Here is a 47568-nt window from a genome sequence, read left to right on the forward strand (position 1 = left end):
AGAAAGGGAAAGAAGAGCAAAAATTATACATGCAGAAGGTGAATTACAATCTGCAGAAAAACTCTCCCAAGCTAGTGAGATCATGTCAAAAAGCCCTATAACTTTACAGTTAAGGTACTTACAAACATTAAATGAAATCGCTTCAGAAAAAAATTCTACAATAGTTTTTCCTATACCAATGGAAATAATTAAGCCTTTTTTGAACAAAAAAGATGATAAAGGTGAATAAATGAAACTACTTCTTCATCAGTGCTGTGCCCCTTGCTCAGTTTATCCAGTATCAATTTTAAAAGAAACACCTTACACAATCTATGGTTTCTTTTATAATCCAAATATCCATCCTGTGGTAGAGTTTTATAAAAGACTAGAAAATGTTTTGTATTTCAACAATATTAATAATATAAAAACAATCGTTGATGAAACATACGGTTTAAAAGAGTTTGTTCAAAATGTGGTTTATCGAGAAAACAACAGATGCAAATATTGCTATTTCACTAGATTAGAAAAAACTGCTCAAATAGCAAAAAAAGGTAAATTTGATGCTTTTACAACTACACTCTTATACAGTAAATATCAAAATCATTTGCTAATAAAAGATATCTGCGAAAATCTCTCTAAAAAATATAAAGTTGATTTCTATTATTACGACTTTAGAGAAGGTTGGAAAGAGGGTATTGAAAAATCAAAAGAACTTAATTTATATAGACAACAATATTGTGGATGTATTTATAGTGAAGAAGAAAGATACAAAAAACAACTATCAAAACAATTCAACATCATGAAAAATTCTGTAACAGAGGTGGTGCATGAATCCACTGAATGAATTAGGAAAAACTTTATTGATTTTTGGAATATTTTTTATTGTTATAGGAATAATACTTATATTCAGTGGAAAAATACCTAATTTTCTTGGAAAACTTCCAGGCGATATTTATTACAAAAAAGGGAATTTCACTTTTTACTTTCCCCTTGCTACATCAATTATAATAAGCATCATATTAACAATTTTACTCAATATTTTCTTTAGAAAGTAATTTTAGGCACAAAAAAACCCCACCTAAAAAGGTGGGGTATTAATTTCACCTACCCTATGTTGCTTATATTTTTACAACATTGGAGGCCTGTGGACCTTTAGGCCCTTCAACGATATCAAACTGAACCTGATCGCCTTCTTTAAGGCTTTTGAAACCGTCCATTTTAATAGCAGTAAAATGAACGAATACATCATTACCGTCGGAGCTGGTAATAAAACCATACCCCTTTGAATCGTTAAACCACTTAACTGTTCCTGTCTTACTCATAAACTCACCTCAAAATTTTGTTACAGGGGTAAACCCCTTATTTAATCCTACCCTTATATTATACTTAAGTCAAATAAAATTTAATAAAAAATAAAAATTCTGTAAATATTCATTCTTATTGGTGTATGTATTTTTTAAGATAAAAGACTTACAGAATTTAAATCTGGCAACAATAGAAAAACACTATAATTCAAATGAAAAGAAAGGAGGGTAGCCCCTCCTTTCTTATTTAGTAAAGTCTAATAATTGTTTAACAGTTTTTTCGATACCTTCAGCAACCTCAGAAATACGCTGACCAAGCATATAAGCAGGTGTAGTAATTATTTTATTTTCTTCATCCACAACTGCTTCTTTAACAGGACAATTGATATGAGTAGCTCCCAAATTCTCAACAGCAGATGCAACATTTTCATCCGTACCAATAGTTATTTTAGTTTTTATCCCCGCTCCTTCTAAAGCTTTTGCAACTAAAACTGGAGCTATACAAATAGCAGCTAAAGGTTTTTTAGCTTCAATAGTCTCTTTAACTATCCTTTTCACTTCCGGATCTATTTGACAATCCACACCATCTACTGCAAAAGTTGTAAGATTTTTAGCGGCACCAAAACCACCAGGAAAAATTAAAGCATCAAAATCATCTACTTTAACATCTTTTAAATCCTTTATGTTGCCTCTTGCAATTCTTGCTGATTCTACTAATACATTTCTACTCTCCCCTTCAGCAACCTCACCAGTCAAATGATTAACAACATGAAGCTGTTCTTTATTTGGTGCAGCTATCAAAAGTTCAGCTCCATACTTATCTAAAAAATACATAGTCAAAACTGCTTCATGAATTTCACTACCATCATAAACCCCACATCCACTCAAAACAACACATACTTTTGCCATAATTTCACCTCCAAAATTTGATACTAACTGGCTCAACAATATTAAATTTAATGCATTTATTGAAAAGTTTCAATTATAAAAATATATTTTATTTTGGCAAAAATTTATTTATTATGTAAGAAACTAACAAGGGGTGGATGAGATGGTAGAAAAATATCAAAAATGTGCAGAATTAATCAAAGAAGCTGAAGTTTTGATTATTACTGCAGGAGCAGGAATTGGTGTTGATTCAGGCTTACCTGATTTTAGAGGAGATAAAGGGTTCTGGAAAGCTTACCCGATGTATGAAAGATTAGGATTAAATTTTGTTCAGTGTGCTAATCCCGTACACTTTGAGAGTGATCCATCTTTTGGTTGGGGTTTTTATGGGCACCGTTTAGAGATGTACAGAAATACAACCCCACATAAAGGTTTTTACATAATGCTGGAATGGATTGAAAAATTTGGATTAGATTATTTTGTCGTAACATCAAATGTGGATGGACAATTTCAAAAGGCAGGTTACGAAGAAGATAAAATCTACGAAATCCATGGCTCAATTCATCACCTTCAGTGTGTAAAACCCTGCACAATGGCAATTTGGGAAAACACAGAACATATTGAAATAGATTATGATACAATGAGAGCTAAAAATATCCCCAGATGTAAATTTTGTGGTGATGTAGCAAGACCAAATATTTTAATGTTTGGAGATTATTCATGGATTGCTGACAGATCGCACAGACAATCAGTTTTATTTGATAATTTCTTAGAAGAACACGAAAACAGTAAAATTGTAGTTATAGAGATTGGAGCAGGTACTGCAATCCCATCAATAAGATACACCAGCGAAAGGATAGGCAGATATCATAATGCAACAGTCATAAGAATTAACCCAAGAGAGCCTCATATCAACAAACCACACATTTCTATCCCAGAAGGAGGCCTTAAAGCACTATCTGAAATCAACAAATATATTTAAAATATATTATTTTTGTAAAACTTTTATAATTTCACCAATATACATACGATGATAATCTTTTTTGGGGTAGAATGTTTCTATTTCCTTATCAAGAAAATTAGACGGATTTAAATCTGAAAAGTATAGCTTTTTGCAACAATAAACAGTATCTGCTTCTTCAAAATATATAAAATTATCATCATTTATTACGCTTAGTCCAGTTTCCTTAACTTTATCTACATCATACCCAGATTTAGTTCCGCAAAAGTTTAAAACATCTCTGTATTCTTCATCAAAAAAAGAAAGCGTAAAGTATTCTGTCTTTTCCATTAGCTCAAAAGTATATCGTGTAGGCCTAATAAAAGCATAAACCACATTTTTATGCCATAAAATACCAAAACCTCCCCAACTTGCAGTCATAGGGTTTACTTTCTCAGCAGTTGGAGTAATAAGCATCCATCTATCATTAATTTCAGTAAAAGGGTTAAAATTTAGTTCATTTATTTTTACCTTTTTAAACATTTTCACCTCCGATTAAAGAAATTAACTAATTCTGGATTGTAATTCAACACTTTTTTTGATAAAAAATGTTGGATGAATAATAAACAACTAACATATACCAAGATTTTTAAATTTTGGTTCCCTCTTGCCTCTACATGGTTGATGATGGCTCTTGAAGGCCCTATACTTGCAGCTATAATAGCAAGACTACCCAATGAAAAGGTAAATTTAGCAGCCTATGGTATTGCTTTAGCCTTTGGGCTAATTCTGGAATCTCCAATAATAATGATAATGGCAGCTGCTACAGCACTTATAAAGGATAAAAATTCTTATCAAAAAATACGTAATTTTACCATGATGTTAAATTTTATTGTTACAATATGCATTTTGATATTACTTTTACCTCAAGTTTTTAACTTTATTGCAGGAAAACTTATTGGTTTAAAGGAACCTGTTTATACACTAACATATAATGCCACAATGTTTTTATTGCCCTGGCCTGGAGCAATTGGTTATAGAAGACTTTATCAAGGTGTTTTAATAGTCAATGACAAAACAAAGTTTATAGCATACAGTACAATTATTAGACTTGTTTCAAACATTTCAACTGCATTTTTATTATATAAATTTACTATAATTGATGGGGCTTACATTGGAACTATAGCTCTATCAACAGGAGTTATTTTTGAAGCGTTAGCTGTTAGAATTATGGCTCACAAATCTGTAAAAGAGATAATTAATAGAAAACCAACAAAGGAACAACTTACTTACAAATTTATATCAAAATATTATTACCCTTTAGCTCTAACCCCTTTTATTGCTTTATCATCTCAACCAATCGTAACATTCTTCTTAGGTAAAAGTTTAAAGGCTTTGGAGTCTTTAGCCGTAATGCCAGTAGTTTACTCGCTAACCTTTATTTTTAGAAGTATAGGGTTATCCTATCAAGAAGTAATAATAGCCTTAACAAATCAGTATCCAGATTTTAAACATAAAATTAGAAACTTTGCAATAATCCTTGCCATCACAGTTACCTCTTTATTATATAGTATAACTGCTACACCACTTTCTGATATTTATTTTTTAAAACTTAGCGGATTATCTTATGAGTTGGCAGAATTTGCCAAAACCCCAGCTTTAATAATGTCAATAATGCCAGCACTTACACTATTATTAACCTATCAAAGAAGTATTTTTATTTTACAAAAAATTACCTTGCCTATCACTATTGGAACTATTATAGAAGTTTTAGGAATTATTATCGTCATATCATTTCTAATAAAAATGAAGATATTCGTAGGTGCAATATGTGCTGCCTTGGCATTTGTCTCAGGAAGACTATTAGCAAATATTTATTTCCACATTAGTATCTTTTTTGTAAAACGGAGAAAAAATGTTAAAAATGTATAATAATTTTCAAATAATAAATTTTTATTGTTGTTTGATTATGTGGTAAAGATTTGCTAAAATAATATTATGAAAATATTGTTGATTGAAGACGATTTGTTACTAGGAGAAAGTTTAAAGGAATTTCTAGAATCAGAGAAAAATGATGTGGACTGGATAATTGACGATAGAGAATACGAATATAAGCTATTATCAAATGAGTATGATATTATACTTCTTGATTTGATGTTAAAATTTAATAAAGGTGAAGAACTTTTAAAAAAAATTAAAAAGCTAAAAAACATTCCTATTATAATCATTACTGCAAAATTTGACTTATCTGATAAAGAAACCTGTTTTTTGTTAGGAGCTGATGACTATATTACCAAACCCTTTGAACCAAAAGAATTGTTGCTTAGAATAAACGCTGTCACCAGAAGATATTTTGACAATAAAAATAGAATTTATATATCAGATGAAATTGTCATCGATATTACCCAACAATCGCTTTTCATAAATAATGAGCTTATCCCTCTTACTAAAAAAGAGTGGGAGCTTTTATACATTTTAGCAAAAAATAGAGGTAAAATTGTATCAAACGAATGTATCCTAAATTATGTCTGGCAGGAAAACCCAGTAGGTACAGAATCAATCAGAACCTATATAAAAAAACTTAGAGAAATCTTAGGAAAGGATTTAATAGAAACCCACAAAGGTCGGGGGTATCGATTAAAATAAAATTTGAAATAAAAATTTTTATCGCTTTAGAGCTAATCATTGCCATTGTCCTCAGTATGATTAACTTAATTTTCATTTTTAGCTACAAAATAGAAATTGAAGAACAATTAAAAAAAGAAATTCCTCTTTACCTAACTCTAAAAGCCACCAATAAAAAATTTAAACTACCAGATTATTTGCTTATTGAAAATAAACTATCATTCAAAAAAGATTACACCCTTTTTAATGTAAACGGAGAAAAATACATCTATATCAAATCTTCATACATAAAAGACAAGCTCAAAGATAAGCTCTTTATAATTTTTTACTGGGATATGATAGCAATCTTTTCTGTGGCAATATTGTATTATCTTGTTTTATACAGGTTGATAATAAAAGAAAAAAATTATCTAAAAAACTTTGAGATTCTACTTCTAATTTTTTCTCACAAACTGAGAAACTTTTTAACCACCTCAAAACTCAATCTTCATTTAATCAAAACAGAAAACAGAGTCCCACTGGAAAGATTAATTCATGCTCATGAAAACCTTGCAAAAGATTTAGAAAATATTCAATATTTTATCAAAAGATTACCCACTCAAAATCAAAGTAAAAATAAAATAAATATACCTATTTTAGTTAAATCTTTAATCGAAGAGCTGGAGCTAAACAAACTTTTTTCTATAAAATTTAATTGTTCTGAAATTTATATTAATGCACCTTATCAAGATATTTACTTTGCCTTATACCTTTTGTTTGATAATATCTTAAAACATGCAGGTCAAAATGTCACAATAAAATGCGGCAAAATCAAAAAATTAAAATATCTCATTATAAAAAATGATATAACTGAAAATGAAACAAAAGGGCTTGGAGTAGGTTTATATGTTGCAGAAAAACTCCTTACCACCAATGGCTTCAAAATCAAAAGAAAAATAACCTCAACCTTCACAATCGCCATCAAATTTTAACAACAAATTTAATAGGCTGTTGCACAATAAAGAAAATAATATAATTTTTGAGATTGCTTCACTGACGTTAGCAATGACCAATTTCGCGTCATTGCGAGGAGCGAATGCGACGAAGCAATCTATCGATTATTAATTTTCCCAACTTAAACTATTGTACAGCAGCCTTAGAAAGTTCATTTGCAATTTAAAACGAAATATTTTACAATAAATTAGTATTTTTCACGATTTTTTTACAAAAAAGAAATAATTTGATATTTTAAGTTAAGTGGAGGAATTGTATGAAAAAAATATTTCTTGTATTAATCATATGTTTTTCATTATCTATAATGAGTTTTGCAAAAGAAGAATCTAATAATCTACCTAAAGAGCAAGTTGTTAATTTAAAAACAGGATATATAAAAAGCTTTAAAAATGAATTCATATCTTTGGAAGATGGTTTCTATTTTTATGTTGATGAAAATACTGTAATTATTAACCCTGAAAATAGAAAAGTAGATAAAAAATTCTTAAAATCTGCATATAAAATTAAATATAAAAACAACGGAAATTATGTATATTACATAAAAATATTATCATTAGTTAAATAGTGAGGATTGCTATGGGCAAATGCATTACAATATCTTTAATAATAATTTTAATGTGTTTTTTTAATCCAGTATTATCTCAAGCTGCAAAACCATCAAACAACTCAGATGCTGGACAAATGGTTACTTACTGCTCTATACCACCATTTGTTTCCTCAGCTATTCAGCCAAATGTGCTAATAATACTGGATAATTCTGGAAGCATGTTTGAATTTGTATATAAAGAAGAAAAATCTACAAGATCATACTCTAACGATTGTTCAAATGATGCTACAGTTTATTCAGGATACAAAGATAATGAAACCTATTTTGGCCTTTTTGATCCTAATAAGAAATACTCATATAATACTACTAATGATTATTTCTATGAAATAGAAAATGGTGAATGGAGTGGTAATTTTTTAAATTGGTTAACAACCAGGAGAATAGATGCAGTAAAAAAAGTATTAACTGGAGGAAAATATATCATCACCAATGATGGAAATATTTTGTTAACTGCAACAGATAATTTTGATAGAGATAGTCGAAAAATATTAGAAAATAATGTACAAAATCTCACTGGACTTAATAATTATAACGATCAAGGTGCTTATTTTTACTTTTACAATAATAATAATAATAATAATAATAACTTTGTTTATTTTGATGTTAGACCTGCAACATGGAATAATAACTGTTGGGTAGTTGATAATAATCCTACAACATTTAGAGTTGCTTTGAAAGTCGAAACACAACCCTCTGGGATAATACAGAAAACATGGGATAAAGTAAGATATGGACTTTTCACCTTTAATTATGACGATGGAGGTCATTTAGTTTCTGAAATAGGGAGTAAATATGATAATCCAACATTTATTGATGACATAAATAAAATCACTCCGTCAACTTGGACTCCACTTGGAGAAACTCTATATGAAGCTACTTTATATTTTAAAGGAGATAAAACTTTTTATAACGGTGATTATACATATAATAGCCCTATCCAATATAGTTGTCAGCAAAATTATGTTCTTATTTTAACTGATGGTGAATCAACAAGGGATAAAAACTTTCCAAACAAACTTGATAGTAATGACCCAAATAGCACAATTGATAATCTTCTTGACATTATTGAAGAAAATGAGGGGTTTAATGATAACAGATTACATAATGACTTAAATGATTCCAATGGATCATATAGCTTAGCTGCAGTATCTTATTGGGCTCATACTACAGATTTAAGAGAAGACTTAACAGGTACTCAAAAATTAAATATTTTTACAATCTTTGCATTTGATGATTCGGAAAACGCAAAAGATTTACTTAAACTTTCAGCAAAATACGGTTCTTTTGCTGATAATAATTTTAATAATTTGCCAGACAATTCAAACGAATGGGATGCAAACAATGATAATATTTCTGACAACTATTTCGAGGTCAATAAAGCAACTGATTTAGAAACAAGTTTAAGTACAACAATTGCTAAAATTTTGCAAGGGGCAGCAGCAGGTTCTGGTGTAGCCCTCATGACTGATAGGACAAGTAGCACAAGTATTGCTATCCAAGGTTTATTTGAAAACAAAAAGGATATTGATAATTCAACATTGACATGGATTGGACGTTTATTTGGGTGGTGGGTTTATGCAATAGAAAAAGATAATGAAAGTATAAAAGTTAACATTAGAGAAGATACAATAAATAATAAAAAGTTTAAATTAACAGAAGATAGAATTTTAACATATGATTATGACGTATTAGATAATAAATTAGTGCTAAAACTTATTACATGTGATGACAATGGCTCTGGTCTAATTGATAATTCTAGTTGTAAAACTTTCTATTCTTTTGACGACATTACACCAATATGGGATGCAAGTGAAGAATTATTAAATAGAGAAGCTGATAATAGAACAATTTACACATATAATGATAATGGAGATCTTATTCCAATTGATGATTACAATAACTCAGAATTGTTTGGTACAGATAATACCACATATATCACATCTTTAATAGATTACATAAAAGGTATTGATTCTGATAACTATAGAAATAGAACAATTAAAGTTGATAATGAACAAAAAGTATGGAAGTTAGGTGACATTATCCACTCTAGACCTATGTTGGTAAAGTATGATGATTATACTGTTGCTTATGTTGGAGCAAATGACGGAATGCTTCATGCATTTAAGGTAGGTTATGCTAAAAAATTAAGAGATGATCCAGAGGGTTATTTAGCAGTCTTACAAAATTCTAAAAATGACAGTGGACAGAATGAAATAGGTAAAGAGCTATGGGGATTTATACCACATTCTGTTATCCCATATTTAAAATTTCTGGCAGACCCAAATTATTGCCATTTATATTATGTGGATGCACAACCATATATAATAGAAGAAGATGGAAAGAAAATCTTAATCGGCGGATTAAGATTAGGTGGGGGTTGCTATTGTAGTAAGCAGGAAGCTGCTGATGAATGTGTCAAAAGTCCTGATAACGAAAATGGACTATCGTCATACTTTGCACTAGACATTACAGATCCAGAAAATCCAAAATTTCTGTGGGAATTTAATCATAAAGACTTAGGTTTTTCATACTCTGGTCCTGCTTATATAAAACGCCCCGAAGGTAAATATATAATGTTTTCTTCAGGACCTACTACATATGATGGTCACTCCTCTAAGTCATTGAAATTTTTTATTTTAAAATTAGATGAAGATTTCAAATTAATAAATAATACTCCAGATGTTTTAGACGGTAAAACTCAAAACGCATTTGGTGGTAAACTATATACAACTGGTATTGATAAAAATGAAGATGGTTTTACTGATTTTATAGTAACAGGTATTGTAAAAAATGTAGGTAAAACAAATTCTCAAGGTGGTTTAGTCGTAATCCATACCAAAGGAGGAGATCCATCAGCTTGGACTGTTTATCAAAATTATTATAATTTTAGCCAAAACCCAACCGTTTCTAAAGTCGAAGCAGGCAAATGTTTTAACTTAGGTTATTATTTGTTTTTTGGTAGCGGTAGATATTTTTATCCTGGAGATGATGAAGGAACCTCAGGTGTTGGAAACGAAGAGAATTATATTTACGGAATACCTTTTGACTGTGATGTTGAAGAAGGTTGCAAAGGGACTGTTAACAATATTAAATCTGTAGAGCTATTAGATGACCCTTGTAATGACCTAACAAATTTTGAAATCACAAACAATGAGTCTAAGGAACTAGGGTGGAAAATAAAATTAGACCCTACTGATAATGTATATTTAAAGGAAAGAAATATTATAGACCCTGTTTTAGTAAAAAATAAAAACAATCCAGCTAATAGATATACTAATAATAGAGATTACTGGACATCGCAAATCATTACATTTATTACAAACAAATATGAAAAAGATCCATGTATTTTAAAAGGTAAAAGTAAAATATGGGCACTTAACTGTGCTACTGGTGGTCCTTTAAGACCAGACAATATTACTCACAAAATTTGTAGTAATTATCAAGTAACTGACGACTTTGCTATATTTACTACAGCTAGTACAGGTGAAATTTCTATTGTAACAGATGACGATGTAGGAACTGAAAGATTCATCGAAAAAGATAGTAATATTATAGCTTCTGATTTAGGTGAAGACTTAACTGGTAACAATAGAAAAGGTAGAATACTTTTATGGATAGAAAAATAATGAATAAAAAAGGGATAACTCTAATAGAATTACTTGTAGTAATATCAATTCTTGGTATAATATTAGCTATAGCAATACCAAATTATAATAAATGGAAGATAAAGCATGAAAGAGAGAAAGAGTTGAGACAACTATATTCCATAATACAACAATACAGGACAAAAGCTTTTACTGAAAAAACAAGCTTCACACTTGAATTTCCTTCACAAAATAAATTAGACATTAAAAATGACAATGGAACTATCGTTAGCTCAATAACATTTAAAATATCCTTTGATAATCCAAGCACTATAACAATTGACGATAGAGGTACTCTATCGAATATTTCAATCAAATTAATTAGTGATTCAATAAATGATTCACTACCTTACAATTGTATTGTCAGCAACGGTATAAGAGTTAGATTAGGGAAAATAGATGGTGGTGGTAGCTGTGTTGCAAAATAAAAAAGGATTTACATTAATAGAAATGATGGTTAGTTTATTTATTTTTTCTGTGGCATTACTTGGGCTTGTAGCTTCGATGATAACTGTCAAAAAAATGAATATGAGAAATAATGTCAGAAATATTGCAATTGAGCAGGTTAATAATGAAATCGAGAAATTAAGAGCATACGGTTTTAACAAGATAGATAATTTAATTGGCTCCTGTGAAAATATAGAGTGCTCCCCTGCAAACGACAACTGCAGCATGAAAGCCCAATATAGAAATACATGGATAAGTATAGGGAAATCTTTTACTGTAAATACTTCTGGCACTACTAAAGAAATAGTTATTACCTCTTGTTGGGAACTTTTTGGTAAAAAATATACTTATACAACTCAAACCTATATCGCAAAGGATATACAATGAACAAAAAAGGTTTAACATTAATAGAACTCTTAATAGTGATTTTTTTATTGGCTATTATATTATCAGCTGTTTATATAACCTATACTACACTTTTAAAAGATTACAGAAAAGAAACTAAGAATATAGAAACAGAAATAGAAAAAATGGTGGGACTTGATATTTTAAGACTTGATATCACCCATGCTGGATACGGTATATCAGATAATGAAACATCAAAAGTGATAGAATGTATTAATTGTGAAGATCCTGATAATATTTCTTTTATAATTAGATCCACTTTTAATGTTACAAACAACGATACCCAACACTGGATCTTTGTAGATGCTGATGATAATAAAACAATTGGAACGCCAGATAACAATATAAAATATGTATATATTGATATTAATAAAAAACTTTTAAAAGATAGTGCTTTGTGGACTAACAAGCCTAACAGTGGGAAATATATTGCTTACCCTGTACAAGACAATGCTACAGGTTGTTCTAATCAAACTTGTACAAAAATAACTTACAAACTAAGCACAACTAATTTACCTGAAACATGTAATCCTAATACCTTTAAATTACTCAGGGCAGTAAATAATGGTAATGGAGATCCAATTTTAGATTGTGTTGCAGATTTTAAATTAAGATTTGATTATGATAAAAATAACGATGGAGAAATAAACAGTAACGAAGAATTATTAAGTTTTGATAATATAAGTAGTGATAATTCAACTGCATTTAGAAATAAACTAAAAAGAGTCAGAATATTTATACTTTTACAAGATGGCGGATATGATAGAGACTTTACTTTTCAGGGAGCTGACAGTAACAACAAAATAACTGTTGATGGTGTAAAATTACAACTTCCAAACAACTATACTCATTATAGATGGAAAACTGTTGTGTATACAATAAAACCTATGGATTTATGATATGAAAAAATTAGCAAATTTACCTAAATTAAACAATAAGGGTATTGCTCTTTTAACAACTCTTATTTTATCGCTAGTTGCTTTAGGTTTTGTGGCAGCTATAATGTATATGCTAAACTCATCTACAAACATTTCTGGAACACATAAAAGATACCAAAATGCACTGATGGCAGCAAGAGGTGCTAGTGAATATATAATGGACAAATTAGTATCTGGCGATGAATCAGATTTATGCAATACTACAACATGCCCTGAAAATACACCAATTGATTTGAGCGATTTATTCAGCGATTATGAAGTAAAAGCTACTTTATTAAACAGATATGAAGATACTGTAAGTGATATTATAATTTATTCCTTTCGTGTTACTGCAACCAATAAAAACAATCCAAAAGAAAAAAGTATTATAGAGTTTGTATATAAAGTTGAATAATTTCTTTTTCAAATTTCTTGATTATAATCTTTTGTTTTGTTAATATCTTTGAAAATTTTATAGGGGGGTAAAAAAGGTGAAAAAATTTAAAGTTTTAATTACTGATCATATTGCAGAGGAAGGGATTAAAATCTTACTTGATAGCAAAGATATAGAAGTAGAAGAAAAACCAGGCATTTCTCATGAAGAGCTAAAAAAGATTATTGGCAACTATGATGCAATAATCACCCGCAGTGGAACCACAATCACATCAGATCTTTTAGAAAATCCAGGAAAATTAAAAATTATTGGCCGTGCCGGGGTAGGATTAGATAATGTTGACATAGAAACAGCAAGTAAAAAAGGTATAATAGTAATGAATGCCCCTACAGGTAACACACTTGCTGCAACAGAACTCACTATGGGAATGATGCTTGCTGCAGCTAGAAAAATCCCAGCTGCCCATATCTCATTAAAAAATGGTGAGTGGAACAGAAAGAAATTTATGGGGATACAGCTTTTTAATAAGACTCTAGGAATAGTAGGACTTGGTAGAATTGGTAGCAATGTAGCTATCAGGGCAAAAAGTTTTGGTATGAAAATTGTAGCTTATGACCCATATATCAAAAAGAGTAAAGCAGAATCACTTGGGGTAACTTTGTTAGATAACCTTGAAGATTTACTTAAAATCTCTGATGTAATTACATTTCATACACCTCTTACAAAAGAAACAAAAAATATGATTACTAAAAAAGAAATAGATATGATGAAAGATGGTGTAATCCTTGTCAACTGTGCAAGAGGTGGTATCATCAATGAAAATGATTTATATGATGCTCTCAAATCAGGAAAAGTCTTCTCAGCTGCAATAGATGTTTTTGAAAAAGAACCACCGAAAGACAACAAACTTTTAGAATTAGACAATCTATTCGTAACTCCACACATCGGTGCAAACACTGAAGAAGGTCAAAAAGGGGTTGCTGTTATTATTGCAGAGCAGATAGTAAATGCCCTTCATGGCAAATCTTATATAAATGCAGTCAACATACCTTTTATGAAATCTCAACTTCCTGAAGATTTACAAATCTATTTTGAACTAATCGAAAAAATCTCAAAACTAGCAGCTCAAACTGTTAAAGGTAGACCAGACGAAATAAAAGTAACACTTGTAGGTAAAAGATTCGAAGATGACATCTGCGAAAGAACCTTTGATACCCCTTTTAGCTACCAACCATTTACAATAGCAGCAATCAAAGGCTTTTTAGAAGTGAGATTACAGGAATCTGTATCATATATTAACGCACCATATTTTGCAAAAGATAGAAAAATCAATATAATAGAATCAAAACAGGAAACTTATGATAAATATAACGACCTACTAGTTTTTGAAGTAAAAACTGACAAAGAACATAGAATTATTGCAGGAACAGTTTTTAACAATAATGAAGGAAGAATAATCCTATTTGATAACTTTAGATTAGACATTATACCTGAAGGTACATTCTTATATTTTAGAAATATTGATAGACCAGGAGTAATAGGTAAAGTTGGAACAATCTTAGGTGAAAATAATATAAATATTGCAGGATTTGAATTAGCAAGACAAAAAGGTGGAGAAGCTATAGCTTTTGTATCTGTTGATAACGAAATCCCTGATTCAGTCTTAGACAAAATAAAGAAAATAGATGGAATGCTAGAAGTAAATTTAGTAGAACTATGATAAAATTAAATATAACATCAACAAAAAGAGAACAACTTATTGACATTACTACTGAGATTACAAAAATCATAAATAATGAGGGGTGGGATGATGGAATACTTCTTATCTACACCCCTCATACAACAGCTGCTATCACAATAAACGAAAATGCCGACCCAACAGTCAAAGATGATATTATATCTTTTTTAAATAAAAAAATACCTTTAGACTACCCATTCAAACACTTAGAAGGTAATTCTGATGCACACATAAAGTCTTCACTAATTGGTTGCAGTGAGCAAGTTATTATAGAAAATGGTAAAATAGTTCTTGGAACATGGCAAGGAGTGTTTTTTTGCGAATTTGATGGGCCTAGAAATAGAACTGTTAATCTAAAATTTATTAAATCAAAATAAATGTACAATCATTTAATCAATTTACAAAAAAAATTAGCTAAAAGAGTAAGATTAACACCTTATAAAAAAGATTTTAAACTGATTGCAGGAATTGATGTATCCTTTTCAATAAAACATTCACTTTCATTTTGCTCTATTGTTGTTTTGAACAAATATTTTGAATTAATAGAAGTTTCTTGTTCCTTCAAAAAAATAAATTTACCATATATTCCTGGGTTATTATCATTTAGAGAACTACCTGTAATTTTTCAAGCTTATAAAAAATTAAAAAATAAACCTGATATATTTATCCTTGATTCACAAGGTATAGCACACCCTAGAAAATTAGGTCTTGCAAGCCACTTTGGTGTAGTTTTTAATGTGCCTTCAATAGGTTGTGCTAAATCAAAACTCGTTGGTACTTATAAAGTTCCACCTGCAAAAAAATTATCTTTTACTGAGCTAATTTATAAAAATGAAATTGTTGGTTATGTTTTACGAAGTAGAGAAAATGTAAAACCAATATTTATATCCCCCGGAAATTTGGTTGATTTTGATTCTTCATTAAACATAATTAAACAAATGCTCAATAAATACAGACTCCCAGAACCAACAAGATTAGCTCATATATATGCTGAAAAATTTAAAAAACATATTTTAAAAACACTTTAAAATTGTTGATTTTTATGAAATATTGTTTTATTTATGTAAACAAAAACAGGGTTATTGTATGATTTCACATTTGAATGAACTATGTGTTAATTATAAAAGAAAAAATTTTAATTACGATTATATAAAACAGCTTTATGAATTATCAAATAACTTAAGAGCTTTTTATAAACAGTTAGCATTAGAGCTCTTAGATTGGGAAGATGAATTCTTAGTACCTTGCAATAATGAAGAAAATTTTGAAACTCAATGGTTCATAAAAGGGAAAATTAGTCCAATTAAAAATATATTAAAAAAACATATTCAAAATGGCAGAGGCAACAAAGCAGCTATCATTTGGAGAGGAAAAGATTACACAGAAAGGATTTTAACTTATAGATCTCTATATGCCGATGTTTCAAAATTTGCTTCTGCTTTGAAAAAATTAAATTTAAATAGAACAGATAAAATTTTAATCTTTATGCCAAACATCCCTGAAATTATAATAGCAATGCTTGCTTGTGTTAAACTGGGACTAGTACACACTGTTTATCATCCAAGTTATTCTGCTGAAAATTTAGCCAGTCGTTTTGAAGACTGTAAATATTCTATTATAATTACTGCAGATGGCTATTTTTCAAAAACTACCATCAACTTAAAAGATAAAGTTGATCAAGCTTTAAATATAAGCCAGCACAAACCAAAATATTGTATCGTTGTTAAAAGGCTTGGTCAAAGAGTACATATGAAACCTCTGAGAGATTTATGGTATCACGATTTAATTAGTGATGAAGATTATTCAAGAGCCTTTGCAATTGAAGAAGCTGTATATGATGCCAATGATACAATTTTTACTCTTGTTACATCTACACATCTTACTACACAAAAAGCATTAAAGTATAGAGCTGCTGGTTTTTTACTTTGGGCGAAATTTTCGCACTTGTTACTTTTTGATCCAAGTGATGAAGATATTTTCTGGAATACTGCAGACATTTCTTGGATTACTGGTCACACATATAAAGTATATGGGCCTTTACTAAATGGTCAAACTATCTTTCTTTTTGAAGATACTATAGAGGTAGATAATGCAATGGATTTTTATGAGTTTTTAGATAAATATAATATAAACAAATTTTACACAACACCTACTATTTTAAATAGATTAATGAATGCCGATGAAAAAAAAGGTATTTTTAGAAGACAAAAGTATTTAGAGTTAATTGCAACTGGCGGTGAAAGAAGAAACGAAGAATCTACCAAATGGGCATTTAAAAAACTTTTAAATAATGAACATCCAATGATAAATATCTATACCATTACAGAAGCAGGTGGTGCAGTTTCTGCCCAAATACTAGGTTTTAGCGAGATAAAAAACATATTCTCTGTAGGAAAACCGCTTCCAGGTATACCATTGAAAATCATCGACAGTAAAACTGGCTTAGATATTGAGCAACCTTTTATTAAAGGTGAAATTACTTTTTCCTCCCCATTCCCTTCCCTAACATCTGGCTTTTGTGGAAATACCAAATTGTCAAATAAAATATATATAAAATCGATTGGAATAAACAAATTTTTTAGAACAGGAGATGGTGGAGAATATCTTGAAGATAAAGATATTCTACTTACAGGTAGGATGGATGATGTTTTACATGTTGGAGGAAAAAGGATAAATTTCTTAATGATTGAGGATGCAATAAAAAGTCATAAAAACATAAAAGATGCAGCTGTAGTAAATATTATTGATGAAAAAAGAGGGGAAACATTGATAGCTTTTTGTGTTTTAAATAAAAATATCGATGAAAGCTTTTATAATGATCTTTTTATAGAAATAAATGAATTAATAATTGATAAAGTGGGTGAAGTAATTTTACCTGATATTTATAAAATTACTTCAATAATACCTAAACTACCAAACGGAGAAGTTAATAGAGAAATATTAAAAGAAGTTGCTTTACAAATAATATAATAAATAACGGAGGGTTTTTGATTATGATAGTGAAAGATTTTATGACAAAAAATGTCATAGTTGCTTATGAAAACGAAAATATCAGAGATGTAGTTTTAAGACTTAGAGAAAAAAATATTTCAGGGGTGCCAGTTTTAGATGAAAATAATAATGTTGTAGGAGTATTCAGTGAATCAGACCTTTTAGCCCAATTACCAGACATATTACACGAAGCAGAACAGATCCCATTGATAGATGTAAAAGAATTAACCGATGCGCCAGTAAAAACTATAATGGGCAAGCCACCAATAACTATCCATGAAAACGACTCACTCAAAAAAGCTGCCGAACTATTTCTAACAAAATATATTCATAGACTTCCTGTTTTAAACGATGAGGGTAAACTAGTAGGGATAATTTCACTTGGTGATGTGCTAAAAGCGTTTATAGAAAACGAATCCTGTCAATAAAATAGAAAAAGGGGGAGTTATGTTTGAAAATTTTTTAAGCACCTTGGACAAGACAGTCAAGTTGCAAACTATTCCAGTTGCAACAAAATTCATCAAAGAAAGCAGCCAAATTGAAGGGATCAAAATACGATTAAAAAACAAAAAAATCAATATTTGTCAGCAAATTGCATATTCAAGGTATTACGGATGGTCAACTTATGTTGAGGGCAACTACAGCTATTGCGTATTAGGTGCAAGCAACTGTGGATTAATTTCCACACCTGAAAGAGTAATTGAAGGGAAAGTAAATTGTTCAATATATCAAAAAGATATTAATGCTGCCAAAAAGATGCAAGAATGCATGCCAAGAGTAAAAGAAAGATTTACAGGCTTTTTAACTTACCCATTAACAAAACCTATTGAAAATATCATAACTGATGTAATAGTGATTTATGCTAATACTGCTCAAACCATGCGTTTTCTTCAGGCATTTTTATATCATGAGGGTGGTGAATTTGTAATGAAAAGCAGTGGTGATGCTGGTGTTTGTTCAAGATGTGTTGTAGAAGCCTATCTAACAAATGAACCAAAAATTGAAATTCCCTGCCTTGGAGATAGAAGATTTGCAATGGCTCAAGATTTTGAATTAGCGATAGGTATCCCATACAAAAAATTGGATAAAGTAATTGAAGGATTACTGGAAACACATAAAGCTGGTATAAGATATCCTATCCCTTTTGATATGAAAGAGCATTGTGAATTACCAAAAGAATATACCACATTAGAAAATGATGCATGAGGTGAAACTTGAAGCGGGATGAAGTAAAAAAGTTTGATGGAAAAAACGGCAATAGAGCATATATAATTTACAAAGATAAAGTTTATGATGTAACTGATAGTAAATTTTGGAAAAATGGCATTCACATGTCAAGGCATAAAGCTGGTGAAGATTTAACTGATTTCATCTCAATGGCACCCCATGGTGATGATGTTTTAGAAAGGGATAATATTAAGTTTGTTGATGTATTAGAACCTGAATCAATCAATGATAAAGAAGATAAAAAAGAGCTCTTAAGAAAGCTTTATAGTAAATTACACCCCCACCCTATTTTTGTGCATTTTCCAATGGGTATATTTTACTTTGGAGCATTAATGCAACTGTTATATCTTTTAACTAAAAACAGTACCTTTGAAAAAAGCGGATTTTATGCATTAATAGTTGCTACAATATCTATATTTCCTACAGTAACTTCGGGCATTTTAAGCTGGTGGATAAATTACGATTTAACATTAACAAAAATCTTTAAAAACAAAATAGTTTATTCTGTTATACTTACCGTTTTATCCATTTTATTAATTTTTATTAAATTGCAATCATCATCTATTATAATTTATACAGTCGGTTATTTTTTACTTATACCCATACTTACTTTTATTGCATACAATGGTGGTAAAATTACCTGGCCTAATTAGTTTTTAATTTTGGAGGAATGAAATGGATAAAAAGTCTAAAATAAAGGCCTTAGAGCAAATGATAGAAGTAGTGCTAATTAGAATACCAAAAGAGATTGAGGCCATGAGATTTTATAAATCAGCAGCAGAAAAAGCTGTAGATGAAAATGCAAAAAAACTTTTTGAATCTTTAGCAGAGCAAGAAAAAGGGCATGAAGCAGAACTGAGAAGAATACTAGAAAATTTAAAAGCTCAATTATCCGAATTAAAAAATTCCAGCTCTTGATGTTGTAAATAATTTAAAAATCTGTTATCATAATTATATGAATAACTTAATAAGTTCATTTAAATTACAAGAAAAACATATCGAAATTTTTAAAAAATATGGAAATGAACTTAATATAAAAACAGGAGAATTCCTTTTTTATGAAAATGATGAAGCAAAATCTGCATATCTCTTACTTGAAGGTGAACTTGATGTTTTAATCAAAGATAGCGTTGATTCTCTACGTTTAATAAATAAGCTTCATCCAATCACTCTTTTTGGAGAAATGGGCTTATTTACTACAGGTAAAAGAACAGCGACAATCAGGGCAACCAAAAATTCTAAAATAATAGAAATTGAATATAAAACCTTTCTTAGCATTGCATCTAAAATTCCAGCAGTAAATCTTAATATGATTAAAGAATTAAGTAAAAGACTAAAAGAATGTAACGAAAAATTAATAGAAAATATTGACTATCAAGCCAAAACTAAAACCATAACATATATTTATAAAGTTTTTAAAGAAAGATCAAAAATTGAGTTTGAAGAGAACTTAGAAAATATCTTACCTATTATAAATATAGAAAAGAGTGAGCTATTAAAAACGCTTTTCTTTTTAGAAAAATTGAAAGTTATTTATCAATTAGATTTAATTGACAACAACAAATTAAAATTTAATATTAATAAGAACTTAATTGAAAAATATTTTTTCAAATTTCTTTTAGGTGAAATAAAATAAATGGGATACACAGTCACTGCAAAATCATTGGAAGAAGCTTTTGAAAAAGCTCAAAAGTATTTTCAAAGAAACCTTTCTGAATTAGATTATAAAATTGTATCTATTAATCCAAATGATGAAAATAAATATACTTTAGAATTTAATATTAAAGAGACAGTTATAGGTAAATCTGGAAAATTATACGAAGAGATTTTCACTGACGAGTTTGAAGTTATTATTTCAGATGACGAGATGAAAGCTTATCTATTTATCCCTGAAAAACCAAAAAAAAATATAGACAAAGATTACTTGGTTAATTTATTAAATGAAAACAGTGTAAAAAGTGGTATTCTTACAGATGTTTTAGAGAAAATTGTACTTTTTCTAAAAAATGACAAACCTTTAGATTCATCAATATTAGTTGCAAAAGGAAAACCTCCAAAAAATGGAAATAATGGAGAGCTTATTTTAAAAAGCAAATCAGACGATATCTTAGACTCATTTTTAACAGCAGATGAAATAGATGACAAAATAGATTATAAAGAAGTTTTTAAAAAAAGGCTTTTTATTGTTGAAGAAAATGAAGAAGTAGCAATGATAATCCCCCCTTCCAAAGGGGAAGATGGCTTTACAGTAACAGGGAAAGTATTACCTGCAAAAGATGGAAAGCCTGTAGAAGTTAAATTAACAGATAATTTAATACTCAAAGACAACAAAATTATTTCTAAAATCAAAGGGTTGCTTTTAGTAAAACAAACAGATAATCTTAACTATGAAATAGATGTTTCAGAAGTATTTATAGTTAATGAAGATGTTGATTATTCTACTGGGAATATAGATTTTCCTGGCTCAGTCATTATCAAAGGGGAAGTAAAAACTGATTTTACTGTAAAAGCTGGAAAAGATGTAATAGTCCAATCTGTCTCTGGAAACATTTTAGCTGAAGGGAAAATTATAGTTAAAGAAGGTGTCACGGGAAAAAGTTTTGCAAATAGAAATATAATTAAGGCTGATGAGTTAGAAGCAAGTTATATACAATTTTCAAATATCACTGTAAACAAAGATATAAAAGTAAAAAAATATATTAGAGATTCAATAATTTATAGTGAAGGGAAAGTAGAAGTAACAGGTACACCCGGAATGGTTTATGGAGGGAAAATAAATGCTTTAGAAGGGATTACAGTAAAAATATTAGGCTCACCTTCATTTACCAAAACTGTAGTTTCCACTGGTATATCAACTAAAATTTTAAACGATATTTCCACTTTATTAGCAGAAAAAAGTGCAATAAATGAACAACTAACAAAAATCAGACTCTATCTTGGTAATGCAGATCGTCCATTAGTAAGGGATAAATTAAAAGAAAAAATAGAAAAATTGAAAGCAACAAAATTTGAACTCAACAAAAAATTAATGAGTATAGAAGTAAAACTTAAGGAGTTGTATGAAGAAGTGCAAAAATTCAAAAACTCAAAAATTGAAGTTTTAAAAGAGGCTTATCCTAATGTAAAAATTATTATTGGGGAAGCTACCTTATTATTAGAAAAGAAGTTAAGAAATGGATATTTCTTTTATAATAAAGATAAAAATGCAATTGATTATATGTTGAAATAAATAAAAAAAAGGGCTACAAAATGCAGCCCTTAACCCTTTATATTTTAAATCTTTTTATTTGAGTTTGTAATTCTTCAGCAAGTTTTGATAACATCTCAACAGCAGTAGCCATTTCTGAAGCAGCTATTGAATTTTCATTAATTACTTTCGAAATACTTTCTATTGATCTTGCCATCATTTCTGTTGCTTTTGCTTGTTCATCGGTTGCTCTAGCTATATTTTCAACTTCCATCGAAACAGTTTCTACATTTTCTTTAATTATATCAAGAGCTTCTTTTGCTTCATCAGCTTTTACTTTTCCTATTTCAACCTGCTCCACCCCTTCACTCATACTTGCCACAGCCCCACCTGTATCCGCTTGAATATTTTGTATCATTTCGGTAATATCTTTTGTAGCTCTCATTGTTTTTTCAGCTAGCTTTCTTACTTCATCAGCAACCACAGCAAAACCTCTACCATGCTCACCAGCTCTTGCTGCTTCAATTGCAGCGTTTAACGCTAAAAGATTCGTTTGATCAGCAATATCATTAATAACCTGAATTATCTCACCAATTTGCTCACTTGATTCTCCAAGAGTCCTTACAGTCTCTGCAGCTTGAGAAACTGTTATTGCAATTTGATCCATCATCTGTTTTGTCTCTTCTACCAAGGCATGACCTTTAACAACAGATTCTTTTGCTTCTGCTGCACTTTTTGCCACATTTGCAGCATTTTGAGCTACTTCCATAACAGTTGCATTTACCTCTTCTACTGCGCTTGCTGTTGCAGCTGCCTCTTCACTTTGTTCTCTTGCACCAGCTGCAATAGCCTCAGAATTTGAAGCTAGTTGTGCCGAAGTAGAAGCTAGTGATACCACCGATTCAGAAACTGAGCTTAAAACATTTCTTATATCATCCACCATTTTATTTACAGCTTTTGCAACAGCACCAACCTCATCATCATACTTTACATCCACTTTTGCGGTAAAATCACCATTTGCAATTCTTGCCAAGGCTGCATTAATATTATCAAATCTTGAGAATATCAATTTTGAATTTAAAATATAAAGCATTGCAATAATTATAATTAAAACAATTATTAAAACAGAAAAATCTCTTGTGATATTTTTATTTATCATAGCATTAATTGGAGCTAGAGGAATAAAAATTTCAAATGCACCATGTACTTCACCTGCTTTCCAACCCTCCATTTTAACTCCTGTTGGATCCAACCCTTTGTCATTCCCCCAATATTTCTCACTCTCAGCTGGATCTCCATGACACCATTCACACTCTTTAGAAAGTCTTATGGCTTTAAAATATCTTATATAACCAGAATCTTTATCTATTAAAACCTTCTCAGGGGTATTTCCAGTGCCTGTATCTTTACTTTTTAACTCAGATAATACTTCTTCCTCTAAAGAATCAGGTTGATTATCAGGGTTTCTTGGTGAAACTTTAGGAACTTTAAATTTTATACCTAACTCTTTTGCCTTACTTTTAATTATTTTCATTGAACTAACAACAGGAACTGTCAATAAAAACTTATTTACATCCTTTTTAATTTCATCAAAATTGTATAAATTAGCGTCCCATTTTTTAGCCATAAACTCTCTTGTCCCTTCAGCAACTACAATAATATTTCTTGCCCTTTCAACTTGAGATTCAATAGCAGTTTTTTTTGCAATTTTTGCGCTAAACAGAAATAAGATACTAAATGAAATCAACAAAATTACAGATATTATTAGAGCTAACTTTAATTTTAAACTCATTATTTACCCCCAAAATCACAGATTTATTATATAATCGTCAATATAAAGAAAATATTTAATTTTTTTCAATATTCTTTAAAAAGGAAACAAGAACAATATCTGTTTTTAAAATATGATTTTCATACCATTCTCTTAACGATTTTAATACTAATAAAGTATCAGCTTTATTCATACCACTTAAAATTTTTAATCTTTTTTTAGCAAAATCTTTTCTAAACTTTCATGTTCCAACTTATGTACTTCATAATCTGGATAGTTATATTTTTGCATAAACTCTTCTTCAGTTTTGAAATGAGTTTTTACATAGTTTTCTAAAAATGTTAAGGAATCTGAAATAGCTTTTTCACCCTCCCCTACTTTAAAGTATTTTTCAATTTTTGCCAATAAATAAAACATAGCTCCATGCTGCTCATCAATCCTATCTATCCCAGTTATTAAATTCTCTGGTAAATATTCTTTCATTAACACCTCAAAAAATCCCGGCTGAATGCTTCAGAGGGGAGGAGGGTAGAAGCATAGGATCAGCCGGGCAAAAAGAAGCATTGTTATTAATTATATTTTATACAAACTTTAAAACTTTTTCAACTTTTATTTAAATTTTAAACTAAAGTTGTTTCCTCTTTTCTAATTATTCTATTTTTTTCATCAACCTGGATTACAACAGGTTTTAAATCTTTTAACTCTTCTTCATCATACAAACCATAAGATACAATAATAACCATATCCCCAGGCTGTACAAGCCTTGCAGCTGCACCGTTTAAACAAATTTCACCACTTCCTGGTCTACCTTCAATTGTGTAAGTGGAAAATCTTGCACCGTTCGTAATATTGTAAATATCAACCTTTTCATAAGGTAAAATCCCTGCAGCATCCATAAGCTCTTTGTCAATGGTAATACTACCTTCATAATGAAGATCAGCATCTGTCACTGTAGCTCTGTGAATTTTGGATTTAAACATTATCCTTTTCATATTACACCTCAAATATATTATTATCTATAAGTCTTGCCTTACCCACAAATACAGCTAAAGCAAGTAAAAATTTATCTTTTATATCCTCAACTTTTTCTAAAGATTCAGGATCTACAATTTCTACATAATCAATTTTTGTATAAGGATGTGAAGAGATAAAATCAATAACCCTCTTTTTTATCTCACCTGCGCTTCTCACCCCTTCAGCCAAAGCATCTTCAACAATTTTAAAAGATCTATTTAGTGATAAAGCTGACTTTCTTTCCTCCTCATTAAGATAAACATTTCTCGAACTCATCGCTAAACCATCAGATTCTCTCACAATTGGCATACCAACAATATTTACATCCATATCAAGATCTTTAACAAATCTTTCAATAACTTTTAATTGCTGATAATCTTTTTTCCCAAAATAGGCATTGTCAGGCTTTACAATATTAAAAAGTTTTGTAACAACTGTGCATACACCATCAAAATGACCTGGTCTGCTAGCTCCACATAAAACCTCGGTAATTTTTCCCACAGAAACTTTAGTCAAAAAGTCTTTTGGATACATCTCTTCTACAGATGGGTAAAACAATACATCAACACCCTCTTTTTCCAGTATGGCTTTATCTCTTTCTAAATCTCTTGGATATTTATCAAGATCTTCATTAGGCCCAAATTGTAATGGGTTTACGAAAATACTTACTACTACTTTGTCATTTTCCTTCTTTGCTTGTCTAACAAGTGAAAGATGCCCCTCATGCAAATATCCCATAGTGGGCACAAATCCTATTTTATATCCATTATTTTTAAAATCTTGACTTATTTTTTTCATTTCTGCTTTACTATTAACAATCTGCATAACTAACCTCTAAAAAAAGTGTGTTCTTTTGACGGGAAAACATCATTTTTTACTTCTTCTATATATTTTTTACCACCATCCAAAATAACTGACTTGACATCAGCATATCTTTTAACAAACTTTGGGACAAAATCATCAAACATACCAAAAACATCATGGAATACTAGTATTTGGCCATCGCAATCTTTACCAGCACCAATACCTATTGTTGGCACTTTGACTGTTTCAGTAATCTTTTTACTTACTTCAGCAACAACCCCCTCTAAAACGATAGCAAAAACTCCAGCATCTTCCAAAGCCAGAGCATCCTCTATCAATTTTTCATCCCCTTCTCTACCCTGGATTTTATAGCCACCCATAGAATGAACATATTGAGGCATAAGACCTATATGCCCCATTACATTAATACCTCTATCAACAAGTTTTTTTATTAATGATGCAACATTTTTCCCACCTTCAAGCTTAACAGCCTCTGCACCACTTTCTTTAATAACCCTTACACAATTTTTTATGGCATCCTCTTCACTAACATGATAAGTTCCAAATGGCATATCAGCCACTAAAAAAGCTCTTTTTAAACCTCTCTTAACAGCCTTAGTATGATAAATTATTTCATCAAGTGTTACATAAAGGGTATTTTCATATCCATTAATAACCATTCCTAATGAATCACCCACCAATACCAAATCGACACCTGCTGCATCCACTAATTTTGCTGATGTGTAATCATAAGCTGTAAGACATGCAATTTTTTCACCATCATTTTTCATTCTTTTTAAATGATTAATTGTAATTTTCTTTATCTCACTATATTTACTCATTTATCACCTCAAACAAAAAAAGCCTTCCGGCGGAAACCGGAAGGCTATTTATCGCACAAATATACTTTTCATAAATATAGCCGTCTCGGTCCCGCCAGGGATCCAAGCGTTTCGAGCTGTAAAATATATAATTTTTCACATTTGTCAAATAATTTTTTAAAAAAATAACTAAAAGCTTGACAGTTTAAATTTTAATTGCCAATATATTAGGGGTGGTCAAATGAATATAATTTTAAATAAACCTATCAGCAAAAAGTTTGATAATTCGCCTTCTGGGAAACCGGAAGGCTTTTTTTTTATCCGGAGGTAAATTATGCAACAATTTGAAAAAGAAATTTTAAATACTCACGAACTTGATAACATGCTTACAAGACTTACATTCCAAATTTTAGAAAAATTCTCCGATTTTGAAAACACCAAAATAATTGGAATAAAACGAAGAGGAGCAATCTTAGCAGATAGAATACATGAGAAAATAAAGCAATTTAAAAATTTTAATATTGATATAGGTTATTTAGATATCACTCTTTATAGAGATGATTTAACTGAAATATCGGAATTTCCTATTTTACGAGGCACAGAAATCAATTTTGATGTTAAAAACAAAAATATTATCTTAATAGATGATGTAATTTTTACAGGTAGAACCGTAAGGGCTGCTTTAGATGCCATAATAGATTATGGAAGACCTAAAAAAATAATTTTAGCAGTTCTTATTGATAGAGGGCATAGAGAACTGCCTATTCAACCTGACTTTAAGGGTAAATATGTTCCCACCAGCCTCGATGAAAGAATTAATGTAAAACTAAAAGAAATAGACGGAATTGATAGTGTTAGCATAAGTAAAATGATAAAGTGAGGGCGCTATGAGTTTTACAAAAACTGACCTTATTGGTTTAAAAGATTTAACAAAAAAAGAAATACTTTTTATTTTAGAAACTGCAGAAAAATTTAAAGAAATTAATCAAAGAGATGTAAAAAAAGTCCCTACACTAAAAGGGAAAACTATTGTTAACCTTTTTTTTGAACCTTCAACAAGGACAAGAACTTCATTTGAAATCGCTGGAAAAAGATTATCTGCAGATACAATAAATTTTTCTGCATCATCAAGTAGCACATCAAAAGGTGAAACACTCATAGATACAGTCAAAAATATAGAATCTATGAATGCTGATATGTTTGTAGTAAGACACGCTTTTTCTGGTTCTGTAAAATTTATAGCAGAAAACACGAAAGCAAATGTAGTAAACGCTGGTGACGGAACAAATGAGCATCCCACTCAAGCTTTACTTGATCTACTCACAATAAAAGAGCATAAAAAAACCTTTGAAGGGCTTAATGTGGCAATAATTGGTGATATTGATCACAGTAGGGTTGCAAGATCCAATTTGTGGGGGATGAGTAAATTAGGAATAAATGTAAGATTATATGGACCCAAAACAATGCTATCAGAATATTTCAAAACTTTTGATTGTAAAGTATGTTCAAATATTGAGGAAGCTGTGGATAATGCAGATGTAATTATGATGTTAAGGATTCAGCGTGAAAGGCAATCAAATCTATTATTACCTTCACTAAGGGAATATTCCAAGTTTTTTGGATTAAATAAAAAATTATTATCTCTTGCTAAAAAAGATGCAATTATTATGCACCCTGGTCCTATCAATAGAGGTGTTGAGCTGCCATCAATTCTTGCAGATTCTAAACAATCTGTAATTTTAGAACAAGTGGAAAATGGTGTTGCAGTAAGAATGGCAGTATTGTATCTACTATCACTAAATAAAAAGGGGGAATAAGATGCTAGTTTTAAAAAATTGCAAAATTATTAACTTTGACAATATATTAGAAAATTTTAACATTATTATAGAAAATAATATAATTAAAGATATAACAAAAGAAACTCCAGAAAATTGTGAAATTATTGACTGTTCTGGATTGATCGCCGTTCCAGGTCTTATCGATATGCATGTTCATTTCAGAGATCCTGGGCTGGAATATAAAGAAGATATAAAATCTGGTAGTGAAGCAGCGGTAGCTGGAGGAGTTACCACTTGTCTTCCAATGGCTAATACAAAGCCTGTTAATGATAATAGTTCTATTACCAAATATATGGTTGAAAAAGCAAAGGGAATTGGACTGATTGATCTTTATCCAGTTGCTGCAATCACAAAAGGGATGAAAGGTGAAGAATTAACAGAAATGGGTGACACTTTAGAAGCAGGAGCAATTGCTTTTTCTGATGATGGACTTCCTGTAATGAATTCAGAAGTTATGAGAAGAGCTTTAGAATACGCTTCTCAGTTTGGTTCTTTTATAATTAGTCATGCGGAAGATAAACATTTAGCAGGAAAAGGTGTTATAAATGAAGGTAAAATTTCCACAATTACTGGTTTAGCAGGTATACCTGCAGAAGCAGAAGAGATTATGATAGCAAGGGATATCTTGTTAGCAAAACTTACTAAATCACATGTACATATAGCTCATGTAAGTACAAAAGGGAGTATTGAATTAATAAGATGGGCTAAAAAAATGGGAATAAATGTTACAGCTGAAGCTGCTCCTCATCACTTTACACTAACGGATGATTATCTCACCAATTATGATACAAATTATAAAATGAATCCACCACTTAGAACAAAAGAGGATAAAGAAGCAATTATTGAAGCATTAAAAGATGGGACTATAGATGTAATAGCAACAGACCATGCTCCACATCATAAAGATGAAAAATTTGTAGAGTTTGACAATGCTGCTTTTGGGATTACTGGATTACAAACTTTAATCCCTTTAACTTTAAAATTAGTTGAAGAAGGAAAGATTGATTTGAAAAAATTTGTTGAACTTACATCTTATAAACCTGCACAAATTCTTAAATTAAACGACAGAGGCTATATTATTAAAGGTAAAAAAGCTGACATAACTTTAATTGATATAAATAAAGAATACATTTTTGACGACAAAATAAACAAATCAAAATCTACAAATTCGCCATTTTTTGGGAAAAAGTTAAAAGGGGCTGCAATTTACACAATTAAAAACGGAAAAATAGTTTATACATTTAAATGTTAAAATGAAGAAAACACCTCTATTATTAAGTAAAGATATATCAAAGAGTTTTAAAGTTACCAATAGTTTTTTTTCAAAAAGCAATTTATCTGTAAATGCACTTAAAAATGTGACACTCAAAATTTACCCAAAAGAAATTGTAGGATTGGTGGGAGAGTCTGGAAGTGGTAAATCAACTTTAGCAAAAATTTTAGCTGATATCTACAAACCAGATAACGGCAAAGTTTTATATAAAGGGAAAAGCCTAACTGATTGCTACAATGAGTACCGCAAAAATGTTCAAATGGTTTTTCAAGATCCCTATTCCAGTCTTAACCCAAAACTAAAAATAATAAATACATTAAAAGATGGGGTATCCAATTATATTACAAGCAATAAAGATGAATTAAAAAATATCTGCAGCAAATTAATTAGATCTGTAGGTCTTGAAGAAGATCATCTTTACCGCTACCCACATCAATTCTCTGGTGGGCAACGACAAAGAATCTCTATAGCTAGAGCACTTTCTACTGACCCAGAATTAATACTTGCTGATGAACCTGTTAGTGCATTAGATGTATCTGTACAGGCAGAAATACTGAATCTTTTTAAAAAGTTAAATGTTGAAAAAGGTAAAAGTATACTGCTCATCTCACACGATTTAGCAGTTGTATATTTTCTATGCAGTTATATCTATGTAATTTATAAAGGGGTTATTGTTGAACATGGAAAAACTGAAAAAATAATAAAATCACCCAAACACCCTTATACAAAACAGCTCATACTATCTAAAGATTTAAAAGATTACAGCGTAAAAAAAGAGATAATTAAAGACAGTTTCTGTCCATTTGCAGACAAATGTCCCAACTACAGCTCAAATTGTGAAAAAACGCTTAAAGAAGTAAAAATATCAAATGGACACTTCATTAAATGTCACAACATAAAATGATTGATTAAACAAAAAACTTTTATATACTAAAAAGATAAATTCTATTATCTAAAGGGGTTAAAAATGTTGAAAGTATTTAATACCTTAACTGGGAAAAAAGAAGAGTTTGTTCCATTAGTTGAAAATAAAGTTAGAATGTATGTCTGTGGTGTAACAGTTTATGACTACTGTCATATAGGGCATGCAAGAAGCTCTGTAGTTTTTGATATAATCAGAAGATACCTTATTTATAAAGGGTATGATGTAACTTTTGTCAAAAACTTTACTGATATTGATGATAAAATAATTAAAAGAAGTAATGAAGAAAATATCCACTGGAAAGAGCTAACAGAAAAATTTATTAAAGAACACGATTATGACATGGAAAAATTAAACATATTGCCACCTGATCTCACCCCCAAAGCTACAGAATTCATAGATGAAATGATTAAACTGTGCGAAAAATTGATTGAAAAAGGGTATGCATATGTTGTCGACGGGGATGTTTATTATCGTGTTGAAAAATTTAAAGAATATGGAAAACTATCTAAAAGAAATTTAGATGAGTTGATGGCTGGTGCAAGAGTAGAAGTTGATGAAAGAAAAGAGAACCCTCTTGATTTTGCCCTATGGAAGAAAAGTAAAGAGAATGAACCATACTGGGTAAGCCCTTGGGGGAAAGGGAGACCAGGCTGGCATATAGAATGTAGCGTAATGAGTGCAAAATTATTAGGAATCCCTTTTGATATTCATGGTGGAGGAAAGGACCTAATATTTCCTCATCATGAAAATGAAATCGCTCAAAGTGAAGCAGCAGAAGAAAAGATGTTTGCAAAATATTGGATTCATAACGGTTTTGTAAATATTAACAAAGAAAAAATGTCAAAATCTCTTGGCAACTTTTTTACAATAAGAGACATAATTAAAGAATTTGACCCTGAAGTTTTAAGATTTTTTCTTTTGACTACTCACTATCGTAGCCCAATAGACTTTTCATTTGACCATTTGATAGAATCTGAACAATCTTTAAATAGAATCTATACCTTTTTAGATGATCTTGAACACTATGTTTTATCTAAAAAAGGTAAAAATTATTTAGAAGAAGCAAATAAAATCTTTGAAAATTTCAAAAATGAATTTGAAACAAGTATGGATGACGATTTTAACACAGCAAAAGCATTAGCTGCTATATTTGATTATATCAAAGAGATAAACAGATTGCTCAATCAAAAAGTTGATCAAGAAACTTATGAATCTATTATTAAACACACTAATAATTTCAAAATAGTGGTTAATCAAGTGCTTGGTATTATAAACAAAACTCCTAAAGAATGGTTTGCTTCAAATCTTCCAATATCTGAAAATGAGTTAATTAAAAAAATTGAAGAAAGAACAAACGCTAGAAAAAACAAAAACTTTGAACTTGCAGATAAAATTAGAGATGAGTTATCATCTTTAGGTATTGAACTATTAGATACTCCAACTGGTACAAGATATAGAGCATTAAAAAAACATGAGGGGTTAAAATGAATATATTATTAACAGGTGCAGCAGGTTTTATAGGTTATTTTACTGCTAAAAAACTTTTAAAAGATGGACACAAAGTAATTGGGGTAGATAATTTAAACGATTATTATGATGTAAGGTTAAAAGAATATAGAAAAAATGAGTTAATTAAAAACGAAAATTTCCAATTTTACAAACTTGATATATCAAATTATGACAGTTTGTCTGTGCTGTTTCAAAATCACAAATTTGATGCAATTATTAATCTTGCTGCTAGAGCTGGAGTTAGATACAGTATAGAAAACCCTTTTGTTTATTTTGAAACAAATTCCACAGGGACTTTAAATCTATTAGAGCTTGCTAAAGATTATGATGTAAAAAAATTTGTGCTTGCTTCCACTTCAAGTCTTTATGCTGGACAAGAAATGCCTTTTACTGAAGACAAACCCGTAAATACCCCTATTTCTCCTTATGCTGCATCTAAAAAATCAGCAGAGGTTACAGCATATACCTACCACTATTTTTACGGTATAGATGTGTCTGTCGTAAGATATTTTACTGTTTATGGTCCTGCAGGTAGACCTGACATGAGTGTCTTTAAATTCATTTCTCAAATTTATAAAGAAGAACCAATTATTGTCTATGGTGATGGTTCGCAATCAAGAGATTTTACCTATGTTGAAGATATAGCTGATGGTACTGTTAAAGCCTTAAAAGAAGTTGGTTATGAAATAATTAACCTTGGCAATAATAATCCAAATAAACTTATAGATATGATACATTTAGTTGAGCAATTACTTGGGAAAAAAGCCAAAATAATAAATAAGGATTTTCATAAAGCGGATATGATGGCCACTTGGGCTGATATCACAAAAGCTAAAAAAATTCTTGGCTGGGCACCAAAGGTAGACCTTAAAACAGGCTTAGAAAACACTGTAAACTGGTTTTTAGAGAATAAAGATTTTGCTTTTGACATAAAACTAAGAGATTAACACAACAATATTTAATTTTTTTGTTGAGTTATAAATTATATTATGCAAACTCTTTAACAAGGTTGTAAAACCAATTATAGCTTTTAATTTTTGCTTCAATAATATTGTCTAAAGTTAAACCAAGAGAATTTTCTATCTCATCTAAGTCTTCATTTTTATCTGATATTTCTACAATTTTTAATAATTCACCTAAATAACCTGAGTACTCAAGCACAGCTTTTTTGATATCATCAGAAATAGCAAACTCTTTTAATAACTTCTCCTTGGGCATTGAAAAAAGTACATCAATATTTGACAATAACCCAGCCAAAAAAGCACTATCACAATCCGATTTTTTCAGATAATCATTACATAATATTTCCATTGTTTTAGCCTTAACTGCTACCATTTGAAATAAAGGGGAATCTAAACCTGATTCATCTTTTGAAACATAGCTTAACATAATCAACCAATTTAAAAGCTTTCTCATCCCAATCAAACTGATAGCGTGCCTAATAGATTTAACTTCATTTCTAAGGTAAAATGCAGCTGAATTAATAAATTTTAGTAAACTGATACTCAAATCAGGTTGCATAGCAAATGCATCTACAATCTGCTTAATACTTGCATTTTTATTTATCAGATTAATAAGTCTTAAGATTCCAAACTTTTTAGGATCAATTTTTTGAGCCTCTAATATTTGTGGTTTTTCAAAATAAAACCCTTGAAAATACTGATAACCTAAAAATTTACATAAATCATACTGTTCAAATGTCTCCACTTTTTCAGCCAATAGAAAAAAGTTGGTTTTATTTAAATGATTAGTAACCTTAATAATTTCAGATTCGCCCAAATTTAAAATGTCAACTTTAACAATATCAATCAAATACTCTAATTTTTTAAAGATTCAATATTTGTTTTATTCATTGTAAAATCATCCAGTGCAAACATATAGCCATTAAGTCTTAATTCTTCTATCCTATCCAACAGAGATTCATCTACAATAACATCTTCCAAAATTTCTAATATAACTCTGTTGCTCGGCAATAACTCAACAATAGGTGACATAATAACATCTTTATTCACATTTACAAAAGCAACCCCTTTACCAACTAAAGCATCAATACCAAAATGTTCTAAGGCATTTATAAATGTTTCAATTACAGTCTTAAATGGATCATCTATCTCAGCTTTATTCGTCAAAGCACTTCTACGAAAAAGAAGCTCATATCCAAAAACTTTACCATTTTCATCAAGTATTGGTTGTCTACCTATAAAAGTTTTATTTAAATTCATAGTTCCTCTTTTCTGTTTTACATTAATTAATAATAATAATTTTTAAATAAATTTCAATTTAATCATTTAACATTTTATCTATATCAATACCCTGCTCTCTATATTCTTTTAATTTATTTCTGAGAGTTCTAACTGTTATACCAAGTATTTCTGCGGCTTTTGTCCTATTACCCCCTGTATCTTTTAACGTGTTCAGAATTAATTCTCTCTCAACTTCTGCAATACTTCTATTTTTTAAAATATCTTGATAATTATCAACAAAATTTTTACTGTCTTCTTTATTTTCTTCCATTAAATGGACATCAAAACTATTAAAATCTTCTTTTGAAAAATCTTCATTAAAAACAAGTCCATGCAAGAAAAGATCTTTCGGAGTTATTTCAGAACCTTTAGATAATATAACTGCTCTCTCAATAGTATGCTCTAATTCCCTCACATTACCAGGCCAATCATAATTAATTAAAGTATTTCTCGCATCAATACTTAACGGTTTTACTCTTTTCCCATTAGACTTAGAATATTTCTCTACAAAAAACTCAGCCAAGTGTAAAATATCTTCCTTACGTTTCCTAAGTGGTGGGATATTAATGTTTATAACATTCAATCTATAATAAAGGTCTTCTCTAAAATTACCCTTTTTAACCTCTTCTATTAAATTTCTATTTGTAGTGGCAATAACTCTAACATCTACTGAAACTGGCTTTATCCCCCCTAATCTTTCAATCTCCTTTTCTTGTAATACTCTCAATAACTTTGCTTGTAGATTAATAGGTATCTCTCCAATCTCATCTAACAATATAGTCCCACCATCAGCGAGTTCAAATTTCCCAGGTTTTCTTTTTTCAGCACCTGTAAAAGCCCCTTTTTCATATCCAAAAAATTCACTTTCTACTAAACTTTCTGGAATTGCAGCACAATTCACAGCAACAAAAGGTTTGTTTTTTCTTCGACTATTTTCATGTATAAATCTTGCCAAAACTTCTTTACCAGTACCTGATTCTCCAGTAATAAGCACTGTTGCATCAGAAGTAGCAACATCTTTAGCCAAATTAAATATTTCAGCCATATACCTACTTTTATAAACAAATCTTTTGCTTTCTATCTGCTGGTCATCTTCTAATCTATTTATATTAAATACCCTTTCAATCAGTTCTTCTATTACTTCTGGAGGAAAAGGTTTAACAATATAGTCAAAAGCGCCTAACTTTAAAGCCTCTACAGCAGTTTCCACAGTAGCATAAGCTGTTATAAAACATAAAGGTGTTTTTATACCAGCATTTCTTAGCATTTTGAAAAATGATATCCCATCAATTATAGGCATTTTTATATCTGAAATAATCAAATCATAGCTTGCTTTCATAGCTTTCTCAAACCCATCTCTTGCATCATTAGCCAAATCAACATCCATACCTAACCTTGAAATAGTCAGCTTTAATCCATTTCTCATATTTTCATCATCATCTACAACCAAAATCTTCTTTATTTCACTCATAATTTAACCCCTTTTTAACTTGATAATAAATTTAGTATAACTTTTTCCATCACTTTCCACATAAATATTACCTGAATGAGCTTTTATAATCTTATACACAATTGATAACCCTAAACCTGTCCCCTTTGTTTTTGAAGTGTGAAATGGGATAAATATCTTTTTCATAAAATCTTCATTAATACCACAACCATTATCTTCTACAATTATTATATCAAAATCTCCCTCTTGATAGCAAGATACACTAATAATCCCACCTGTATTTACAGCATCTATTGAATTATGAATTAGATTCATAAATACCTGCTTCATTAATTCGTTGTCACAATATATTGTAAAATTTTCATCTATCTTATTAACAAACTTAATTTTTTTATCATTCATCAAGTGTCTCAAATACAACACAACATCATCAACAATATCAGACAAATAATACTCTTTCTTATTTACTATAACCTCTTTGGTGAATAAAAGTATATTGGAAATTGTACTATTAATACTTTTTACCCCTTTTAAAACTGATTCAATCAAAACACGCTTTTCATTATCATTTTTTAAATCCCTTGCAAGCAAAGAGGCAAAAAGCTCTATGCTACCCAATGGGTTTCTTATCTCATGAGCAATATTAGCAGCCATTACCCCCATCGATTTTAAATGCTCATCCCTTCTATGCTCCTCTTCCAATTCTTTTAAATGTGTTATATCTTCAACTGAATATGTCCATCCTTTTACATCTGAATGCTCAAATTTCCCTATATGTACCCTAAAAATAGCACCTTTCAGATCAAATTCATAAGAACCTTCCGCTTTAAATTCGATCAATTTTGATAAAAATTGATCTCCATAAATTTCATAATATTCTTTATATTTTTTATTTGATAAAATAATAGAATTGTCATCTGCGATTGCAACTATTGCGTTATTTGTGCTCATTAAAACTGATGAAAGAAGAGAAGAAGTCTCTTCTAACTTTTGATTCTTTTCCTCTACTTCTTTTCTAAGTTTTTCAGTTTCCTCTTTTAATTTTTGATAGCTTTCCTGTAATTTCTCAGTTGCAGTATTAAATATGTTAAATGCTTCATTGAGTAGCTCTAGCTCGCTTTTTCTAATTTTTCCATCCACTTTAATTCCTTTAATTCTTGTTCTGCTAATTTTTTGTAATAAGAACTTGAAAACTCTTTAACAATTTTTTCAAAATACAAATAAGCATTATCTTTATCATTAATTTGTAAGTAGCTTTTAGCTAAAAAATAGTATATTTTTGGCAACTCATTTTTATTTTCATCAAATTTAACAGCTTCATTTAAATATTTTATAGCCTCACTATAATTCTTTTTTTCAAACTCTAAAAATCCTAACTCAACAAAAATATTAGGAAAGTCTTTAATCATCCCTAAAGAAGTTAATTCATTGCTAGCTAATTTTAATTCTTTATATCTCTCATCAGTATCTAAAGAGTATATTATTTTTAATAATAAATCGTATTTAAACTTTAAATCTTTTTTATAATATTTTAAGATTTTAAGAAGATCAGCTTTTTTACTGTATTTAAGTTCGTCATAAATTATTGTTAAATCATTTTTGCTTAACTTATTTACATTCTTATCTGTAACTTTTTCACCAAACAATATCCCCAATAAATTAACGATAGAATTATCAAATTTTTTTATATCGCTATATATTTTTTTAGCAGTTTCAAAATCACCCAATTTAAAATAACTAAATGCAATATACCCTTTTAAAATTGCAACATCTTCTTGATTTTTTATTTTCTCAATCCAAATAGAATTATCAGAATAAAATTTTATTGCTTTAATAAAATCACCCTCTTTTACTAATCTAATTAAATTTTCTACAATATAGTTATAAATATTTTCCATAAAATCCTTGCTATATCTACCATTTGGGTAATAAATAAGATACTCTTTAGACAATGCAATAGCTTTTTCTTTATTATTATCAATACTTTTACTAACTAATTGATTATACAAGTCTTCAATCAAGTTATCCCACTGATTTTTAAAATAAATTTTTTTATTTTCTATTAAGTATGTTTGAGCAGCTTTTAAAGTATCTTCAAAAGCCCCTTTTTCGTACATCTTTTTTAATTTTATCAAAGCAATACTTTCCTTTATTTTTGATGCTTCAATATAGTACTTTGAATCAGGAAATTCTTGAAGTAATCTATTTACATAACTTTCACTCATTGCATAATTACTCTCTTTTAGAAATTTTTTTGCAAATTCTAAATAGATTTTTTGTTTTATATCATAAACTCTATTTAATTCTAAAGAATCAAAAAATTTAGATTCAAATTCTTTAATACGAACTAATGCTTCATCATATCTATTAGAATAAAAATATGATTCAATAATAAGTCTATCTGCATGAGCCATAACATTTACATCTCTACCAGATTCTAAAATATTACTAAAAAAATCGATCCAGTATTCAGTAGGTTGCTCCTTTAAATGTTTTTCAGCATAATAAACTGCTGCTTTTTCTCCACCTACTTTATCTTTATACTTTTCTTTACACTCCAATAAAAGACTATCTGCCAATTTCTTTTTACCTTTCTTCTCTAATAATAATGCGGAATTAAACATAGCCATATCTGCATACTTACTATCAGGATAAACATTATAAATTTTTGAATAAATATTAATGGCGTAGTCAATATCCCCTTTTTCTTCAAAAGTTTTTGCAATTGCAAATAAAGTATCTGACCCGAGTTTTAATAAATCATCCTTTTTGTCTATAATTTTCAAAAAATATTCTTTTGCTAAGTTAATATCTTTTAGAAGAAAATATAGTTTTCCTATATGAGCTAAAACCTCTACAGACTTGTCATTGAATTTATCAGAATATTCTTTAATAGCATTTATTGCCTTATCATATTGTCCAATATTTTCATATATATTTACGATTTTAAAATAACTCTTTTTGGCATTTAATGTATTAGGATAGCTTTGAATAACACTTTTATAATCAAAAATCGCTTCATAGTACATGCCAGCTTTCTCTTTACTCATTGCAGAATAGAATAAAGCATCAGAAGCTAAGTAGTGATCAGGAAACTTTGAAGCAAAATCCGCCAAATAGTCAGCTGCCAAAAGATAGTTTTTTGGATCATTTTCTCCTAATTTATAATAAATCATCCCCAGTTTATAATAAGCTTCTTGAGCATAAAAATCATTTTTATGAAGATTTATTATATCCATTAATTTGTTGATAGCATTTTGATAAAGTCCATTTTTTATAAAATTTTCAGCTTCTGTTAAAGATTTCTCTGCTTCTTCATTTTTTATTTTTTTAGTTTGTGTTTTAATGACAGGTTTTTCTATTATCGACTTTAATCTTACATCGGTTATTTCCCTTCTTGGGGTAAATACCAATAATAAGTTTTCATTATCAAATCTATAAAAATAATCTGTATCTTTGTTAATCTCAATTATAATGCTGTTTTCACCAACTTTTATGCTTTTAACAAATTTGCTTTTTAAGTCTCTTGTCTGTGAATATTTTGCTTTAGAATTTAAAAATACAACTATCTTGTTATTCTTTTTTGTTATTTCTTTAAAATAAGGTTTAATATTATCAAATCTTATTTCAGTTGCATAATCAGATTCATTAAGAAGCACACTGTAAGCAAAAACTGAAACAGCAAATAATAAAATAAAAATTACTTTTTTAATCATAATAATATTTTAATTCGACTAAAAATAATTTACAAGCGAAACTTGAATAAGTAAAGAAGTTGCCACAAAAAGTGGCAACATATCAATGTATATATCTACCAACAGCTAAAGCGACACTTTTTAGCTCCCCCATGAGCCTTAAAAATACATCTGGCTTCAAAGATTGAGCACCATCACTCATAGCATTTTCTGGGTCAGGATGCACCTCAATAATCAATCCATCTGCACCTACAGCTATAGCAGCTTTAGAGAGTGCAGGGACATAATGCCAATGTCCTGATGCGTGAGAAGGATCTATAATAATTGGTAAATGAGATTTCTCTTTTACCACAGGAACACAGCTAATATCTAAAGTATTCCTCGTTGCAGTTTCAAAAGTTCTTATCCCTCTTTCACATAGCACTACATTTTTATTCCCTTCAGATAAAATATATTCTGCTGACATTAAAAACTCTTCAATTGTAGTAGCCATCCCCCTTTTAAGCAAAACAGGTTTATCTGTTTGACCAAGTAGCTTTAATAGAGCAAAATTTTGAATATTTCTTGCTCCCACCTGAAACATATCAGCATATTTGTAAACCACATCTACATCCCTTGGATTTACAACTTCTGTAACTATGGGAAGCTCTGTAATTTCTCTCGCCTTGGCTAATAATTTTAACCCTTCTTCACCTAAACCTTGAAATGAATATGGGCTCGTTCTTGGTTTAAAAGCTCCACCTCTTAACATCTTTGCTCCTGCTGCTTTTACATATTCTGCAGTTTTAATTATCTGTTCTTCACTCTCAACAGAACAAGGCCCAGCAATCACTACAATTTCCTCTCCACCAAACTTTACACCACTTACATCAACAATAGTTGTTTCCTTTTTAACCTCTTTACTAGCAAGCTTATAAGGCTTTGTTATTGGAACTACTCTATCAACTCCAGGCAAATCTTCAATTATTCCCACCTCATCCCTTTTACCACCTATACCCACCAATCCAACCACATTTCTCTCCTTCCCATAGATTACATGTGGAGTAAAACCCAGAGATTTAGCTTTTTCACAGACTTCGTTGAGCTCTTCCTTTGTTGCTCCAATTTTCATAACAACTATCATAAACACCTCCTTTTAGGTAAAAAAAAAGGCCACAAGCGGTTTTGCCGCCTGTGGCCTTTATATATTCTAACTACACTATTATGGCCAACTCAGGCGGCACCTCTAAAAAAGTTGTAAAAAAAGTAAAAGAAATTATAAGAATATTGTGTATGATGCTCAAGAAAATTTTGGACACTAAAACTTAATAATTTTGGTAACATGATCTTTTATTAACCTTTTATTAATAAATTGTCAAGCATTAGTATCTGCCGGTGATTGAAAAGTCCTTTTAGCAAGCTCTTTATCAATCATAAAAAGCCCATTTCCAGAGTTTTGAACTAATTTGAGTTGATCAAGTATCTCATTTACACTGGCTTCTTCTTCAACCTGCTCAGTCACAAACCACTGTAAAAAAGTATGTGTCGCATAATCTTTTTCCTGCATTGCCAGATCCACTAATTCATTAATCGATTTTGTTATAAATTTTTCGTGCTCTAGGGTTTTTTCAAACATATCAAGAGGAGACTCAAATTCTTGCTCTGGCTGCTCAATTGCTTTTAGCTTCACCTGCTCGCCTTGATCTAAAATATACTTGTAAAATTTCATTACATGTGTCATTTCTTCTTGATATTGAACATAAAACCAGTTTGCAAAACCTTTTAATCCGATATGCTCACTATATGCTGACATAGATAAATATAGATATGCAGAAAAAAACTCCTTATTTAACTGCTCATTTAATGCTTCTGCCATTTTTTTACTAATCATTTCAACCTCCTAATTTTTATTAATTCTAAATTAGAAATAACACAAAAAACTTTATTTAGCAACCTTAAAATAAATCTCATTGTTAATTATATCTTTTGTTATCTTTTTATCAACGATAAGTTTATCTAATATTTTTACAATATCAGACCGATTAAATAAAAGCTTCAGATCATTAACTGTACAAGGCCTCATAGAAAGCAAATCAATCAGATCTTCAACTATATACTCTTCTTTATTACTCAAAGACTTCAAATATGCACCAACAGTTTCAACCTTCACACCTTCTTTTGCAAGAAATAAAGCCTTTTCTAATAACTCTTTTTCATTTAATCCATCAAACCCTTTGTAAGCAGGTGGTCGAAACACAGTATTTAACTGAACTTTAGTATAATTAATATTTTTTAAAACATTTGCTATTTTCTTTAACTCCACTTCATTATCATTAACACCTTTTACAAGAAGAATTTCAATAAATAGTTTACCTTTAAATATACGAGAAAATTCTTTTAACCCGTCTATAATCTTTTCAATGTTAAGCTCTGAATGAGGCCTATTTACTCTTTTAAATATACTTTCACTGACTGCATCGACACTTGGCACAACAATATCAAAATTTAGCAACTCATTCCTAACATCTTCTCTAAAAAGCAATGTCCCATTTGTAAGTATAGCAAGAGGCTTATCAATTATTTTTTTAACTTCATTAGCAAGATAAGCCAAATCAATATTTAATGTGGGCTCACCAGCACCCGTAAATGTTACAACATCTATAATATCTTTTTTTCTTTCATAAACGATTTTGAATTCGGATAACAACTCATCTGGGTTAAAAAACCGCTTTCTTTCAATTTCAAACTCGGTGGTTTTCCCCACTTCACAATACACACAATCAAGTGAACAAATCTTTTTTGGAACTAAATTTACACCCAGAGAAGCACCAAGTCTTCTTGATGGAACTGGCCCAAAAATATATTTCATAATATACTCTCAAAATTAAAAATTAATCCTTCGCATTTTGCTCCAGCTTTCAAATCACCAACCCCCTCTTTAATTCTAACGAAACCATTTACCTTTGCAAAATTTATAAAGTGGGAAGTCTTTTGAGAACAAGCACCATAGGCTAAAAAATTGCCATTTTCATATTTTATAGTTGCTCTATTAAAATAATCAGATGATTTTTTTGAATACATATCATCCTTTAATATGACATCAACAACTTTATTTTCAAAATCTCTAAAACCACAAGCTTTTTTAATAAAAGGTAGCAGATATAATACAAAGTTTGTAAAAAATGCTGCTGGATACCCTGGCATTCCAAAAATCATACAATTATTGTTTTTTGCCACAAGTAATGGGCTACCAGGTTTTATCTTCGTCTTATTCACTACTATATCGAACTTTTTATCATTTAGAACTTTCTTGACAAAATCGTATTTCCCCATTGAAATACCACCCGAACTGATAATTATATCATACTTTTCAGTCATTTCAGCAAAAGCATTAAAAACAGAATTTTCATCATCAATTATATTACCATAATATTCATAGGGAATTCCCAACTTTTTCAAAAAAGATTCAGCTATATATCTATTTGTATTGTAAACAAACCCTTTTCTGTAATCTTTTCCAGGCTCTAATATCTCATTGCCTGTTGTAAAAATACCAACTTTAGGTTTTTCATATACTTTTACTTCTTTTAATCCAAGATAACATAATACTGGATAAATCCTCTCATCAATCAAAACACCTTTTGTTACAACATGTTGATTGATACTAGCTTCTTCACCTATGTTATTAATATTCATTCCATTGGTTACATTACAATTTACAGTTACAGTATTTCCATATATCACACAATCTTCCACTCGCACCACAGCATCAGCATTTTCAGGAACTACAGCACCAGTCATTACAAACGCAGCTTCCCCTTTTTCTAAATTAATATCGACTTGCATCCCCGGTGAAAATGTATTTACTATAATATAACTATTTCTATCCAACCCTTTTATAGCAAAGCCATCAACAGCACTCTTTTTTGTATCAGGATATTCCCTAGTAGTTACAATATCTTCAGCTAAAACATAACTAAAACTCTCAATCACATTGATACTGTTTGTTTTTACCTCATTAAAACAGTTTAAAATAATCTTTTTTGCATCTTCATATTTAAGCATCATCCCACCTTCTTTTATCAAAGATTATTTTTATTATAGAAATAACAAAAAATGCCAAAATAACTGTCAAAACACTTACTGCAATACCTTTTTCGAAGTTACCTTCAGTCATATTTAAATAAATATTTATTGGTACATTTTCTGTTTTACCGGGAATACCTCCAGCCACCATCAAAGTAGCACCAAATTCACCAAAACTTCTAAGCCAACTAAGCATAATCCCCGCAGCTATACCTCTTAATGCAAGTTTAAAAGTGGTATCATAAAACGAACGAAAATAACCTGCACCAAGCGTCATTGCAATCCTTTCATAAATAGGAGGGACAAGCTCGAAAGCACTCTTTGCAGATTTTAAAGTAAACGGGAATGAAATAAAAAATTGAGCTATTACAGCACCTTTAAAATCAAAAATAACATTAAAAAATTTACTTAGAAAAGGTGAATTAAATAAATTAAGTATCAAAACCCCTACAACAAGTGGTGGAATTATTAATGGAACATCAAAAAATACATCGAGTACTCTTGAAAAACCTTTTTTATGCCTTGCAAGATAATAACCTGCAGGGATTCCAAAAATTGCAGATAAAAATGTTGCCACTGATGCTGTTAAAAATCCAAATTTTACAGCAGATAAAAAACCCCTATCAATTACAATTTCTTTTATACTGATTAGGCTAACATCTTTAAAAGAATATAGTATCAACATCATTATCAACAAAGAAAGTAGCAATGCTAATAAAGAAGAAATCTTTGAAAATTTCATTGTTTTATCACATCAAAACCATATTTTTTGAAAATCCCTTTATTTTCAAGCAGATATTTTAGAAATATCTTTGCATTTTCAATGTTGCTATTTGTTTTCAACAAATTTATGCTTGCAACATCTTTTACAGTAGCTCTCTCAGGAAAAGATACATATTTAAACCCATTCACTTTTGCAACAGAATCAAATACAATCCCAACATCTACCGTATTGGTTTTTAAATAATTAACAATCTGAGCAACATTTACAGCTTTAACTACACAATTTTTTTCAATACCTAACACTATATCTTTAGGTAATTTTAATTTTATATTTTCAAAAATTTTACCAAGAGCCATTGTATTTGGATTACCAAGAGCAATCTTTACATCTTTTTTCACGATATCATCAAAAGAATTTATCTTTTTCTTACCATTCTCTGATAAACCAAAAACCGGTGTTTGATATAATAAATCTATAGATACAAGCACCAAGCCCAACTTGACAGCTTTATCCTTAAATGTCTTAGATGCAGGTAAATATAAATCCCCTTTCTTAGAAAAAACAATTTTATTTAATAACTGACCAGATCCTCCAGTTAACAAGACAACTTTAAAATTTTTAGATACTTTATTAAAATTATTGACAATTTCATTTGCAGGTTTTGACATTGATGATGCTACATAAAAATATACATCCTGAGAAAAACCTACTGAGCTTAATAAAAAAAGTAATAAAAATAAAATTAGCAATTTTTTAATCATTTATTACCTCATTCATAGTTATCAATGATACACTTTTTAAAGAAATTTTTATATTTTCATCTTCTCTAATATTTAATTTATTAAAAGCATGTTCAGGTAGCTTTATAAATATAGACCCGAGTTTATTATGCTCAACTTTTAATTCACAAAATCCACTTAACTTTTTAATCCATCTAACAACCACTTCAAGTTGGTTTTCTTTTTCTTCTTTTGCATCCCTTCTAACAATCATTACATTTTCTGGTCTTATACCCACAAATTTTATACCATTTTGAATATTCTTTGTAAAAAGTCTTTCATTATTCACTATCAAATAATTATCCTCGATACCCTCAACTTTCCATAAATTTTTAAAATTTAATAATTTTGCAGTCTCAACATATTGCGGTTTATTAAAAATCTTAGCTTTTTCTCCATACTCAATCACCACTCCATCTTTAATTATAACAACATCTTCACCAAGAAGATAGGCATCATCAATATCGTGAGTTATAAAAATTGCTGGTTTATCTATTTGCTTCAATAAAATATCAATAACTTCTATTAATCTCTCTTTTATTGGCTTATCAAGTGAAGAAAAAGGTTCATCAAACAACAAAATATTTGGGTTTATCATCAATGCCCTTGCTATTGCCACTCTTTGCTTTTGTCCACCTGATAAAATTGAAGGATATTTATTTAAATAATCTTCTATTTCAAGCGTATTGATGAGAAAATTAAAAAGTGTTTTATCTAACTTTATTTTACTTACTTTTAGACCATACAAAACATTTTCTAAAACTGTTAAGTGAGGAAATAAAGTGTACTCTTGGGGGATATACCCTACTCTCCTCTTATCGATAGGTAAATTTATCTCACCTTTTTTAAAAAAAGTAACTCCATTTATATTTATAAAACCTTCATCAGGGGGATAAAATCCAGCAATCATTTTTACAAGATTAGATTTACCAGCTCCACTGTGGCCAAAAATCACTAATTTTTTTTTCTCTGATTTAAAAAAATATCTAAATCTCTTATTTTTAAAAAATTTGGTTATATTTATTTCAATCAACTTTACCTCTTTCTAAATTTAAAAAAGCCCGGCTACTCCCACGGATAACCGGCCTTTATATAACCAGTTTCTCCTTTCCAAGTCGGGAGGCATAAGCGTTTCCACTTATACCCTGGGGGCTATGCCCAGCCGGCACATAAACCATAGTTATTAACCTTAGGTTTATGTGCTCGGAGAAATCTTTTTTATATAATAATCTTACTTACCGTCAAATAGTGACCAAGGACCTCTGTTTTTAGCAAAGTTTATAGCATCATATTTCTCTTCGCTAGTAAAATTCTTCTTAATCTTAAATACTTGTCCAGGATAAATTAAATCTGGATCCTTGATTAAATCTTTGTTTGTCCAGTAAATTAATGGCCACATAAATGGATTCATGTATTTTAATTCAGAGATTTTCCACAAACAATCACCTTTTACAACAGTGTAAATTTCAACTTTAGCAACTTCCTCTTTTTCAAGAGATTTTTTCATCTCTTCAGCTTTAGCAATAGCAATTTTTTCTTTCATATTATTTATATCACTTTCAAGTTTAGAAATAAGTAAGTTTAACTCTGCAGGCTTGCAATCATCCAATGCCTTGCGAGCCTTAGCATATAGCTTCTCAGCTTCTGAATAAGCATCAGGATCATACCTTATACCATCCTCTTTGATAGAATCTAACTCATTTCTTAATTCATTAAGTTTTTTCTCTAGTTTATTAATAGCCTCTTTTCTTTGCAAAGCTACCTTTTTAGCCTTTTCAGCTTTGATTTTAGCCTCTTCTAACTTACCTTCAGCTCTATCATAATATTTCTTTCTAAAAACATAATTTTTTGCATTTTCCATCTCTCTTTCAGCCTCAATAAAGGACTTTTTAGCTTCGTCATATTCTTTTGGTGCACATTTATCAGCATCAACTTTTAAAGCGTCATGGATAGAGTTTTGCGCATCAGAATATTTTTTTACTGGTGGTTTTGCACATGCAAACAAAAGCACTGAAGTAATTAACATCAAAAGAAAAATTTTGAAATACCTCATAATTGCATCCTCCTGTTTTTTTTCAATATTAACATATAAGATATTTTTTGTCAAACATCTATTCATTCAAATTATTTGACATTACAACAAGAATATAATAAGGGTGTTGCACAGTAAAATTTATATAACATATTGATATTTAATCTATTTTCTGCTAAATTATGCTTAATTTTTAATAATAAGGGGGGTAATTATGCCTTCAAAAGAGATAAAAGGGATGACAGTATCAGACATAGCAGCACAAGATAAATTATCAAAACAAAAACGTAATAGATTAAGGTTTTTAAATGATTTAATAAACTTTTCAAAGATAGAGAA

50 protein-coding genes, 1 pseudogene and 1 riboswitch (1 of these 52 cut by a window edge) are annotated in these 47568 nt (G+C 29.8%); of the genes and pseudogenes, 30 read left to right on the plus strand and 21 right to left on the minus strand.

Features of this window, described 5'->3' with window-relative positions:
• The 3 genes in view from OWM07_RS07780 to OWM07_RS07790 are tightly spaced (each overlapping or abutting the next) and all read left to right on the plus strand, a layout consistent with a single transcriptional unit that may run on beyond the window.
• Positions 1-229 carry the 3' end of a slipin family protein gene (locus OWM07_RS07780; RefSeq protein WP_423303121.1) on the plus strand. The gene continues 530 nt to the left of window position 1, outside the view, so 229 of the gene's 759 nt are visible here — the last part of the coding sequence; its start codon lies beyond the left edge, outside the window; the stop codon is at positions 227-229.
• Positions 230-823 (plus strand): epoxyqueuosine reductase QueH, encoded by a 594-nt coding sequence (locus OWM07_RS07785; RefSeq protein WP_423303122.1) that lies wholly within the window; start codon positions 230-232, stop codon positions 821-823.
• Positions 807-1034 carry a DUF2905 domain-containing protein gene (locus OWM07_RS07790; RefSeq protein ID WP_423303123.1) on the plus strand — a complete coding sequence of 76 codons (228 nt, stop codon included), beginning with the start codon at positions 807-809 and terminating at the stop codon, positions 1032-1034. Before OWM07_RS07785 ends, OWM07_RS07790 begins: the two co-directional genes overlap by 17 nt.
• A gap of 63 nt (positions 1035-1097) precedes the next feature.
• Here the strand turns inward: OWM07_RS07790 and OWM07_RS07795 are convergent, their stop codons facing one another.
• Both OWM07_RS07795 and elbB read right to left on the minus strand, forming a co-directional pair.
• Positions 1098-1301, minus strand: coding sequence for a cold shock domain-containing protein (locus OWM07_RS07795; protein WP_013008139.1), 204 nt, complete (start codon positions 1299-1301; stop codon positions 1098-1100).
• Positions 1302-1526: 225 nt separating this feature from the next.
• On the minus strand, positions 1527-2192 hold the full coding sequence (elbB, locus tag OWM07_RS07800) for an isoprenoid biosynthesis glyoxalase ElbB (RefSeq protein ID WP_423303124.1): 666 nt from the start codon (positions 2190-2192) through the stop codon (positions 1527-1529).
• A gap of 142 nt (positions 2193-2334) precedes the next feature.
• On the opposite strand from elbB, the gene OWM07_RS07805 reads away from it, so the two are divergent.
• Positions 2335-3153, plus strand: a complete 819-nt coding sequence (locus tag OWM07_RS07805) for an SIR2 family NAD-dependent protein deacylase (RefSeq protein WP_423303125.1) — start codon at positions 2335-2337, stop codon at positions 3151-3153.
• Between the two features lie 6 nt (positions 3154-3159).
• On the opposite strand, the gene OWM07_RS07810 is transcribed toward OWM07_RS07805, so the two are convergent.
• A complete protein-coding gene (locus OWM07_RS07810) occupies positions 3160-3654 on the minus strand; it encodes a flavin reductase (protein ID WP_423303126.1) in 495 nt (164 codons plus the stop codon).
• A gap of 72 nt (positions 3655-3726) precedes the next feature.
• On the opposite strand from OWM07_RS07810, the gene OWM07_RS07815 reads away from it, so the two are divergent.
• The 19 genes from OWM07_RS07815 (at position 3727) to OWM07_RS07905 (ending at position 22328) form a co-directional block, all read left to right on the plus strand.
• Positions 3727-5043, plus strand: a complete 1317-nt coding sequence (locus OWM07_RS07815; protein ID WP_423303127.1) for a hypothetical protein — start codon at positions 3727-3729, stop codon at positions 5041-5043.
• A gap of 66 nt (positions 5044-5109) precedes the next feature.
• Complete coding sequence (locus OWM07_RS07820; protein WP_423303128.1) at positions 5110-5757, plus strand: response regulator transcription factor; 648 nt, start codon at positions 5110-5112, stop codon at positions 5755-5757.
• A 56-nt stretch (positions 5758-5813) separates the two neighbouring features.
• Positions 5814-6707, plus strand: a complete 894-nt coding sequence (locus OWM07_RS07825; protein ID WP_423303129.1) for a histidine kinase — start codon at positions 5814-5816, stop codon at positions 6705-6707.
• Positions 6708-6985: 278 nt separating this feature from the next.
• Positions 6986-7294 (plus strand): hypothetical protein, encoded by a 309-nt coding sequence (locus OWM07_RS07830; protein WP_423303130.1) that lies wholly within the window; start codon positions 6986-6988, stop codon positions 7292-7294.
• Positions 7295-7305: 11 nt separating this feature from the next.
• Complete coding sequence (locus OWM07_RS07835; RefSeq protein ID WP_423303131.1) at positions 7306-10962, plus strand: pilus assembly protein; 3657 nt, start codon at positions 7306-7308, stop codon at positions 10960-10962.
• Positions 10947-11408: a pilus assembly FimT family protein gene (locus OWM07_RS07840; protein WP_423303132.1), complete on the plus strand. Its 462-nt coding sequence runs from the start codon at positions 10947-10949 to the stop codon at positions 11406-11408. The genes OWM07_RS07835 and OWM07_RS07840 overlap by 16 nt, the downstream gene beginning before the upstream one ends.
• A complete protein-coding gene (locus tag OWM07_RS07845) occupies positions 11380-11814 on the plus strand; it encodes a type IV pilus modification PilV family protein (RefSeq protein WP_423303133.1) in 435 nt (144 codons plus the stop codon). The genes OWM07_RS07840 and OWM07_RS07845 overlap by 29 nt, the downstream gene beginning before the upstream one ends.
• On the plus strand, positions 11811-12731 hold the full coding sequence (locus tag OWM07_RS07850; RefSeq protein ID WP_423303134.1) for a PilW family protein: 921 nt from the start codon (positions 11811-11813) through the stop codon (positions 12729-12731). Before OWM07_RS07845 ends, OWM07_RS07850 begins: the two co-directional genes overlap by 4 nt.
• Before the next feature lies 1 nt (position 12732).
• Complete coding sequence (locus OWM07_RS07855; RefSeq protein WP_423303135.1) at positions 12733-13164, plus strand: hypothetical protein; 432 nt, start codon at positions 12733-12735, stop codon at positions 13162-13164.
• 76 nt (positions 13165-13240) lie between these two features.
• Positions 13241-14863, plus strand: coding sequence for a phosphoglycerate dehydrogenase (gene serA / locus OWM07_RS07860; protein WP_423303136.1), 1623 nt, complete (start codon positions 13241-13243; stop codon positions 14861-14863).
• Positions 14860-15258 (plus strand): secondary thiamine-phosphate synthase enzyme YjbQ, encoded by a 399-nt coding sequence (locus OWM07_RS07865; protein WP_423303137.1) that lies wholly within the window; start codon positions 14860-14862, stop codon positions 15256-15258. The genes serA and OWM07_RS07865 overlap by 4 nt, the downstream gene beginning before the upstream one ends.
• Positions 15259-15909, plus strand: a complete 651-nt coding sequence (nfi, locus tag OWM07_RS07870; protein ID WP_423303138.1) for a deoxyribonuclease V — start codon at positions 15259-15261, stop codon at positions 15907-15909.
• Positions 15910-15967: 58 nt separating this feature from the next.
• Positions 15968-17851 (plus strand): AMP-binding protein, encoded by a 1884-nt coding sequence (locus tag OWM07_RS07875; protein ID WP_423303139.1) that lies wholly within the window; start codon positions 15968-15970, stop codon positions 17849-17851.
• Between the two features lie 23 nt (positions 17852-17874).
• A complete protein-coding gene (locus tag OWM07_RS07880; RefSeq protein WP_423303140.1) occupies positions 17875-18300 on the plus strand; it encodes a CBS domain-containing protein in 426 nt (141 codons plus the stop codon).
• Positions 18301-18319: 19 nt separating this feature from the next.
• On the plus strand, positions 18320-19078 hold the full coding sequence (locus OWM07_RS07885) for a DUF169 domain-containing protein (RefSeq protein ID WP_423303141.1): 759 nt from the start codon (positions 18320-18322) through the stop codon (positions 19076-19078).
• Positions 19079-19086: 8 nt separating this feature from the next.
• Positions 19087-19752, plus strand: coding sequence for a DUF2231 domain-containing protein (locus OWM07_RS07890; RefSeq protein ID WP_423303142.1), 666 nt, complete (start codon positions 19087-19089; stop codon positions 19750-19752).
• Positions 19753-19774: 22 nt separating this feature from the next.
• Positions 19775-20017 (plus strand): ferritin family protein, encoded by a 243-nt coding sequence (locus OWM07_RS07895; RefSeq protein ID WP_423303143.1) that lies wholly within the window; start codon positions 19775-19777, stop codon positions 20015-20017.
• Positions 20018-20054: 37 nt separating this feature from the next.
• Positions 20055-20735, plus strand: a complete 681-nt coding sequence (locus OWM07_RS07900; RefSeq protein WP_423303144.1) for a Crp/Fnr family transcriptional regulator — start codon at positions 20055-20057, stop codon at positions 20733-20735.
• The gene (locus tag OWM07_RS07905; RefSeq protein ID WP_423303145.1) at positions 20736-22328 is read left to right on the plus strand and encodes a DUF342 domain-containing protein; all 1593 of its coding nucleotides are present in this window, start codon (positions 20736-20738) and stop codon (positions 22326-22328) included. It abuts the gene before it with no gap.
• 37 nt (positions 22329-22365) lie between these two features.
• Here the strand turns inward: OWM07_RS07905 and OWM07_RS07910 are convergent, their stop codons facing one another.
• From OWM07_RS07910 to panB, 5 genes are all read right to left on the minus strand, one after another.
• Positions 22366-24078 (minus strand): methyl-accepting chemotaxis protein, encoded by a 1713-nt coding sequence (locus OWM07_RS07910; protein ID WP_423303146.1) that lies wholly within the window; start codon positions 24076-24078, stop codon positions 22366-22368.
• 186 nt (positions 24079-24264) lie between these two features.
• Positions 24265-24540: a bacteriohemerythrin gene (locus OWM07_RS07915; RefSeq protein ID WP_423303147.1), complete on the minus strand. Its 276-nt coding sequence runs from the start codon at positions 24538-24540 to the stop codon at positions 24265-24267.
• Between the two features lie 137 nt (positions 24541-24677).
• The gene (gene panD, locus OWM07_RS07920; protein ID WP_423303148.1) at positions 24678-25049 is read right to left on the minus strand and encodes an aspartate 1-decarboxylase; all 372 of its coding nucleotides are present in this window, start codon (positions 25047-25049) and stop codon (positions 24678-24680) included.
• Position 25050: 1 nt separating this feature from the next.
• Complete coding sequence (gene panC, locus OWM07_RS07925; protein WP_423303149.1) at positions 25051-25896, minus strand: pantoate--beta-alanine ligase; 846 nt, start codon at positions 25894-25896, stop codon at positions 25051-25053.
• Positions 25897-25898: 2 nt separating this feature from the next.
• Positions 25899-26717 carry a 3-methyl-2-oxobutanoate hydroxymethyltransferase gene (panB, locus tag OWM07_RS07930; RefSeq protein WP_423303150.1) on the minus strand — a complete coding sequence of 273 codons (819 nt, stop codon included), beginning with the start codon at positions 26715-26717 and terminating at the stop codon, positions 25899-25901.
• 313 nt (positions 26718-27030) lie between these two features.
• On the opposite strand from panB, the gene pyrR reads away from it, so the two are divergent.
• The 6 genes from pyrR to OWM07_RS07960 all read left to right on the plus strand — a co-directional run bounded on the left by pyrR (position 27031) and on the right by OWM07_RS07960 (position 33188).
• Complete coding sequence (pyrR, locus tag OWM07_RS07935) at positions 27031-27576, plus strand: bifunctional pyr operon transcriptional regulator/uracil phosphoribosyltransferase PyrR (protein ID WP_423303151.1); 546 nt, start codon at positions 27031-27033, stop codon at positions 27574-27576.
• Between the two features lie 7 nt (positions 27577-27583).
• Entirely contained in the window at positions 27584-28513 is a 930-nt protein-coding gene (locus tag OWM07_RS07940; RefSeq protein ID WP_423303152.1) for an aspartate carbamoyltransferase catalytic subunit, read from the plus strand.
• A gap of 1 nt (position 28514) precedes the next feature.
• Positions 28515-29786, plus strand: coding sequence for a dihydroorotase (locus tag OWM07_RS07945; protein WP_423303153.1), 1272 nt, complete (start codon positions 28515-28517; stop codon positions 29784-29786).
• A 1-nt stretch (position 29787) separates the two neighbouring features.
• Positions 29788-30711, plus strand: coding sequence for an ABC transporter ATP-binding protein (locus tag OWM07_RS07950; RefSeq protein WP_423303155.1), 924 nt, complete (start codon positions 29788-29790; stop codon positions 30709-30711).
• Between the two features lie 63 nt (positions 30712-30774).
• Positions 30775-32220, plus strand: coding sequence for a cysteine--tRNA ligase (cysS, locus tag OWM07_RS07955; protein WP_423303156.1), 1446 nt, complete (start codon positions 30775-30777; stop codon positions 32218-32220).
• Positions 32217-33188, plus strand: coding sequence for an SDR family NAD(P)-dependent oxidoreductase (locus tag OWM07_RS07960; protein ID WP_423303157.1), 972 nt, complete (start codon positions 32217-32219; stop codon positions 33186-33188). Before cysS ends, OWM07_RS07960 begins: the two co-directional genes overlap by 4 nt.
• A gap of 40 nt (positions 33189-33228) precedes the next feature.
• Here OWM07_RS07960 and OWM07_RS07965 read toward each other — a convergent pair whose 3' ends face one another.
• The 13 genes from OWM07_RS07965 to OWM07_RS08025 all read right to left on the minus strand — a co-directional run bounded on the left by OWM07_RS07965 (position 33229) and on the right by OWM07_RS08025 (position 47250).
• Positions 33229-34053 (minus strand): EAL and HDOD domain-containing protein, encoded by an 825-nt coding sequence (locus OWM07_RS07965; RefSeq protein WP_423303158.1) that lies wholly within the window; start codon positions 34051-34053, stop codon positions 33229-33231.
• Between the two features lie 5 nt (positions 34054-34058).
• Positions 34059-34463, minus strand: a complete 405-nt coding sequence (locus OWM07_RS07970) for a YuxH family protein (RefSeq protein ID WP_423303159.1) — start codon at positions 34461-34463, stop codon at positions 34059-34061.
• A gap of 58 nt (positions 34464-34521) precedes the next feature.
• On the minus strand, positions 34522-35955 hold the full coding sequence (locus OWM07_RS07975; protein WP_423303160.1) for a sigma-54-dependent transcriptional regulator: 1434 nt from the start codon (positions 35953-35955) through the stop codon (positions 34522-34524).
• A gap of 3 nt (positions 35956-35958) precedes the next feature.
• The gene (locus OWM07_RS07980) at positions 35959-37074 is read right to left on the minus strand and encodes a sensor histidine kinase (RefSeq protein ID WP_423303161.1); all 1116 of its coding nucleotides are present in this window, start codon (positions 37072-37074) and stop codon (positions 35959-35961) included.
• On the minus strand, positions 37044-39650 hold the full coding sequence (locus OWM07_RS07985; protein WP_423303162.1) for a tetratricopeptide repeat protein: 2607 nt from the start codon (positions 39648-39650) through the stop codon (positions 37044-37046). The genes OWM07_RS07980 and OWM07_RS07985 overlap by 31 nt, the downstream gene beginning before the upstream one ends.
• A gap of 82 nt (positions 39651-39732) precedes the next feature.
• A complete protein-coding gene (gene aroF, locus OWM07_RS07990) occupies positions 39733-40752 on the minus strand; it encodes a 3-deoxy-7-phosphoheptulonate synthase (protein ID WP_423303163.1) in 1020 nt (339 codons plus the stop codon).
• Between the two features lie 231 nt (positions 40753-40983).
• Positions 40984-41499 (minus strand): ferritin, encoded by a 516-nt coding sequence (locus tag OWM07_RS07995; protein ID WP_423303164.1) that lies wholly within the window; start codon positions 41497-41499, stop codon positions 40984-40986.
• Between the two features lie 51 nt (positions 41500-41550).
• Positions 41551-42477, minus strand: a complete 927-nt coding sequence (locus tag OWM07_RS08000) for a radical SAM protein (protein WP_423303165.1) — start codon at positions 42475-42477, stop codon at positions 41551-41553.
• Positions 42474-43694 (minus strand): molybdopterin molybdotransferase MoeA, encoded by a 1221-nt coding sequence (locus OWM07_RS08005; protein WP_423303166.1) that lies wholly within the window; start codon positions 43692-43694, stop codon positions 42474-42476. Before OWM07_RS08005 ends, OWM07_RS08000 begins: the two co-directional genes overlap by 4 nt.
• The gene (locus tag OWM07_RS08010) at positions 43666-44436 is read right to left on the minus strand and encodes a molybdate ABC transporter permease subunit (RefSeq protein WP_423303167.1); all 771 of its coding nucleotides are present in this window, start codon (positions 44434-44436) and stop codon (positions 43666-43668) included. Before OWM07_RS08010 ends, OWM07_RS08005 begins: the two co-directional genes overlap by 29 nt.
• A complete protein-coding gene (modA, locus tag OWM07_RS08015) occupies positions 44433-45179 on the minus strand; it encodes a molybdate ABC transporter substrate-binding protein (RefSeq protein ID WP_423303169.1) in 747 nt (248 codons plus the stop codon). The genes OWM07_RS08010 and modA overlap by 4 nt, the downstream gene beginning before the upstream one ends.
• On the minus strand, positions 45172-46230 hold the full coding sequence (locus OWM07_RS08020; protein WP_423303170.1) for an ABC transporter ATP-binding protein: 1059 nt from the start codon (positions 46228-46230) through the stop codon (positions 45172-45174). Before OWM07_RS08020 ends, modA begins: the two co-directional genes overlap by 8 nt.
• A 54-nt stretch (positions 46231-46284) precedes the next feature.
• Positions 46285-46418, minus strand: a riboswitch (molybdenum cofactor riboswitch).
• Between the two features lie 10 nt (positions 46419-46428).
• The gene (locus OWM07_RS08025) at positions 46429-47250 is read right to left on the minus strand and encodes a LysM peptidoglycan-binding domain-containing protein (RefSeq protein ID WP_423303171.1); all 822 of its coding nucleotides are present in this window, start codon (positions 47248-47250) and stop codon (positions 46429-46431) included.
• Between the two features lie 193 nt (positions 47251-47443).
• Between OWM07_RS08025 and OWM07_RS08030 the strand changes: the two are divergent.
• Positions 47444-47568, plus strand: a pseudogene (locus OWM07_RS08030) (IS5 family transposase); the annotation flags it as partial.

The organism is Deferribacter thermophilus, assembly GCF_049472675.1.
Classification (GTDB): Bacteria; Chrysiogenota; Deferribacteres; order Deferribacterales; family Deferribacteraceae; genus Deferribacter; species Deferribacter thermophilus.

What these genes read in the sequence shown, in the direction of transcription:
- OWM07_RS07825 (WP_423303129.1), top strand. Translation starts at nt 5,814, where the DNA reads ATGATTAACTTAATTTTCATTTTTAGCTACAAAATAGAAATTGAAGAA.
- OWM07_RS07940 (WP_423303152.1), top strand. Translation starts at nt 27,584, where the DNA reads ATGAGTTTTACAAAAACTGACCTTATTGGTTTAAAAGATTTAACAAAA.
- OWM07_RS07865 (WP_423303137.1), top strand. Translation starts at nt 14,860, where the DNA reads ATGATAAAATTAAATATAACATCAACAAAAAGAGAACAACTTATTGAC.
- nfi (WP_423303138.1), top strand. Translation starts at nt 15,259, where the DNA reads ATGTACAATCATTTAATCAATTTACAAAAAAAATTAGCTAAAAGAGTA.
- OWM07_RS07805 (WP_423303125.1), top strand. Translation starts at nt 2,335, where the DNA reads ATGGTAGAAAAATATCAAAAATGTGCAGAATTAATCAAAGAAGCTGAA.
- panC (WP_423303149.1), bottom strand. Translation starts at nt 25,896, where the DNA reads ATGCAGATTGTTAATAGTAAAGCAGAAATGAAAAAAATAAGTCAAGAT.
- OWM07_RS07795 (WP_013008139.1), bottom strand. Translation starts at nt 1,301, where the DNA reads ATGAGTAAGACAGGAACAGTTAAGTGGTTTAACGATTCAAAGGGGTAT.
- OWM07_RS07875 (WP_423303139.1), top strand. Translation starts at nt 15,968, where the DNA reads ATGATTTCACATTTGAATGAACTATGTGTTAATTATAAAAGAAAAAAT.
- OWM07_RS08025 (WP_423303171.1), bottom strand. Translation starts at nt 47,250, where the DNA reads ATGAGGTATTTCAAAATTTTTCTTTTGATGTTAATTACTTCAGTGCTT.
- OWM07_RS07885 (WP_423303141.1), top strand. Translation starts at nt 18,320, where the DNA reads ATGTTTGAAAATTTTTTAAGCACCTTGGACAAGACAGTCAAGTTGCAA.
- OWM07_RS07840 (WP_423303132.1), top strand. Translation starts at nt 10,947, where the DNA reads ATGGATAGAAAAATAATGAATAAAAAAGGGATAACTCTAATAGAATTA.
- cysS (WP_423303156.1), top strand. Translation starts at nt 30,775, where the DNA reads ATGTTGAAAGTATTTAATACCTTAACTGGGAAAAAAGAAGAGTTTGTT.
- OWM07_RS07815 (WP_423303127.1), top strand. Translation starts at nt 3,727, where the DNA reads ATGAATAATAAACAACTAACATATACCAAGATTTTTAAATTTTGGTTC.
- OWM07_RS07835 (WP_423303131.1), top strand. Translation starts at nt 7,306, where the DNA reads ATGGGCAAATGCATTACAATATCTTTAATAATAATTTTAATGTGTTTT.
- OWM07_RS08000 (WP_423303165.1), bottom strand. Translation starts at nt 42,477, where the DNA reads ATGAAATATATTTTTGGGCCAGTTCCATCAAGAAGACTTGGTGCTTCT.
- OWM07_RS07905 (WP_423303145.1), top strand. Translation starts at nt 20,736, where the DNA reads ATGGGATACACAGTCACTGCAAAATCATTGGAAGAAGCTTTTGAAAAA.
- modA (WP_423303169.1), bottom strand. Translation starts at nt 45,179, where the DNA reads ATGATTAAAAAATTGCTAATTTTATTTTTATTACTTTTTTTATTAAGC.
- OWM07_RS07850 (WP_423303134.1), top strand. Translation starts at nt 11,811, where the DNA reads ATGAACAAAAAAGGTTTAACATTAATAGAACTCTTAATAGTGATTTTT.
- OWM07_RS07945 (WP_423303153.1), top strand. Translation starts at nt 28,515, where the DNA reads ATGCTAGTTTTAAAAAATTGCAAAATTATTAACTTTGACAATATATTA.
- OWM07_RS07790 (WP_423303123.1), top strand. Translation starts at nt 807, where the DNA reads ATGAATCCACTGAATGAATTAGGAAAAACTTTATTGATTTTTGGAATA.
- OWM07_RS07855 (WP_423303135.1), top strand. Translation starts at nt 12,733, where the DNA reads ATGAAAAAATTAGCAAATTTACCTAAATTAAACAATAAGGGTATTGCT.
- OWM07_RS07950 (WP_423303155.1), top strand. Translation starts at nt 29,788, where the DNA reads ATGAAGAAAACACCTCTATTATTAAGTAAAGATATATCAAAGAGTTTT.
- panD (WP_423303148.1), bottom strand. Translation starts at nt 25,049, where the DNA reads ATGAAAAGGATAATGTTTAAATCCAAAATTCACAGAGCTACAGTGACA.
- OWM07_RS07810 (WP_423303126.1), bottom strand. Translation starts at nt 3,654, where the DNA reads ATGTTTAAAAAGGTAAAAATAAATGAACTAAATTTTAACCCTTTTACT.
- OWM07_RS07975 (WP_423303160.1), bottom strand. Translation starts at nt 35,955, where the DNA reads ATGAGTGAAATAAAGAAGATTTTGGTTGTAGATGATGATGAAAATATG.
- OWM07_RS07960 (WP_423303157.1), top strand. Translation starts at nt 32,217, where the DNA reads ATGAATATATTATTAACAGGTGCAGCAGGTTTTATAGGTTATTTTACT.
- OWM07_RS07820 (WP_423303128.1), top strand. Translation starts at nt 5,110, where the DNA reads ATGAAAATATTGTTGATTGAAGACGATTTGTTACTAGGAGAAAGTTTA.
- OWM07_RS07995 (WP_423303164.1), bottom strand. Translation starts at nt 41,499, where the DNA reads ATGATTAGTAAAAAAATGGCAGAAGCATTAAATGAGCAGTTAAATAAG.
- panB (WP_423303150.1), bottom strand. Translation starts at nt 26,717, where the DNA reads ATGAGTAAATATAGTGAGATAAAGAAAATTACAATTAATCATTTAAAA.
- OWM07_RS07845 (WP_423303133.1), top strand. Translation starts at nt 11,380, where the DNA reads ATGGTGGTGGTAGCTGTGTTGCAAAATAAAAAAGGATTTACATTAATA.
- OWM07_RS07970 (WP_423303159.1), bottom strand. Translation starts at nt 34,463, where the DNA reads ATGAATTTAAATAAAACTTTTATAGGTAGACAACCAATACTTGATGAA.
- OWM07_RS07830 (WP_423303130.1), top strand. Translation starts at nt 6,986, where the DNA reads ATGAAAAAAATATTTCTTGTATTAATCATATGTTTTTCATTATCTATA.
- OWM07_RS07895 (WP_423303143.1), top strand. Translation starts at nt 19,775, where the DNA reads ATGGATAAAAAGTCTAAAATAAAGGCCTTAGAGCAAATGATAGAAGTA.
- OWM07_RS07900 (WP_423303144.1), top strand. Translation starts at nt 20,055, where the DNA reads ATGAATAACTTAATAAGTTCATTTAAATTACAAGAAAAACATATCGAA.
- OWM07_RS08010 (WP_423303167.1), bottom strand. Translation starts at nt 44,436, where the DNA reads ATGAAATTTTCAAAGATTTCTTCTTTATTAGCATTGCTACTTTCTTTG.
- aroF (WP_423303163.1), bottom strand. Translation starts at nt 40,752, where the DNA reads ATGATAGTTGTTATGAAAATTGGAGCAACAAAGGAAGAGCTCAACGAA.
- elbB (WP_423303124.1), bottom strand. Translation starts at nt 2,192, where the DNA reads ATGGCAAAAGTATGTGTTGTTTTGAGTGGATGTGGGGTTTATGATGGT.
- OWM07_RS07915 (WP_423303147.1), bottom strand. Translation starts at nt 24,540, where the DNA reads ATGAAAGAATATTTACCAGAGAATTTAATAACTGGGATAGATAGGATT.
- OWM07_RS07910 (WP_423303146.1), bottom strand. Translation starts at nt 24,078, where the DNA reads ATGAGTTTAAAATTAAAGTTAGCTCTAATAATATCTGTAATTTTGTTG.
- OWM07_RS07985 (WP_423303162.1), bottom strand. Translation starts at nt 39,650, where the DNA reads ATGATTAAAAAAGTAATTTTTATTTTATTATTTGCTGTTTCAGTTTTT.
- pyrR (WP_423303151.1), top strand. Translation starts at nt 27,031, where the DNA reads ATGCAACAATTTGAAAAAGAAATTTTAAATACTCACGAACTTGATAAC.
- OWM07_RS07785 (WP_423303122.1), top strand. Translation starts at nt 230, where the DNA reads ATGAAACTACTTCTTCATCAGTGCTGTGCCCCTTGCTCAGTTTATCCA.
- OWM07_RS07880 (WP_423303140.1), top strand. Translation starts at nt 17,875, where the DNA reads ATGATAGTGAAAGATTTTATGACAAAAAATGTCATAGTTGCTTATGAA.